We start from the raw sequence: 41,231 nt of genomic DNA, 5'->3' as shown, positions 1-41,231 counted from the left end.
GATGACATCATCTTCCGAAATCAACCAAAGGAATCCCAGACACAACCAACCCAACCACCCAGACGGGCAACCAGGCCAGCCATGCCACAGGGACAAAAAATTTGGCATTGACTAACAAGCACACTGTTGAGTTCTCAAACAACCGACACACACCAACTCAGCACCACCCGACTGGGTGGAACCTCGCTTGGGGCAACCCTTCAACCTTACCAGGTCTTCCCCGGCTCCTCAACCCCGGCTGTTCGCCGTGATCCAGTCACCGTGGTCTTCCTCGTCGCGGGCAGAGAACACTCTACGCCATGCGGTGGAAGGGTTTCGACCCCGGGACCAGCCACCCTCGATCGTTCGAGGCGGTGTCTGTTCCTCCCTGTCGGGCCGACATCCAGAACATTACGCGGCCTCGCGCGACATGGTCAAGCCGCTGCCCGGTGACCCGGCCCACAGGGACGCTGCCGCTCCCCGCCTGGCACGGCGTGCGGCCGTCGGCCCCGCTCTTCCGCGCTCCCCCGGCGCCGCGCTCAGACCGTCGTCGCGAGCCGCAGGATCGCGCGGTCCCCCGGTCGGAGCTGGGCCGCGCGGTCGACGTCCCGCTCGCGGAGCACCCCGATGACGGGGTATCCCCCGGTGACGGGGCGGTCCGCCAGGAAGACGACGGGACGCCCGTCGGGCGGGACCTGGACCGCGCCGCGGACGAGCCCCTCGGACGCCAGCTCCCCCGGCCTGCGGGGCACCGTCTGGCCGTCGAGCCGCAGCGCGACGCGGTCGCTGTCGGGCGTCACGGTCCGCAGCGCGCGCAGCGCGTGCGCCGCACCGGGGAGGAACCAGTCGGAGCGCGGCCCGGGCAGCACCTCGAGCACCGCGCCCGCCCGCTCGCCGGGACGCGGCTCGCCGGGCGGGAACTGCACAGGGACGACGTCGGGCCACGGCCACGTGCCCGACGGCGCGGCCCCCAGCGCGACGGCGTCGCCCGGCTGCAGGGGTCCTGGGCCGAGCCCGGCGAGCACGTCCCGCGAGCGCGACCCGAGGACCGCGGGTGGTCGGAGCCCGCCACGCACCGCGACGTAGGTCCGCAGACCGCGCGCCGCCAGCCCGAGGCGGAGGGTCCCGCCGTCGGGCACCCGGACGGCCGCGTGCATGCCGACCGGGCTCCCGTCCACGCTGGCGGGGACCGCCGCCCCGGCCAGCGCGACGACCGCCCCGCCGGCGAACCGCACGGCGAGACCGCCGAGGGTGACCTCGATCGCCGCCGCACCGTCCGGGTTGCCCACGAGCCGGTTCGCGAGCGCGTACGACGCGCGGTCGGCCGCTCCCGACGGCCCGACGCCGACAGCGGCGAGCCCCGGACGTCCCGCGTCCTCGACGAGCGCGAGAGGACCCGTCGCGAGCACCTCCAGGGCGCGCGGGCCCGACGGCGAGGGGGTGGTGACCCGGTCCTGCGCGGCTTGCTCGCGCGGCGCCGCCGCACTCCCGTGCCGCTGCTCCGTCCGCGCCGGCCCGGGCGGGACGCTGACCGCGACCGCGGCCGCGCGGACCGGCACGAACCGCACGCGCGCGCCGGGCGCGACGAGCGCGGGCGGGTCGCGGTCGACGTCGAACATCCGCGCGTCCGTGCGGCCGAGGAGGCGCCACCCGCCCGGGGACTCCCCCGGGTAGACGGCGGTGAACCCGCCCGCGAGCGCCACCGAGCCGGCGGGGACGCGGGTGCGCGGGGTCGCCAGGCGCGGGGCGGCGATCACCGGATCGACGCCCGAGAGGTACGTGAAGCCCGGCGCGAACCCGCCGAACGCGGCGTCGTACTCGCGGCCGTGGTGCCGCGCGACGACCTCCTCGACGCTCACGCCCGCCCAGCGGGCGACGTCGTCCAGGTCGGGGCCGTCGTAGCGCACGGGGATCTCGACGAGCGCCCCGACGTGGGTGGTGGGGCCGGTCGTCGACGCGCGCCGCACCGCCGCGCGCAGCCACGCCCGGGCGGCGGGGACGTCCGCGGGCGTCGCGCAGCGCACGAGCACCGTGCGGGCGGCCGGGACGACGTCGACCACGCCGGGCGGCGCGTCGCCCAGGGCCCGGTGCAGCGCGCGCACGGCGGTGAGGTCCGGCAGGTCGACGAGCAGCGCGGCCTCGCCGAACGCGTGCACCGTCACCTCGCTGTCGAGGCCGTCGGCCACGTCGCGGACCGGCGACCCGGGAACGGGCGAACCTCCGGCCGTCACGGCACGGCGTCCGCGCCCGACCCGCCGTGCGGGGCGTCGACGAAGGGCCGCACGACGACCCCGGCCTCCTGGAGCGCGGTCCGCAGCGCCCCGAGCAGCCCGACCGCCCCGGGGGTGTCCGAGTGGACGCACACCGAGTCCGCCTCGACGCGCAGCGACGTGCCGTCCGCAGCCTCGACCGTGCCGGTCGTCACGAGCCGGACGACGCGCCGGGCGACCTCGTCGCCGTCGTGCACGACGGCGCCCGGCCGCCCGCGCGGGACCAGCTCGCCCGACGGCAGGTAGCCGCGGTCGGCGAAGGCCTCGCGGACGGTGGGCTGGCCCGCCGCGTCCGCGAGCCGCAGCACGGCCGAGCCGGGCAGCCCGACGACGGGCAGCGTGGGGTCGTAGGCGCGCACCGCGTCGACGACGGCCCGGGCCTGCGCCTCGTGGTGGACGATCGCGTTGTAGAGCGCGCCGTGCGGCTTGACGTACCGCACGCGGTCCCCGGCGAGCCGGGCGAACCCGTCGAGGGCGGCGAGCTGGTAGAGCACCTCGTCGGCGAGCTCGCCGGGGTCCACGTCCATGAACCGCCGTCCGAAGCCCGCCCGGTCCCGGTAGCTCACGTGCGCGCCCACCCGCACCCCGCGCGCGGCGGCGTCCCGCGTCACGGTCCGCATGGTCGTCGCGTCGCCCGCGTGGAACCCGCACGCGACGTTCGCGCTGGTCACGAGGCCGAGCAAGGCCTGGTCGTCGCCGAGGGTCCAGCGGCCGAAGCCTTCGCCGAGGTCGGCGTTGAGGTCGATGCGCGTCACGCGTCCATCATGCCCGGGACGCGCGCCCGGCGGGCTCCGCCGCGAGCCCCACCGCGGGGCCGCCGCGGTGCCCACCGCGCCGCGGGCGGGGCCCACGGGCGTAGATTTCCTGGCATGCCGGACCACACCACCACCGCCACGACGGCCGTGCGCCGCGCGACGACCGCCGACGCCGTCGCGCTCGCGGACCTGGCCGCGCTCACGTTCCCGCTCGCGTGCCCGCCCGGCACGTCGCCGGACGCGATCGCGGAGCACGTCGCGACGCAGCTCTCGCCCGACCGGTTCCGCGCGTGGGCCGCGAGCGCCGCGCACGCGCTGCTGCTCGTCGAGGCGACGTCGCCCGGCGCCTCAGCAGGAACGTCGGCGGGCGCGTCGGGAGACACGTCGCCAAGCACGTCGGCAGGCACGTCGGCAGGCACCGTGGAGACGGACGCCGGGTCGCCCGAGGCCCCGACCGGCCCGCTCGGCTACGCGCTGCTGGCCCGAGGCGTCCCCGAGGACCCGGACGTGGCGGCCGCCGTCGGGCCGGGCGAGGCGGTGGAGCTGTCGAAGATCTACGTGCACCCCGCCGCGCAGAGCACCGGCGTCGCGAGCGTGCTCATGACCGCGACGACGGGGGCCGCGGCGCTGCTCGGCCCCGGGCTCCCCCTCTGGCTCGGCACGAACGGGCACAACGCGCGCGCCCAGGCCTTCTACCGCAAGCACGGGTTCGCCGTGGTCGGGGGCCGGACGTACGTCGTCGGCGGGGAGACCCATGCGGACGTCGTCATGGCCCTGCCCCGCCGCTGACGGACGGGAGGTCCCGGTCGGGCTCGGCCTGCACCCCGGAGGGCGCCCGACCGGGAGGTCGGTGGGCGGCCCGTGCGGGCCGCGGTCGTCCGGTGGACGGTGGTCGGTCGGTCGGCTCAGTGGTCGTGCGCGTCCTCGCCGTCGGCGCCCTCGTGGCCGCCCTCGTCACCGCCCGTGTGGCCGAGGCCGAGGCCCCCGTCGAGCGAGTCGTCGGGGTGGACGGGCAGGAAGACGTGGACGTGGCCCTGGCCGCCGGCGGTCGAGCGCAGGTCGAGCTGGACGGCGGCGAGGCCCCACGTCTCGACGGCGCGCGTGCGCAGGTCGCCCGCGAGGGCGTACAGGTCTGGGGCCGCGGCGGGGTCGGCGCTCGCGGCGAGCCCGACGGCGTCGAGCGCGTCCCCGACGAGCTCGAGCGACGTGAGCATCCCGTTGCGGACGATGTTGTGCTCGGAGGAACCGCTCGCGAGCGCCTCCGTCTCGGCGACGAGGCCGTCGACGGTCGCGCGCCACGCGGTGAGGTCCGCCGGGTCCGCGGGGACGGCGCTCGACCCGTCGACGGGGAGCACCGCGTGGAGGCCGTGCAGGACGGGGACGAGCTCGGTCTGGAGGTACCGGGCGTGGTCGATCGAGGCGACGAGGTTCTCGGCGTCGCGCGCCTCCTCGGCCGCTTCCAGCTCCGCGACGCGCGCCGGGTCGACGGTGAAGCCCTCCTCGTCAGGTGCTGAGCCGCCGCGCGTGAGCGCGACGACCGCCGCGACCACGACGGCCACGAGCGCGAGCGCGCCGACGACGAGCAGGACGCGGCGCCACGGGTCGAGGCCCACGAACCACCGGCGCGCGCGGACGCGCGCCGGTGGCCGGGGTTCGGGGCGGCCGGCACCGCCCCGGTCGGCAGGGCGGGAGCGTGCGGGCGTCGTCGGGCCGCCGGTGCGGCCGGAGCCCGCCCGGGCTCCTCCCGCCGGGGTCCGGGTCGTCGGCGTCCGTGCCGAGGTGCGCTGTGCCACCTGTCGCTCCTGTCCTGTGGTCGTCCCGCCGGGCGCGCCGGCCCGGCCCGCGGGCCGGGCCGGCGCAGGTGGTGGCCGGTGACGGGAGCGGGTCGCCCGTCACCGGCCCGCCGTCAGCCGCAGCTCACGGCGTCGTACGGCACCTCGATCTCGGTCGTGACGTCGCCGAGCGTCGCCGTGACCGTCGCCGTGCCCGCCTCGAACGCCGTCGCGCGCGACGCGAACGACTGGTACGCGTTGGCGCCCACCTCGACCGCGCCGAACTCCTTGGAGCCGAACGGCGTGGTGAGGGTGACCGCGACGGGCGCCTCGTCGGCGTTCGTCGCGCGCAGGGCGAGGTACGCCTTGCCCGCGAGGCAGCGGGCCGAGGCGGTGACCTCGACGTCGACCGTGGGCTCGGGCTCGGAGTCCGTCGTGAGACGGAACCAGTCGAACGCCACCGTGACCGGCGTCTCCTGCTCCGGGCCGATCGCCATGAGGCCGACCTTCGTCAGCGCCGCGTCGTTGGTGACCGGGTCGCCCAGCGGCGTCCAGTTCACCCCGCCGTCGCTGACCCAGCCCTGGTACGTGCTGCCCACCTTCTCGAGCCGCAGGTACCAGTAGCCCGACTCGGTCGAGTCGGCGAGCTCGAGCTGACGGTTGCCGCCGTTGCCGAACTGGCCGCCCTTCTCCGAGACGAGCTCGGCGCCGAGGTTCAGAGCCGCGCCCGGGGCGTTCTTCGCGAGCACGTCGGCCTTGACGTAGTTGTCGTCGTCGCCGTACGCGATGAGGCCCGCGAGCTGCCACCGGTGCACGAGCGGCGCCTTGAACCGCGTCTCGACGACCCAGTCGCCCTCCGGTGCCGTCTGGAGGACGAAGTTGCGCGGGTCGTCGTTGTTGCCGGCGTTGATGTCGCCCGGCTGGGTCGTGATGCGCAGCTCGCCGTCGGCGACGGCGACCTTCGACCCGTCGTAGCGCACGACCGCGTCCCAGCGGCAGCCGTCGAGGGCGTCGCCCTCGAACTCGTCGCTCGGCTCGCGCTCGCCGTCGTCCGACCCGTCGCCCGTGACGCGCACGTGGTCGACCTTGGCGACCGAGTCGGCGGCCGCGGTGTCGCCGCCGGCCATCACGCCGAACGTCGCGCCCGGCTTCACGGGCGCCGAGCCCGCGAGCGCCGTCCACGTCTGGCCGTCCGCAGAGTACGCGGCCGTGATGGCGGAGCCGTCCGAGACGAGGCGCAGGTGGATCGCCGTCGGGAAGTCCCCGGCGACGTTCGTCTGGCCGTGCCACGTGCGGGCGCCGCCGGTCTCGGTCTGGAACTCGAGGAACCGGTTGCCGTTCTGGTTCTTCGTGAACGCGAGCTTGGTGTACTCGTCGTCGGTCACGTGGACCAGGAGGCCGGCGTGCTGCCAGTGCCGGGCGAGCGGGACGTCGAGCTTCGTCTCGAGCGTCCACGCGCCGGCGGGTGCGGGCTGACCGAGGTAGCTGATCGGCCCGGTCTGCGCCTCGTTGATGTCGCCCTGCACGACCGGCAGGACGGCGTGGCCGTCGGCGACGGTGATCGGCTTGCCGTCTGCCTGGCGGACGACCGTCCACCGCGGGTCGAGGGTGTCGCCGTCGAACTCGTCGGACGAGTCCGCGAGGCACTGCGGCGGGGTCTCCTCACCGGGTCCCCCGGTCTGCGGGTCGTCGTCGAACGCGAAGTCCTGGAACTCGACGGCGCTCGTGGCCGACGTGTTGTGCGCGGTGACGAAGAGACCCACGTCCTGCACGGACGCCGCACCCGGGAGGGCCTGGGGCTCCCCGATCTGCGTGAAGCTCTCGCCGTCCTTGCTCCAGGAGGCCGTGTACAGGTCGCCGTCGCGCACGATCCGCACCCACGCGGGGTAGCTCGTCGAGCTCGCGGCGGACGACGTGACGAGCTGACCGGCCGCGTTGCCGCGGAGCCACTCGAAGCCGCCGCTCGGGCGCATGCCCAGTGCGGCGTAGCCCGGCGAGTTCGCCGTCTGCGTCACGTCGTTGCGGACGATGATCCCGGCCTTGGCGGAACCGTTCGAGTTGCCCTGGCTGGTGATCTTCACCGTCGCCGACCAGTTCTCGTCGGCGCCCTGCTCGCGGTAGATGGTCGAGTACTCGTTGGTGCCCTGCCACATGTTCGCGCCGCCCGACGTGATGAGGTACTTGCCCTCGGCGAGCTGCTCGAACGTCCCGTTCGCGTTGGTGAAGGTCTTCATGCCCCCGAAGAGGTCGCCGACCTGCGCCACGACGACGCGGGACCGCGTGTAGAGGCCCTTGTCGTTGGTCGCGACCGCGGTCAGCTCGTAGTTGTTGTCCGCCGTCACCTCCCACGTGGCCTCGTACGGTGCCTCGGTGTCGGTCCCGATCGACTCGCCGTCGACGAAGAACTCGACCTCGGTGACCGTGTTCTCCGTGTCGTCGGCCTCGGCCGTGACCGTGATCTCGCCCTGCTCCAGGCGCACGCCCGCCTCGGGCGCGGTGATGCGCACCTTCGGCCGCGTCGTGGCGGAGACGCCCTTGCCGTCGGCCTCGACGAAGTTCAGGCGACGCTCACCCGCGCCGGGGAACACGACGTAGAGCGTGAACGGCTCCCGGGGGTCGATGACGTCCACGGTCACGTCGGTGAACGTGCCGAGACCCGTCTGCGGGACCTGGGCCGTACCGAGGAGCTCGCCGTCCGCGGCGTCGCGCCGCAGCTCGATCGTGCCCTCGGCCGCCGCGGCGACGCGCAGCGTGAGCGCCTGCACGCCGTACAGGCTCACCGGGTCGTACGACGCCCAGGCCCCGTTCGACCCGGTGATGACCGAGCCGCCGCCCTCGACGTCCCGGCTCGGGATCGTCGTGGTGCCGTCGGAGTCGGCGTGGAACTCCGCCTCGCGCTTCTTCGGGAAGATGAGCGTGGTGTCCGAGCCGGTGAGGGCCGGGACGTCGTCCACGCCGCCGCGGTCGGTGTAGCGCGCGTCGATCACGTAGAAGACGTTCATGTCCTCGCCGTGGCCGCCGCCGAGGCTCGTCGCGACCGTGCCCGTCCGGCCGTGCAGCGGCTCGGAGGGGTGCGCGTGCGCGTCGTGGCCGAGCGCGGGCTGGATGATGACCTGCTCGTCGTCGATGGTCTCGCCGTCCGGCGAGTCCTCGGCGTCCGTCACGGCCACGTCCCACGTGATGTCGTCGCCGAAGGTGAAGAACGAGCCGGTGGGCGGCAGGCCGAAGTCGACCTCGGGCCGCGTGTTGCCGACCGTGATCGGCACGGTCGCCGTGCCCACCTTCCCGGCCGGGTCGGTCACCGTGAGGCGGGCGTCGTAGACGCCGTTCTCCGTGTAGGTGTGGCTCGGGGCGGCGGACGTCGAGTCCGTCGTGCCGTCACCGTCGAAGTCCCACGCGTACGTGAGCGCCTCGCCCTCGGGGTCGGTGCTCCCGGTCCCGTCGAACGACACCTCGAGCGGCGCGATGCCGGAGTCGGGCGTCGCGACCGGCTTCGACACCGGCGAGCGCGAGCCCGACAGGTAGTCGATGCGGTGCAGGCCCGAGTTGGGGTTGTCGCGGCCGAAGCCGCCGCCCCAGTCGAGCACGTACATAGCGCCGTCGGGGCCGAACTTCGAGTCGATCGGCGCCAGGAACTGCTCCTGCGGGAGGAACGGGTTGACCTTCTCGACGTCGGTCACGCCGGGAGCGGCCTCGGGGTCCTTGAGGTCGATCGTGTACATCTTGTTCCGGGCCCACTCGTAGAAGAAGGCCTTGCCGTCGTAGGACGACGGGAACTTCGTGTCGGAGTCGAGCTCCGGGTCGTACTCGTAGAACGGGCCGCCCATGGGCGCGAGGCCGCCGCCGGCGTTGATGACGCCGGGCACCGACGAGCGCTGGTAGCCGTACCAGAGGTCCGCCGGCTGCGCGGCGGGGAGCTCGGTGAGACCGGTGTTCTTCACCGAGTCGTTGACCGGGGCGTCGCAGTCGAAGAAGTCACCGACCGTGACCGGGTTCGTGCGGTAGTCGACGTCGCGGAACGGCTCGTTGTTCCCCATGCACAGGGGCCAGCCGAAGAAGCCGGGCTCCTTGATGAGGTTCCACTCGGCGATGCCGGCCGGGCCGCGGTTCGCCGGGTTGTCCGACCCGTTGTCGGGCGAGTAGTCGGCGACGCCGAGGTTGCCCGTCTTCGGGTCGATGGTGAACCGGAACGGGTTGCGGAAGCCCATCGCGTAGATCTCGGGCAGCGTCTTCTCGGTGCCCGGCGCGAAGAGGTTGCCCTCGGGGATCGAGTACGTGCCGTCGTCCTCGGGGTGGACCCGCAGCACCTTGCCGCGCAGGTCGTTCGTGTTCGCCGACGTCGCGCGCGCGTCGTGGAACGTGCCGTCGCGCTCGGAGATCGGCGCGTAGCCGCCCGACGGCTCGGAGTGCGGGTTCACGTCGTCGCCCACGCCGATGTACAGGTCACCGGTCTCGTGGTCGACGAGCAGGCCGCCGCCCGTGTGACCCGGCTCGTCGGGCAGGCGCCCGGCCGGGATCTCCAGGAGGACCTTCTCCGACGCCGGGTCGATCACGGTCGCGCCCGGGCCGTCCGACGACACCGTGAACCGCGAGACGCGGTTGAAGAAGTTCGCCGGGTCGGAGTCGTTCGCGCTCGCGGGCGAGTAGTACTGGTACAGGTACCCGTTCTCCGCGAAGTCCTTGTCGAGCGCGATCCCGAGCAGGCCGTCCTCGCCGCCCGAGTACACGGGGAGCGTGAGCGCAGTCGTCGTGTTCTGCGTCCGCGGGTCGTAGACGCGGACCTGGCCGCGCACGAGCTCGGTGTAGAACACGCGGCCGTCGGGCGCGACGTCCATGCCGAAGGGGGCGCTCGTGTTGGAGTCGAGCGCGACCTTCTCGAACGAGCCCCAGTCGGTTCCGCCGCAGTCGCCCTCGACGAGGCCCGCCGCCCACTGCACGCCGCCGACGACGTGCTGCACGAAGTCGGGCTCCTGCGTGTAGTGCGCCCCGAAGTGGCCCATGCCCGTCATCCAGGCACGACCGCCGTCGTACGGCTTGCACCAGGAGATCGGGTGGTCGTAGCCCATCTTGTTGCCGCCGGCGTCGTACGTCGTCTCGTCCATCGTGGCGAGGACGTGCGCGCTGCCGCGGACGTTGGCCGAGAAGTTGTACCACTCGTCCGCGCGCGTCCAGCGCTGGGACAGGTGCTCGGTCGACGGGTGCGTGCGGTCCTCGACGCGGACCGTGCCGGGCAGGCCGGGGCTGTTGCCCGTGGCGGCGTGACCGGGCATGAGCGCGCCGATCATGTCGTCCCACCACTGGTAGCTACCGCGCATGTCGGTCGCGTTGTGGATCGCGACGATGCCGCCGCCCGCCTGCTGGTAGCGCTCGAGCGCGGCCTTCTCGTCCGCGTTCCACGGGTCGCCCGACGTCTGGAACATGACCAGGGCGTCGTACTGCGCGAGGTTCTCGTCGGTGAACACCGAGGAGTCCTCGGTGTGGTCGGACTCGATGCCGACCTCGGCGAACGCGGCCTCGAGCACGGGCGTGCCCTGCGTGATCGCCTCGGTGTGCCGGAACTGGGTCGTCTTGGTGAAGATGAGCACCTTGTGCTCTTCGTCCGCGGGGACGGGGTCGTCCGCGGCAACGGCCGTCGTGACGGGCGCAAGCGTGAACGCGAGCGCCCCGACGGTCAGTGCGGCGGCGACCGATCTCGCCCTGCGTGGGCGTCGTGCAGTCATCGTGGTGCCTCCAGGGGCATGACGTGCGGGCCCGGACGTCGTCGTCCGGGCAGGGTGGTCGTCATCCCGCGGCGTGCCGGCGCCGGCGGTCGTGTGCGACTACGGCTACGTGCTCTCCGGCTCGGGCATCAGTCCCTTCAGGTAGGCGAGGCCATCGACGGCGATGGCGTCCTGGGTCGGCGCCAGCGGGCGCCAGATCGAGGCGGCCGTGGCGATCGTCGCGTTCTCGGCGGTGAAGGACTCGATGACGAGCGGTCCGTCGTAGCCGGTCGCGTCGAGCGCGGCGAGCAGGCCGCGCCAGTCGAGGTGGTCGGTGCCCGGTGCGCCGCGGTCGTTGCCGCACACCTGGACGTGCGCGATGCGCTCGCCCGCGCGCGTCACCGCGCCGGGCAGGTCCGTCTCCTCGATGTTCATGTGGTAGACGTCGAGCATGAGGCCGATGCCGGCCGTGGGCAGGCGCCGTACGACCTCCAGCCCCTGGTCGACGGTGTTGACGAGGCTCGTCTCGTAGCGGTTGAGCGGCTCGAGCCCGACGACGACGCCCGCCGCCATGGCGTGCTCGACGACCGGGGCGAGGTGCTCGGCGAGCTCCTCGTAGGCGGCCTCGCGCTCGGCCGGGCCGAGCCGCCACGTGCGCCCGACGGACGCGTACGCCGGGCCGCCGATCACCGGGGCGCCGACGGTCCGCGCGACGTCGACGACGTGGCGCAGGTAGTCCTGCGTGGCGCGCACCGTCGCGGCGTCCGTGGCGACGAGCTCGCGTCCCTCGCCCATGACGAGCGAGACGCTCGCGGCGAGGCCGTGGTCGGCGAGGACGGCGGCCGCCGTCGCCGGGTCCCAGTCCCCCGGGTTCTCGACGGGCAGCTCGAGCACGTCGAAGCCCCACCCCGCGACGCGCGGGGCGATGCCGCGCAGCGCGCCGTCGGTCAGGGGCGACGTCCACACCCACGTGTTGACGCCGATCGCGCGCCGGCGCACCGGGACGGGCGCGTCGTCGGGTGGGAGCAGGTCGGTCGCGCGGTGCGCGGGGGTCGGGCCGGGAAGAGCCACGTCGCTCTCTCTCGTCGGGTCCGAGCACTCGGCCGTCCCGCCCGCGTGCCCGACGCCGCGGCGCGCCCCCGTGCGGGAGGTGCGCCGCGCCGTCGGGCGGGCGGGCGGGGCGCCCGGCCGGTCGGACGGCGACCGGGCGGCCCCAGGTGGTCCGGCCGCGCGGCCGGACCGGGGTGGTGCTGGCGTCAGCGGTCGGTCCAGGCCTCCGGGAACCCGGGCAGGTCCTCGCCGCCGAACTTCGCGTAGTGCAGGGACGGCATGTCCTTGTTCGCCTCGAGGTAGGCGTCGAGGTCCTCGGCGACGACCGGCGACTGCGGCAGGACCCACTCGGACGGCACCTGCTCGCCGGCCCAGATCATCTGCGCCGCGAGGATCGGCGTGCGCCACTGGAAGTTGGAGTACACGGCGCCGATGGCGGTCATGTCCGTGTCCTTCCACTTGCGCAGGAAGCTCATCTCGTCCTCGCCCATGAAGACGGGGTACGGCTTGCCCGCGTCCTCGAACGCCTCGACGGCCGCGACGGCGCCGTCGCCGGCGTCCATCCAGATGCCGTCCACGTCCCCGCGCTGGAGGTACTGCGTGACGATGTCCTTGATCTTCGCCCCGTCGCCGCCGGTGAACTCGGCGCCCACGACCTCGAGCTCCGACTCGGAGAAGATCTTGTCGGCCGCGGCCCAGCGGTTCTCGAGCACGTCGACGCCGGGCAGGATGCGCAGCGCGAGGACCTTCGAGCCGGGCTCGAGGTTCTCGACGAGGAACTCGGCGCCGTCGGCGCCGTACGCGTAGCCGCCGATCGGGTGGATGAACGTCACCATGCAGTCGGTGTTGACGCCGCGGTCGAACACGATGACGGGCTTGCCCGACTCGCACGCCGCCTCGACGGCGGGCGTGAGGGTCGCGGTGGTCGACGGCGAGATGATGATCGCGTCGCAGTCGCCCGCCGCGACGAACGCCTGGATGTCGGAGATCTGCTTGTTGTCGTCGTCGGCGGCGTCGGAGACGCGGAACTCGCCGATCACGCCCTCCTCGGTGAGGACGTCGACCTGCTGCTGCATGGTGATGAACCCGGTGACGCGCCACGGGTTGGACACCGACGCGTTCGAGAAGCACAGCGTGTTGCCGCCCTCGGCGCTCGCGAACTCGGCCGTGTCCACGTACTCGGGCTCGATGGCCTGGAGCCACGGCTGGTCGGCCGGGCCCTCGGGCACGACCTCGCGCTGGGCGAGCTGGCGGTCGTAGTCCGCCTGGACGAACCACTCGGAGTCGGCGCCGCCGGACTCCTCGCCCGCGGGGCTCTCCTCGGCCGAGGTCTCCCCGCCCGTGTCGGTGGGGGTGTCGGTCGTGCAGGCGGCCGCGAGGAACAGCGTGGCCACCGCCGTGCCGGCCAGGAGTGCTCGTGTACGTCGCATGTCCTTCTTCTCCTTGGTGAGACGTCGTCGTCCCGCAACGTGCGGGGAAGGGGGTACAGCTCGGGTGCTGCCGCACGGCCGTGCGCGGGGGTCCGGCAGGGGTCGTGCGCGGGGAGGGGCGCGGGCGTCGTCGCCGGGCGCGCGGGGCTCAGGCGTTCGCGGGGGCGGGCTCCTTCGGTGCGGGGGTCGGCCCCGCCGCCGGCGGGGCGTCGGGGGTGGACGCGCGGCGCCGCGACCGGCGCGGCAGCGCGGCGTAGGCGACGGCCGCGATGATGATGACGCCCTGCACGGCGGGGCGGATCGTCGACGGCAGGCTCAGCTGGTTGAAGAGGGTGAACAGCGCCTCGAGCGTGAGCGCGCCCGCCATCGCGGCGATCACGGTCCCCCGCCCGCCGCCGAGGACGACGCCCCCGAGCACGACGGCGGTGATCGCCATGAACTCCAGGCCCTGCCCGACCTGGGCGGTGACGCCGGCGTACCCGCCGATGAGGATCGCCGCGACGGTCGCCAGGAAGCCCGAGAGGAGGAAGGCGCGCGTGCGCACCCACCACACCGAGCCGCCCGCGTAGCCCGCCGCGACGTCGTTGTCGCCCGTGGCGACGAGCGTGCGGCCGAACGGGCGGCGCATGAGCAGGGCTGCGGCCACGCCGAGCACGACGACGACGAGCAGCGCGTACGGCACCTGGAACTGGCCCGGGGTGTCGGGGATGCCCCCGCGTCCCCACTGCCGGAACCCGTCGGTGAGGGCGCCCGTCGGGGCGCCGCCCGTCCAGAGCCGGATCGCGCCGTAGAGCACGAGCATCATGCCGAGCGTCGTGATGAACGACGGCACCTTGAGCAGCGTCGTCACGAGGCCGTTGACGAGCCCGACCGCGAGGCCGAAGACGATCATGAGGGCCATGACGGGCCAGGTCATCGAGTCCTCGCCGTCCATGAGCTTCGCGGCGATGACGACCTGGGCGCCCACGAGCGAGCCGACCGACAGGTCGAACTCGCCCGAGACGATGACGAAGTACTGCCCGATCGCGAGGATGACCAGCGGTGCGGCCTTCTTGACGAACGCCATGAGCGACATCGGCTCGCCGAACGACGGGTTCATCACGAGGATGACCGCGAAGACGAGCACGAGCAGCGCGAACACGGTCCAGCTGCCGCCCGCGGTGAGGCGCTCGAGCCAGCCGGCCCGCGGCGCGCGCGCCGGGATGGTCCGGCGCGTGGTGTCGGTGGTCATGCGGACGCACCTCCGGTGCGGGTCGGGCGGAAGCGGGCCCGGCTGCTCGCCGGGTCGATCTGGCGCCGGGCGTACAGGGCGACGGCGGCGATGATGATGACGCCGCGCAGCACGTCCTTGAAGAACGGGTCGACGTCGAGCACGTTGAACACCGTGTCGAGCACGGCGAGGATCAGCACGCCGCCCACCGTCCCGACGACCGAGCCGCGCCCGCCCATGAGGAGCGTCCCGCCGAGCACGACGGCGGCGATCGAGTCGAGGTCGAGGCCGTAGGAGTAGACGAGCGCGTTGCCGGTGCCGAAGCGCGCGGCGATGAGCAGGCCGGCGACGCCCGCGCAGACCGAGCACAGCACGTGCGCGAGGACCAGCGTCCGGTCCGTCCGGATGCCCGAGAGCCGCGCGACGTCGGTGTTCCCCCCGACGGCGAACATGTGGTACCCGGGGCGGGTGCGCGTCAGGAGCACGACGCCCACGGCCGCGACGAGCAGCATGACGACCGTCGAGACCGGCACCGGGCCGACGCGCGTGTACCCGAACATCTGGAACGAGGCGGGCACCTCCCCCGCCGGGCCCTTGAACTGCGTGTCGAGGTAGCCCTTGATGATGAGCCCGACGCCGAGCGTCGCGATGAACGCGTTGACCCGCAGCTTCGCGATGACGAGCCCGTTGACGAGGCCGACGACCGCCGCGACGCCCACCGCCGCGAGCACGCCGAGCCAGACGCGCGACGGGTCGCCCGCCATGGTCGTCGCGCCGACGATCGAGCTGAGCGCGACGACGTAGCCGACGGACAGGTCGAGCGACTTGCACAGGACGGCGAACGTCTGCCCGATCGCGACGAAGCCGAGCAGGCTCGTCTGCGTGAGCATGTACGCCGTGTTCGCCGTGCTGAACAGGTTGCCGCCGCCCACGGCCACGAGCACGCCGGCGATCACGAGGATCCCGACGAGGGCGAGGTAGACGATCTCCGTCGAGCCCAGCCGGCGACGGCGCGCGGGGGCGCGGCTCGCGGTGGGGGCGGCGGTCGCGACCGCGGTGCTCATCGGTGCTCCTTCGGGCCGTCGGGGGCGTGCGGGGCGCTGCGGGGCGTGGTGCCGGGGTCGGCGCCCGGGAGGTCGTCGGCGTCGGCGAGGGCGCCGAGGTCGACCTGGACGTGCTCGCCGGAGGTGTCCTCGCCCGCGCCCGTGGCGAGCGCCATGACGGTCTCCTCGTCGCTGCCCGCGGGGAGCTCGCCCGCGAGGCGGCCGTCGCGCATGACCAGCACGCGGTCGGCCATGGCGACCACCTCGGGGAGCTCGGACGAGATGAACAGGACGGCGACGCCGTTCGCCGTGAGCTCGCGCATGAGGTCGTAGACCGCGCGCTTGGCGCCCACGTCGATGCCGCGCGTCGGCTCGTCGAGCACGATGACCTGCGGGTCCGTGACGAGCCACTTCGCGAGGACGACCTTCTGCTGGTTGCCGCCCGACAGGTACTGGACCTCGGCCTCCTGCGAGCTCGCGACGAGCTCGAGCGAGGACAGGATGCCCGGGATGCGCTTCGCGCGCCGGTCGGCCTGGCCGGGCACGACGGCGTCGAGCACGAGGCGCGCGTTGGCGAGGATCGACTGGCCCAGCGCGAGCCCCTCGGCCTTGCGGTCCTCGGTGACGAGCGCGAGGCCGGCGCGGACCGCCTGGCGCGGCGAGCGCACGTCGACCGGCTTCCCACCGACGAGGACGCGGCCGCGCGTGAAGCCCGCGATGCCGAAGACGCCGTGCGCGATCTCCGTGCGTCCCGAGCCCTGGAGCCCGGCGAGCGCGACGATCTCGCCCGCGCGGACCTCGAACGACACGTCGTCGACCTGCGTGTTGCCGACGCCCTCGAGCGCGAGCCGCACCTCGCCCGGGACGATCGCGGGGTCCTTGTCCGGGAAGTAGCCCGCGAAGTCGCGGCCGACCATCGTGCGCACGAGGCGGTCCGCGTCGATGTCCGCCGTCGGCGTCGTCAGCACGTGGTTGCCGTCCTTGAGCACCGTGATGGTGTCGCAGAGGTCGAAGATCTCCTTGAGGCGGTGCGAGACGTAGAGGATCGCGACGCCGCGCTCCTTGAGCCGGTGCACGAGCTCGTAGAGGAGCTCGACCTCCTGGTCGGCGAGCGCCGCCGTCGGCTCGTCCATGGAGATGATCCGCGCGTCGTAGGAGACGGCCTTGACGATCTCGACGATCTGCTGCTGCGCCACGGACAGCGAGCCGACGCGCGTCCACGACGCGAGCCCCGTCAGGCCGAGCTCGGTGAGCAGGGCGGTCGTGTCCGCGTGCATGCGCCGCCGGTCGACGAGGCCCGCGCGGCGCGGCTCGCGGCCGAGGTAGACGTTCTCCGCGACGGACCGCTCGGGCAGGAGGTTGAACTCCTGGAACACCGTCGACACGCCCGCGTGCTGCGCGGCGAGCGGCGAGGCGAACGTCGTCGTCTCGCCGTCGAGCTCGAGCGTGCCCGCGTCGGGGCGGTGCACGCCGGCGATGATCTTCATGAGCGTCGACTTGCCGGCGCCGTTCTCGCCGACGAGCGCGTGGACCTCGCCGGGCCGCACGTCGAGGTCGATCCCGCGCAGCACGGAGTTCCCGAAGAACTCCTTGCCGATGCCGCGCAGGCGCAGGAGCGGCCGGTCGTCGCCCTCCCCCGCGGCGGGACGCGGCTCGCGCGTCGTCGTCGCGGTCACGACGCGACCTCGACCCAGCCGCCCGTGCGCACCGACGTGGCCACGGCGTCGGCGAGCCGCGCGGCGCGCAGGCCGTCGTCGAACGTGGGCAGTCCGTCCGGGACGGCGCCCCCGATGGCCGCGGCGGTGTCGGCGACGAGCGCGTCGAAGCAGTCCTGGTAGCCCTGCGCGTGCCCGGCGGGGAGGCGCGAGTACCGGGTCGCCGCCGGGGAGAGCGTCTCGGGGTCGCGCACGAGGAGGCGCGACGTCGTGCGCCGGCCCTCCCAGAGCGTCTCGGGCTGCTCCTGGTCGAACGCGAGGGTGGACTCCGAGCCGGAGATCTCGAGGTAGAGCCGGTTCTTGCGACCGGCCGACACCTGCGAGATCACGGCCGAGCCGAGCGCGCCGCCGTCCGTCGCGTACTGGAGCGTCACGGCGTCCTCGGTCGCGACCTCGTGCACGACGCCGTCGGCGCCCCGGCGGTGCGGGTTCACCGTGGCCGACTGCGCGACGAGGCGCACGATGCGCTGGCCCGTCGTGAACTCCAGCAGGTCGCAGAAGTGGGAGCCGATGTCGCCGAACGCGCGGCTCGCGCCGCCCAGCGCGGGGTCGACGCGCCAGTTGTCGTCGGAGTCGCGCAGGAGCCAGTCCTGCAGGTACGAGCCGTGCACGAGCGAGACGGTGCCCACCTCGCCGCGGCGCACGCGCTCGCGCGCCTCGCGGACCATGGCGTGGAAGCGGTAGGTGAACGGCACGACGGCGACGCGCCCGTCCCGCTCGCGCGCCGCGGCCGCGAGGCCGGCGAGCTCGACCGCGCCCGCGACGTCGGTCGCGAGCGGCTTCTCGCACACCACGTGCTTGCCGGCGGCGAGCGCCGCGCGCGCGAGGGGGACGTGCAGGTGGTTGGGCGTGCACACGTGCACCACGTCGACCTCGGGGTCGGTGAGCAGCTCCTCGACCGTCGCGACGGCGCGCTCGGCGCCGAGGCCCGGCGCGGCGGCGCGCGCGATGTCGAGGTCGGCGGCGGCGACGCTCACGACGCGGCCTCCGCCCGTGCGCACGGCCCGGGCGTGGACCCCGCCCATGAACCCGGTGCCGAGGATCCCGGCGCGGTACCCGGCGGCGGGCAGCCCGAGCTCGTCGGGGTTGCTGGCGGGGAAGGTGCTTCGGGCGGTCGAGGCCCCTGGCGTGGTCGCTCCCGGGAGGGGCGTCCCCGGCTCCAGCACCGGGGTACGCACGTCCTGCGCGACGTCGTCGGCTCGCATGGATGACAACGTAGGGGCACTTATGTCGAGGGTCAAGCAAAAGCCGAACATCAATCGTCACGTTTAGATAACCCTGTCCGCAAAACAAATGTGAAGGATCACATCGGCGTCGCCGGACGCGGGCACGCCACCGCCCCCGGCCGTCGGGACGGCCGGGGGCGGTGGCGTGTCGGACTGCCCCCACCCGTCGGTCGGCGACGCCGACCGACGGGGAGACTGCGGTGCTGCGTGGTGCTACTTGGTCGAGAACGCGGCGTCGAAGGCCGCGTCGGGCGCGTCGAACGCGTACTTCTTGACGAACTCCAGGGCCTCGGGGGCACCGACGAGACGGTCCATGCCGGCGTCCTCCCACTCGACCGAGATCGGGCCCTCGTAGCCGATCGTGTTGAGCATCCGGAACGCGTCCTCCCACGGCACGTCGCCGTGGCCCGTGGAGATGAAGTCCCAGCCGCGGCGCGGGTCCGCCCAGGCCAGGTGCGAGCCCATGCGGCCGTTGCGGCCGTTGTGCATCCGCTTCTTCGTGTCCTTGCAGTCCACGTGGTAGATGCGGTCCTTGAAGTCCCACAGGAAGCTCACCGGGTCGAGGTCCTGCCACACCATGTGGCTCGGGTCCCAGTTGAGCCCGAACGCCTCGCGGTGCCCGATCGCCTCGAGCGTGCGGACCGTCGTCCAGTAGTCGTACGCGATCTCGCTCGGGTGCACCTCGTGCGCGAACCGCACCCCGACCTCGTCGAACACGTCGAGGATCGGGTTCCAGCGGTCCGCGAAGTCCTGGTACCCGGCGTCGATCGCCTCCTGGGAGACCGGCGGGAACATCGCGACGTACTTCCAGATCGCCGAGCCCGTGAAGCCCACGACGGTCTTCACGCCCAGCTTCGCCGCGAGGCGCGCGGTGTGCTTCATCTCCTCCGCGGCGCGCTGGCGCACGCCCTCGGGGTCGCCGTCGCCCCACACGACGTCCGGCAGGATGTCGCGGTGGCGCTGGTCGATCGGGTCGTCGCACACCGCCTGGCCCTTGAGGTGGTTCGAGATCGCGTAGACCTCGAGGTCGTACTTGGCCAGCAGGTCGAGCTTGCCCTGGACGTACTCGTCGTCGTCCCAGCGCCAGGGGTCGAGGTGGTCGCCCCAGCACGCGATCTCCAGGCCGTCGTAGCCCCAGCCGGACGCGAGGCGTGCCACCTCCTCGAACGGCAGGTCGGCCCACTGCCCGGTGAAGAGGGTGATCGGTCGTGCCATGGTCGTGTCTCCTTCGGTCGTTCTCGGTTCGTGCCCGGGGTCACCGGGCGGACGTCTTGGTCAGGGGGCGGGGCGTGTCCCCCGCGGCCTCGTCGGTGCCCGACGCGCGCGCGCGGCGCCGCACGACGACGTAGCCCGCGGCGAGCAGCAGCGCGGCGACCACGGCGACGGCGACCCACACGAGCGCGCTCGTCGAGCCCTCGTCCGTGGCGGTGCCGTCGGCCGCGGTGCCCTCTCCGGCGGCGTCGTCGCCCGCGGCGGCGTCGTCGCCGGCCGCGTCGGCGCCTGCCGCCTCACCCTCCGCGCCGGCGGCGTCGCCGCCCTCCTGCGCCGCCGCGTCGTCGCCCTCGCGCGGGGCGGGCTCCGGCAGCGGCACGACGTCGACCTGCGCCGACGCGGTGGCCTCGGCGGGATGGGTGATCGTGGCGGTGAGCGTCCAGTTGCCGTCGGCGAGGACGCCGGGGTCGGACGTGTACCAGCCGACGCCCTCGGACGCCGACCGGAGCGTGAGGGGGCCGACGGTCTCGCCGGCCGCGGACTCCCCCGTCACCGAGACGTCGGCCGCCTCCTCGACGGGGTGGCCGTCGACCTTCCAGGTGAGGTTCGCGGACACGCCGCCCTGGCCGTCCGTGCCGAGCGAGATGACGACGTCGCCGCCGTGGGCGCCGGCCGGGGCCGCGCCGACGAGCGCGAGCACGCCGCCGAGCAGGAGGCCCAGCGCCGCGGTGAGGAGCGCGCGGGCGCGGTGCCGCACGGGGGCGGCCGTCCGGCGGAGCGGCAGGAGCCGCGTGCCGCCCGGAGGCCGGGGGCTGGTGCGCTGGCGGGGCGTACGGGACATCGGGTCATCACCTCGTCGTGGGTCCGTGTGCGGTGGGGGCGGCGGTCGTCGCCGGTCCCCCGGGGTGCCCCGGCGCCGGGCCGGAGCGCCCGTTCCCGGGCGCCGGGGCCGGAGACCCGGAGGTCCCCGTCGTGCTCGTCGTGCGGGCAGCGTACGGTCGGCCCGGCCGATGGGCCGCCCGGACGCCCGAGCGCCCGCGCGCCGAGCGCGGTGCCCGGCGGGCCGGTGCTCAGCGCACCGACCCGCCGGAGCTCGTCAGGAGCAGGACCGGGCCGCGTAGTCCGCGGTCCCGGAGAACGTCCTCCCCTCGGCGTCCGTGGCGGTCACGGTCACGGTGCCCGCGTCGACCGCGACGGCGCGCGACGCGAACGACTGGTACGCGTTCGCACCGGGCGCGACGTCCGCGACCTGCTTCGACCCGTACGGGGTCTCGAGCGTGATCGCGAGCGGGACCGAGTCGTCGTTCGCCGCGCGGACCGCGACGAACACCTTGCCGGCCATGCAGCGCGTCTCCGCGGTGATGGTGACGGCGATCGGCTCGGCCTCGTCCTCGACCACCCGGAAGTGGCCGAAGGACGCCGGAGCACCGGTGTCGGCCGACGCCCCGAGGGCGAAGAGCCCGACCTTGGCGTCCGCGGCGGGCGCGTTGGTCACGCTCTCGTCGAACGTGGTCCACGTCTCGCCGTCCGCGCTGTACGCGCCGGTGAACGTGTCACCGGAGCGCGTGAGGCGCAGGTGCCACACCGACTCGGCGAGGCTCCCCGTCTGCGGCTGCGGGTTCTGCACCACTCCGCCGACCTCGCTGCGCAGCTCGATCCGGGCGTTGCGCGCCTGGCCGGCCTGGTTGTCGACCACGTAGTCGAGCTTCACGTAGTCGTCGTCGCCGCCGTAGACGATCAGACCGCCCTGCTGGTACTGACGGTCGAACGCGGAGCCGTCGACGACGGTCTCGATCGTCCACTCGTCACCCGGCTGGTCCTGCAGCACGATGTTCGGCACCGGGCGGTTGTCCGTCCCGTAGATGTCCGTGGGCGTCGTGTCGATCTGCAGGGAGCCGTCCGTCACGCGGTAGCCGGTCGGGTCCTCGCGGACGATCGACCAGCGGCACGTGTCGAGGGCGTCGCCGTCGAACTCGTCGTCCGGCCCGGGGGCCGCCGCCGTGTCGTCGGGCGTGATGTGGAACCAGTCGAACTCGGCGTCGACGACCGGGGTGGTCGTGTTGTTGCCCTTGAGGGCCACGAGCCCGATCTTCGCGTTCTCCAGGTCGGCGATCGACTTGGTCTGCGGCATCGTCGTGAAGTCGATGCCGTCGGCCGAGTAGGCCGCCTGGAGGCTCGCGCCGTCGCTGACGAACCGCACGTAGACCGTGTCGGGGTAGTCGGCACCGAGCGCGGCCGAGTTGGACTCGTTGACCTCGTTCGGCTGGGCGTTCTCCTCACGGATGAACTGGAAGATCCGCGTCGCCGGGTCCGCCGTGGCCGACCGGCCCTGGAGGACCATCTTCGCGTAGTTGTCCTGGTCCTCCCAGATCAGCAGACCGGCCTGCTGGTACTGCTGGCGGGCCGGCAGGGTCACCTTCGCGGTGGCCGTGAACGGTCCGTCCGGGAGGTCCTGGAGCACCAGGTTCGGCACGACGGTGTTGTCCGTGCCGTAGAAGTCCCGCGTCGCCGTGGGGACCACCAGGCGCCCGTCGCGCACGACGAGGTTCTGGTCGCGGTTCGTCACGGTCCAGCGGTCCTCGTCCAGGTCGGTGCCGAGGAAGTCGTCCGAGCGGCCGGAGAAGCAGAGCCCCGGACCGGTCTCGGGCGCCTTGACGGTCACCGTCGTGTACTCGACCGAGTACGCGCCGCGCTCGTCGGTGGCCCGCACCTGGAGCCGGTAGGTGCCCGGCTGGTCGTACGTGACCGCGAACGAGTCGGTGCCGTCGACGAAACCGTCGCCGAGGCCCGCGTCCCACGCGAACGTGACGGCCTCGTCCTCGGGGTCGGTCGCCGTGACCGACGCCGTGACCTCCAGAGGAGCGGTGCCCTCCGTCGGCGTGACCTCGAACGTGTCGATGGTCGGGCGCACGTTGTCCGTGACGCCGCGGCCGTCGAACTCGAGCCAGTTGACGTTCATCTGGCCGGCCACGTTGACGAAGTAGAGCGTCCCCGTGCCCTCGGGCACGTCGGTGATCTCCGTCGTCGCCATCGTGTACGCCTGCCAGTCACCGGTGTTCGGCACGGTCACCCGGCCGATCTCCGGACCGTCGGGCGCGTCCCAGCGCACGGACACCGTGCCGCCCGAGGGCGACGCGACGCGCATGCCGAGACCCTCGACGTTGTAGAGCGACATGGGCTCGTAGGCCCACCAGTCGTCCACCTCGATGTAGCCGAGGTTCTGGCCGCCCCCCGCGCTGTCGCTGGTCTGCTCCGTCTGGACGCCCGGGTCACCGGTGCTCGCCGAGCCGGGGAGCCGGCCCGTCGAGGTGTAGTACTCGGCCTGGAGCAGCTTCGGCTGCAGGATCTGGAGCGAGTTCGTCGTGAGCGGGACGCCCACCTCGCCGCCGTCGTCGGTGTAGAACGCCTCGAGCACCCAGAAGATGTTGGCCTCGAGCCCGTGGCCCTCGTCGCGGGCCGTCTGCATGACGCCCTCGCAGCCGGTCAGCTCCTCCATCGGGTGCGCGTGGGCGTCGTGCCCGAGCGCGGTCATCATCTGGAGGTTGGAGCAGTCCACCTCGCCGTCGGGGTCCTCGACCTCGACGACGTAGCGCACCTGGTCGCCCCACTCGAACACGCCACCGTTGTCCGGGAACGTGATCGTCACGCTCGGCGCCTGGTTCCCGACGACGATGCTGACGTTCGCGAAGCCCGTCTGGCCGTTCGCGTCGGTCGCCACGAGCTGCGCGGTGTAGCTGCCGTTCTCGGTGTAGGTGTGCACCGGGTTCGCCTCGGTCGACGGGTCGGACCCGTCGCCGAACGTCCACTGCAGCGAGATCGGGTCGCCCGCCGGGTGGCGGGTGCCCTCCGAGGAGAACTGCACCGTGAGGGGCGCGGCGCCGCTGGTCACGTCCGCGCTGGCGCGGGCGATCGGCGTCGGGTCGCCCTGCACGTAGTTGACCTTGTAGATGCCCGACGTCGTGTTGTTGCCGCCGAAGCCCTGGCCCCAGTCGATGACGTAGAGCGAGCCGTCCGGACCGAAGTCGAAGTCCATCGCGCGGTAGAAGCCCGCCGCGGGGTCGAAGTGCTTCGGCAGGATCCGGTTGATGTCGACGAGCTCGTCGCGGTTCTCCCCGTCGAGCTGGAACGAGTACATCTTGCCCTGGTTCCACTCGCCGAAGATCGCCTTGCCGTCCCAGTACTCGGGCCACTTGACGTCCGAGTCGAGCTCCGGGTCGTAGTCGTAGACGGGGCCGCCCATGGGCGCACCGCCGCCGCCGATCTCCGGGAAGAGCGGGTTGCCGGCGTAGTTGTACCAGACGTCGGCCGCGACGGCCGGCGGGAGCTGGGTCAGGCCGGTGTTGTTCGGCGAGTCGTTCACGGGCCCGTTGGCGCAGTCGTACGCCTGGCCCGACTGGCCGGTCGCGAAGTTGTAGTCGATGTACGCCGCGTTGTCACCGGTGCAGTACGGCCACCCGTAGAAGCCCGGCTCCGCGACGATGTTCCACTCGACCGTGTTCCCCGGGCCGCGGCTCGGGTTGGCGTTCTGCGCGTCGGGGCCGTAGTCGCCGACGAGCACGTTGCCCGTCTTCTGGTCCACACCGATGCGGAAGGGGTTGCGGAAGCCCATCGCGAAGATCTCGGGCTTCGTCTTGTCCGTCCCCGGGGCGAACATGTTCCCCTCGGGGATCGTGTACGTGCCGTCGTCCTCCGGGTGGATGCGCAGCACCTTGCCGCGGAGGTCGTTCGTGTTCGCCGACGTGCGCTGCGCGTCGTACGACGTGCGGCCCGCGCGCTCGTCGAGCGGCGCGTAGCCGGCCGACTCGAACGGGTTGGTGTTGTCGCCCGTCACGATCACGAGGTTGTCGTCGCCGTCGAAGACCATGTCACCACCCGCGTGGCAGCACGTCTCGCGCTGCGTCGGGATGACGAGGACCTTCTCCTCGCTCGCGGCCGAGATCGTCCGGGTCGCCTCGTCGTACGTGAAGCGCGAGACGCGGTTGTGCGGCCCGTCCGTCCCGACGTCCTGCGGCGACCAGAAGAGGTAGACCCAGCCGTTCTCCCCGAAGTCCGGGTCCAGGACGACGCCCGTGAGCCCGTCCTCGTTGGCCTGCGTGACCGCGAGGGTCATCGCCGTCGTGGTCTGGTTGCTCTCCGGGTCGATGAGGCGGACGCGCCCGTCGCGCTCGACGTAGAAGACCGTCCCGTCGGGGGCGACGTCGAGCATCATCGGGTTGGACGTCTCCTCGTCGAGCGAGACGACCTCGTAGCTGTCCGACTGCGACGCGGCGCAGTCCGACGGCACGACGCCCGCGGCGGTCTGGATGCCGCCGAGCAGGTGCTGGAGGAACTCCGGCTCCGCGTAGGACTCGTTCGTGTGGCCGCCACCGGTGTACCACGAGCGGCCGCCGTCGTACGCCTGGCACCAGGCGATCGGGTGGTCGGCGCCCATCGCGCCCGACCCCGCGGTGTAGGACGTCTCGTCCAGGCTCGCGAGCACGTGCACGGTGTCGCGCGGGTTGGTGCGGTAGTTGTACCACTCGTCGTAGCGGTCCCAGCGCGACGGCAGGTGCGCCGTCGACTCGTGGGCGTGGTCCTCGACCTTGACGGTCGCGTCCTGGTTCTGCGGGTGGCTGCTGAAGTACGCGCCGACCAGCTCGCCGTACCACGGCCAGTCGTACTCGGTGTCGGACGCCGCGTGGATGCCCGCGTACCCGCCGCCGTTCTGGATGTAGCGCTCGAACGCGGCCTGCTGGTCGTCGTTGAGGACGTCGCCCGTCGTGGACAGCCACACGACGGCGTCGTACTGCGCCAGGTTCTCGTCCGTGAACGCTCCCGCGTCCTCGGTCGTGGTCACGTCGAAGTCGTTCTCCGCGCCGAGCTGCTGGATCGCCGCGATGCCCGCGGGGATCGACCCGTGCCGGAACCCGGCGGTCTTGCTGAAGACGAGCACGTCGAACGGTGCGGTGTCGGCGGCGGCTGCGACCGGAGCCGCCGGGGCGACGCTCCCGGCGGCGGGGGCCGCCGTGGCCGACACCGCCGTCGCGATGGTCAGGGGGAGAGCGATCGCCGCCGCGGCTGCTGCCGCGACCGTGCGCCTCATGGCGAGCGATCCTCCAAGCACGTTTCTCACAAGGTCTCCTCGTCGAGATGGGGAACTGTGCTGCGCTCCGCCGGGTCGGCGCCATCGGCCTGCCGTCCGTCCCGGGCTCGTCGGCGGACTGTCTCGGTGCTCCGCCGGGCACCTTCCTCGCCGCCAGCGCGGCGGTCGTACCTCCTCTCGTCGTCCCGGTCGTCGGCCGTGCACCTGCGCGCGGCCGACGACCGGTCTGCCGTCCGTACGGCGGGTCGAGACCTAGGGCTCGACCCAGCCGCCCGACGCCGCGCTGCGCTCGACCGCGTCGAGCACGCGCTGGACCACCAGGCCGTCCGCGAAGGTCGGCGCCGGGTGCGTCCCCGCGGCGATGCCCTCGACCAGGTCGACGACCTGGTGCGTGAAGGCGTGCTCGTAGCCGAGGCCGTGGCCCGCGGGCCACCAGTGCCCGACGTACGCGTGCTGCGGCTCCGTCACGACGATGCGGCGGAAGCCCGCGACGGCCGGGTCGTCGGCGGCGTCGAAGTAGTGCAGGACGTTCATGTCCTCGAAGTCGAACGCGACCGAGCCCTTCGACCCGTTGATCTCCAGCCGGATCGCGTTCTTGCGGCCGTAGGCGAACCGGGTCGCCTCGAACGTGCCGATCGCGCCGCCGGACATGCGGGCGAGGAAGATCGCGGCGTCGTCCACGGTGACGGGGCCGCGCTCGGTGCCGCCCTGTCCTGAGAGACCGGCGAACTCCGTCGCGACGGGTCGCTCCTTGACGAACGTCTCGAGCAGGCCGGAGACGCTCGTGATCCGCTCGCCGGTGATGAACTGGGCGAGGTCGATCACGTGCGCGCCGATGTCGCCGAGCGCGCCGCTGCCCGCCTTGGTCTTGTCCAGACGCCACGACAGGGGCGCGTCCTCGTCCGCGATCCAGTCCTGGAGGTACTGCGCGCGCACGTGCCGCACGGTGCCGATGCGGCCGTCGGCCACGAGCTGGCGGGCGAGCTGGATCGCCGGCACGCGGCGGTAGGTGAAGCCCACCATCGCGACCTGCCCGCGCCGCGCGGCGGCCTCGGCTGCCGCGACCATCTTCTCGGCCTCGGCGACCGTGTTCGCGAGCGGCTTCTCGCAGAGCACGTGCTTGCCGGCCTCGAGCGCGGCGATCGCGATCTCGGCGTGGGTGTCGCCGGGCGTGCACACGTCGACGAGGTCGACGTCGTCCCGGCCGACGAGCGCCTGCCAGCTCGTCTCCGTGGACTCCCAGCCGAGCCGCTGCGCGGCGGCGGCGACCGCCTCCGGGTTGCGGCCGCCGAGGACCCGCATCCGCGGGTCGAGGGGGAGGTCGAAGAACCGGGGGGCGGTCCGCCAGGCCTGCGAGTGCGCTGCCCCCATGAACGAGTACCCGACCATGCCGACGCCGAGCTGCGCGCCGTCGTTTCCTGCCATGACGTTCCTTCCGTGCTTCTCACGGCGCACGCCCACGGTCCGGCCGGGCGGTACCCGGGCGGACCGTGGGCGTGGTCCGCGTGCTTCCTGCTGCGTGCTGACGGGTGTCAGCGGGTCCGTCAGGACTGGAACGCGGTGGGCAGGTACTGGTCGACGTTGTCCTTCGTCACGACGGGCGCGAAGAGCTGGACCGTGCGCGGCACGTCGGACGACGCGAGGTCGCTGAGGTTCTTCTCGTGCGCCACGAGGCGAGCGAGCTTGATGCCGTCCGCGGCCTGCGTCGACGGGTAGACGACCGTCGCCTGGAGGACGGAGTCACCGGCCTGGATGTGCTCCATGACCTGCTTCGAGCCGGCGCCGCCGACCATGAAGAACTCGTCGCGGCCCGCGTTCTCGATCGCGGAGAGCACGCCGACGCCCTGGTCGTCGTCGTGGTTCCAGATGGCGTCGATCTGCGGCGCGGCCTGGAGGAGGTTGGCCGTCGCGGCCTCGCCACCCTGCACCGTGAAGTCCGCGGCGACGCGGTTGTCGACGTCGAGGCCGCAGTCGGACAGCGCGTCCTCGAAGCCCTGGCTGCGGTCCTGCGTGAGCGGCAGCGAGTCGATGCCGGCGATCTCGGCGACCACGGCGTCCGGGTTGTCGCCCAGCTGCTCGCAGATGTACTGGCCGGCGCTCACGCCCATGCCGTAGTTGTCGCCGAGCACCGTCGTCCGGGCGGCGAAGGGGCTGGAGAACTCACGGTCGACGTTGATGACGGGGATCCCCGCCTCCATCGCCTTGGTCGCGACCTCGGTGAGCGCGGCGCCGTCGAACGGCAGCAGCACGATCGCGTCGACGCCGTCGTTGATGAAGCCCTCGATCTGGCTGATCTGGACGTTCACGTCGTTCGTGCCGTCGGCGACACGGAGCTCGACGTCCTCGTACTCCGCGGCCTCCGCCTCGGCGGCGGTCGTGATGGCGCCCATCCAGCCGTGGTCGGCGGCGGGGGCCGAGAAGCCGATGACGATCGGGTCGCCCGGGGCGTCGTTGTCGGAGACGGCCTGGTTGGCGCTGCCCCCGCCGTCGCCCTCGGCCGTGCCCTCGTCCTGCGGCGTGTTGGAGGTGCACGCCGTCGCGATCAGCGCGATCGAGGCGGCCGAGACCGTCGCGAGCGTGATGCGGCGGCGGAGGGTGGTGCGTGCGGACATGGGATCTCCTTCGATGCTGTCCTGCGGGTGGAACCTCAGGGGAACTGGCGGGGTGTGGGTGGTGCGGGACTCGTCCGGCTGCGGCGGGGTGCGGGGGTGCCGCGGGGCTCGGGGTCGCTAGGTGGTGCGCCGGGAGAGGCGCTGCTGGAGCAGGACCGCGCCGACGATGATCGCGCCCTTGGCGATCTGCTGCACCGAGCTGTCGATGTTGTTGATGATGAAGACGTTCGTGAGCGTCGTGAAGATCAGGACGCCGAGGACGGTGCCGACGATCGTGCCCCGGCCGCCCGCGAGGAGCGTGCCGCCGACGACGACCGCCGCGATGGTGTCGAGCTCCATGAGCAGGCCGTTGGTCGAGGAGCCGGCGCTCGTGCGGGCGAGGATCATGACGCCGGCGATGCCCGCGGTCAGGCCGGACAGCGCGTACACGTACAGGAGGTGGCGCTTGACCTTGATGCCTGCGAGGCGCGCAGCCTCGGCGTTGCCGCCGACGGCGACGGTCCGGCGGCCGAACGTCGTGCGGTTGAAGAGGAACCAGCCGAGCACGGCGACGACCGCGAAGATCCACACGATCTTCGGGACCCCGAGGAGGTTGCCGCGGAAGACGTCGTTGAACGCGTCGACCTGGACGATCTGCGTGCGCTTCTGCGCGATGAGCTCGGCGAGGCCGCGCGCGGCGACGAGCATCGCGAGCGTCGCGATGAACGCGACGACCTTCCCGTAGGCGACGATCAGGCCGTTGAGGAGGCCGGCGCCGATGCCCACCGCGAGCGCGCAGATCACCATGACGACCCAGCCGTACGACTGCGTCGCGAGCGTCGTCGCCCAGACGGACGCCAGGCCGAGCACCGAGCCGACGGAGAGGTCGATGCCGCCCGTCGTGATGACGAAGGTCATCCCGATGGCCACGACGCCGACGACCGACCCGAGGCTGAGGATGGTCATGAGGTTGCTGACGCTCAGGAACCGCTCGCCGCCCGTCGCGAAGCCCACGACGCACAGGAGGAGCAGAGCGACGACGAGGCCGATGTTCCGCCCCGCGGCGCCGGACATGAACCCGCTCCTGCGGCGTTCGCCCGCGGCCTTCTCGACCCGGGCCGACTCGTCGGCCTCCGGCTTCTTCGTCGGCATCGACGCCGACACCTGCTGCTCGCTCACGCGACACTTCCTTCCATGACCATGTCGAGCACCTGGTGCTCGTCGATGGAGCTCGAGGGCCCCTCGTGGACGACGCGACCCTCGGAGACGACGAGGACGCGGTCGGCGAGGCCGAGGACTTCGGGGATCTCGCTGGACACGACGACGACGGCGGCACCCTCGTCGGCGAGCCTGCGGATGAGGGCGTAGATCTCGGCGCGCGCGCCGACGTCGACGCCGCGCGTGGGCTCGTCGAGGAGCAGCACGCGGCAGCCGTGGACGAGCCAGCGGGCGAGCATCGCCTTCTGCTGGTTGCCGCCCGACAGCGTGCGGATGGCCCGGTCGACGCCGGTGGGGCGCAGCTCGAGCGAGTCGGCCTGCTCCTTGGCCGCCTTGCGCTCGGCGCTCTCGTCGAGGAGACCGAAGCGCGCGAAGCGCGAGAACGTCGAGAGCGTGACGTTGCGGTAGACGGGCTCGTCGAGGAGCAGGCCCTGGCTCTTGCGCTCCTCGGGCGCGAGCCCGATCCCGGCACCGACGGCGGAGGCGACGGACCCGGACCGCAGCCTCGTGGAGTCGACGGTCACGGTGCCCGCGGTCGCCTTGCGCGCCCCGTAGACCGTCTCGATGATCTCCGAGCGGCCCGCGCCCACGAGCCCGGCGAGACCGACGATCTCCCCGGCGCGCACCTGGAACGACACGTCCGCGAACACGCCGCGCAGGCTCAGTCCCGCGACGTCGAGCACGACGGGAGCGGCGTCCACCGGGCCGTCGGAGTCCGGGAAGACGTACTCGACCGAGCGGCCGGTCATGAGCGTGATGAGCTTCGCCGTCGGGGTCTCGGACACCGGGAGGTTCTGCGCGACGGTCCGGCCGTCCTTGAGGACGGTGATGCGGTCGCCGATCTCGCGGATCTCCTCGAGCCGGTGGGAGATGTAGACGACGGCGACCCCCGCCTTGGTCAGCTCCTTGACGACACGGAAAAGGTTGCCCACCTCCTCGGAGTCGAGCACCGCCGAGGGCTCGTCCATGATGATGACGCGCGCGTCGTGGGACAGCGCCCGGGCCATGGAGACGATCTGCTTGCCGGCGGCCGACAGCCGTCCGACCTCCGTGCTCGGCGAGACCTCCGAGTGCCCGAGCCGCTGGAGCAGCTCGCGCGTCTTGCGCACCGCCTCGCGACGCTGGGAGAACCCCATGGTCGCGAGCTCGTGCCCGAGGTAGACGTTCTCCGCGACGGTCAGGCCGTCGACGACGTCGAGCTCCTGGTACATCGTCGCGACGCCGTGCTTCAGCGCTGCCACGGGGTCGGAGATGGTGATGGGCTCGCCGTCGAGGAGGATCTGGCCCTCGGTGGGCTGGTGAGCACCGGCGAGCACCTTGATGAGCGTGGACTTGCCGGCCCCGTTCTGGCCGAGGAGACAGTGGACCTCGCCCGGGAGGATCTCGAGATCGACGCCGTCGAGCGCACGAGCCCCGGGGAAGACCTTGACGATGCCCTGCATCTGCAGGAGCGGCTGGGGAGGGTCTGCGGTGACCATGCGGTGAACCTAGCGAACCTTTTGACGAGCGTCAATCATAAGGTTGTCGTCTTTTGCCACTGTTACCACTCCGTGACCGACAAAAGTGTGCGCGCCCTGATCGCCGAATGGGAACGCTCCCGCGGCTCCCGGGGTGCCACGGGGTGCTGCGGAGGCGATAGTGTCCGGCAAGCCCTGCACGAGCAGGGATGCCGAAGATGCGACGTGCGATCGGGGACCAGGGGGAGCTCGTGGGGCGGTCGTCGCCCGGACCGGAGGCCCACCGTCGGACCTCCACACCTTTCGACGACGTCCATGTCGCCTTGGGAGGGGACAGTAGGGTACCTTTTGGCGATCGTCAAGCAAAAGCCGATGACTCGTCCGCCTGGTACGGACGACCGACGAGAGGCTCCGTGATTCACTGTGCCCATGGAGGAACTGCTGAAGTTCGCGCCGCGCCCGACCGGTGCCGGCGACATGTTCCAGCTGCTCCGGGACGGTCAGCCGCGCACCCGTGCGGACCTCGCAGCGATCACGGGACAGGCGCGGTCCACCATCGCCGCGCGGATCGACCTCCTCATGTCGGCCGGCCTCATCGCCCCCGCGGGCGAGGCCAGCTCGACCGGCGGGCGCCCGCCCGTGACCTTCGCCTTCAGCCCTGAGGCGCGCATCGTGCTCGCCGTGGACCTCGGCGCGACCCACGCCCGCCTCGCCGTCACGGACCTCGCGTCCAACGTGCTCGCCGAGACCGACGCGGCCCTCGCGATCGCGGACGGTCCCGACGTCGTCCTGTCGTGGGTCGCGGACACCGGCGAGAAGCTCGTCGCGACCACGGGGCGCAGCATCGACGACCTGGTCAGCGTCGGCGTCGGCCTCCCCGGCCCCGTCGAGCACTCCTCCGGGCGGCCCATCAACCCGCCGATCATGCCCGCGTGGGACGACGTCGACGTCCCCGGGATCCTGCAGAAGCGGTTCGACGCCTCCGTGCTCGTCGACAACGACGTGAACATCATGGCGCTCGGCGAGCACCGCACCGCGTGGCCCGCGGTCACCGACATGCTCTTCGTCAAGGTCGCGACGGGCATCGGCTCGGGCATCATCGCCGACGGCGAGCTCCGGCGCGGCGCGCAGGGCGCCGCGGGCGACATCGGGCACGTCGCCGTCCCGAGCGCCGCCGACGTCCCGTGCCGCTGCGGGAACGTGGGCTGCCTCGAGGCCGTCGCGAGCGGCCAGGCAGTCGCCGCAGCCCTCGCCGCCGCGGGCCTCGACGCGACCACCAGCTCCGACGTCGTCGCGCTCGTGCGCGGCGGCGACCTCGCCGCGAGCCAGGCCGTGCGCCAGGCCGGGCGCGACATCGGCTCCGTGCTCGCGGCGTGCGTCAGCCTGCTCAACCCCTCGCTCATCGTCATCGGTGGCATCGTCGCCGAGGCGGGCGAGCACCTCATCGCGGGCATCCGCGAGATCGTCTACCAGCGCTCGCTGCCCCTCGCGACGCAGCACCTGCGCATCGTCACCTCGCAGGCACGAGGTCAGGCCGGCGTGCTCGGTGCGAGCGCCATGGCCGTCGATCACGTACTCTCGCCCGCAGCGATCGACGCGCTCATCGCCTGAGCGCGGTCGACGGGGGCCGCTGCCCGCGCGCGCGGGCGCGACGAGTGTGACGAAGCACGAGGAGGAGTCATGACCGAGCGGAACCGTCGAGCGCTCGTGGTCCGGGGCGGGTGGCCCGGGCACGCACCCGAGGAGGCCGCCGAGCTGTTCATCCCGTTCCTCGAGGCGTCCGGCTACGACGTGACGCTCGAGGGGTCGCTCGAGGCGTACGCCGACGAGGAGTTCATGACGAGCCTCGACCTCGTCGTGCAGTGCTGGACGATGGGCGAGATCCTCCCGGACGAGATGCGCGGCCTGCGCACGGCCATCGCGAACGGCACCGGGTTCGCGGGCTGGCACGGCGGCATCGTCGACTCGTTCCGGCTCGCCACCGACTACCTGCAGATGGTGGGCGGGCAGTTCGCCGCCCACGCGCACGACCTCGTGGACCACACGATCGAGATCGTGCCCGAGCGCGGGGACCACCCGATCGTCGCGGGGATCGACTCGATCGCGCTGCACTCGGAGCAGTACTGGGTGCTCGCCGACTCGTACAACGACGTCCTCGCGACGACGACGATCCTCCCGCGCGACGGCGACCCGTGGCACGAGCCCGTCGTCTCCCCCGCCGTGTGGACGCGACGCTGGGGCGCCGGGCGCATCTTCGTGTGCGCGGCGGGGCACCAGCTCGCCGACCTCGAGGTGCCTCCGATCCGCACGATCGTCGAGCGCGGCATCCTCTGGGCGAGCCGCTGAGCCCGCGCGCATGACCGCGTTCCGCGGCCTGCTCGCCTACCCGATCACGCCCCTCACCGACGACGACGCCCCCGACCTCGACGCTCTCGGCCGCCTGGTCCGGGACGCCGCCGGGGCCGGGGTCGACGGCGTCGTGGTGCTCGCGTCGTCGGGCGCCGGGGTCACGTTCGACCCGGACGAGCGTGACGCCGTCGTGCGGGCGGCCGTGGCCGCGGGGTCGACGGGCCCCACAGCCGTACCCGTCCACGTCGCCGTGAGCGGCGCGTCGACGCGCGAGGTCCTCGCACGGTCCCGTGCCGCGCGCGACGCGGGCGCCGACGGGCTCGTGCTCGCGCCGTTCTCCTACCTCCCGCTCGACGAGGCGGAGGTCGTGGCGCTGTTCGAGGCGGTCGCGGCGGACGTCGACCTGCCGGTGTGCTTCTACAACCGCAGCGTCCAGACCGCGTACGACCTCACGCCGGGCGCCCTGGCGCACCTCGCCCGCACGACGAACGTCGTCGCGGTCAAGGACGCGGCGTCGACGCCCGCGCGACCCGGAGGGCGGGTCGCCGAGCTGCGGGCCGCGACCGACGGCCTCGGCGTGAGCGTCGGGCTGAGCGGCGACGTCCCTCTCGTGCGCGGCGCCGAGCCGGCCGACGCCTGGCACACCGGGCTCGCCGCGCTCGTCCCGGCGGAGTACGTCGCGCTCCGCCGCGCCCGCACCGCGCGCGCGGTGCCCGACGCGCGGGTCGCCCGCTGGCTGCACGACCTGACCGCCGCGCTCGCCGACCTGCGCCCGGTGAGCGGGTTCCACGCTCTCGCCACCCTGCTCGGCATGCCGACCGCTCCCCCGCGCGGGCCGTCGCTCCCCGTCCCGCCCGACGGCGTCGCGCGGCTGCGCGAGGTCGTCGCCCGGCGGCCTGGGGGCTGAGGCGTCAGACCGCCGCGAGCACCGCGGCGTGCAGGTCGAGCAGGCCGGTGGTGCGCTCGCTCGGGCCGCGGCCGAAGCCGCACTCCGTCGCGACGCCGACCGGACGGTCGCCGAGCACCGACGCCGCCGCGGCGAGCCGACGGCGGGCGCCCTCGACACCGTCCTCGTGGTGCAGGAGCCCGAGGTAGAGCTCCGTCGCCGGGTCCAGGCGCAGGTCCGCCAGCGGCGCGACGTACGCGACGTCGTCGCGCGCGATCGGGACGGGCAGGTGGACCCACTGGACCGGCCGGTCGAGGTGCTCCACGAGGGCGTTCGCGACGCGGACGAGGTTCGCGGTGTCCGTCGGCTCGACGAAGTGCTTCTCCGCGACGTCGCCGTAGCAGAGGTGGAACCCCAGCTCGGCCCCGGCGGGCACGTGCCGCGCGAACGCCGCGGCCCGGTGCGCGCACCCCGCGACGACGTCCTCGTCTCCCCCGGCCTCGGCGTCGAACCACGCGCGCGCGGCCCCGCCGCCGAGGTTCGCGCCCTCGACGAACGCGAACTCGGTCGCGAGGTCGACCTGGACCGCGAGGTCCTCCGCGGGGATCGCGGCGGTGATCGCCGCGAGCTCGCGGACGAGCGCGGCCTCGTACGCCGGGTGCACCGCCGCGCGGTCCTGGGGCGCGACGAACGCCGTCACCGGCGCGAGCGGCGAGGGCAGGCACACCTGGAAGCGGGCCCCGGCCGGGAGTGCCCCCTCCTCGCGCAGCGCGACGAAGTCGGCGAACGAGGCGAGGGCCGCGTCAGCGTAGCCGAGCGGGCCGAACCGCAGGTCCGCCGCGTCGACGGAGCCGTCGAGGACGTGCGGGCGCACATCGAACCCCGCGACGACGACCGGGTCCACCGGGACGCGTGCGAGGCCGTCTACGGCGGAGAACCGCTCGCCCTGGAAGAGGATCCAGTGGAACCGCTCGCCGACCTCCCCGTCGGGGACGCGGCGCACGTGGTCGCCGAGGCGCTCCCCCACCGCCCGGAAGGTCTCGCGCGCGGTCGGCAGGTTCACGGAGCCCACGAGGTGGGCGCCACGCAGGGTCGGGAGGGTCCGGGACGGGGCGGTGGTGGCGTCGAGCACCGGAGCATCGTAGGCGCCCGGCCCGACGCGCGGCTCAGCCGTCCGCGCCGGGCTCTCCCCCGCCGTCCGTGGCCGGGGCGTCGCCCGCGTCGTCCGACGCCGGGCCCGCACCGAGGCGGTCGGCCACGGCGTCGGGCCCTCCGGCGAGGAGCGCGACGAAGCCCTCCTCGTCGAGGATCGGCAGCCCGAGGTCGCGGGCCTTCGTCTCCTTGGAGCCGGCGCTCGCCCCGACGACGACGTAGTCCGTCTTCTTCGAGACCGACCCGGACGCCTTGCCGCCCGCCGCGATGACGGCTTCCTTGGCGCCGTCGCGGCTGAACCCCTCGAGCGATCCCGTCACGACGACCGTCAGCCCGGCGAGCGGACCGGTCGGCTCCTGGCGCGCGCCGGGGCCGGGGTGGTCGGGGATCTCGAAGCGCACCCCGGCCGCCCGCCAGCGGTCGACGATCTCGACGTGCCAGCCGACGGTGAACCACTCGACGACCTGGTCGGCGATCACGGGCCCGACGCCCTCGACCGCGGCGAGCTCGTCGCGCGTCGCGGCCCGGATCGCGTCGAGCGAGCCGAACCAGTCCGCGAGGGCACGCGCCGCGACCGGGCCCACGTGCCGGATGTTCAGGCTGACGAGGATGCGCCAGAGGTCCTTCGTCTTCGCGAGCTCGAGCTCCTCCACGAGCTTCGTCGCGTTGGTCGACGCCTCGAAGAGCGGCTCCCCCGCCTCGATCGCCTCACGCTCCGCGGCCTTCGACAGCTTGCGCTTCTTCCGGAACGGCCACACGGACTTGACGGTCGCGGTCGAGCCGTCGGGCATGGTGATCTCGGCCGGCTCGCCCGTGCCGTCGTACTCGCGCGGCAGCCCGGTCTCGGAGTCGCGCACGACGACCCGGATCGGGACGAGCTGCTCGACGCTCAGCTCGAACAGCCCGGCCTCCGTGCGCAGCGGCGGCTCGGCCGGCTCGAGCGGCTGCGTGAGCGCGGCCGCCGTCACCTCGCCGAGCACCTCGACGTCGAGCCCCCCGCGCGACCCGATGTGCTCGACCCGGCCGCGCACCTGGGCGGGGCACGACTCGGCGTTGGGGCAGCGCAGGTCGACGTCGCCCTCCTTCATGGGGCGCAGCGGCGTGCCGCACTCCGGGCAGTCCGCGGGCATGACGAAGTCCTCGCGCGGGTAGCCGTCGTCCGCGAGCGCCGCGACCGGGCCCAGGATCTCGGGGATGACGTCGCCCGCCTTGCGCAGCACGACCATGTCGCCGATGCGCACGCCCTTCGCGCGGACGACGTCCTGGTTGTGCAGGGTCGCCTGGCGCACCGTGCTGCCCGCGACCTTGACCGGCTCCATGACGGCGTACGGGGTCGCGCGGCCCGTGCGGCCGACACCGACCTGGATCGCGAGGAGGCGCGTGTTGACCTCCTCGGGCGGGTACTTGTAGGCGATGGCCCACCGGGGCGCGCGGCTCGTGGCGCCGAGCCGCCTCTGGAGCGCGAGCTCGTCGACCTTGACGACGATCCCGTCGAGCTCGTGCTCGATGTCGTGCCGGTGCTCGCCGAAGTAGGCGATGCGCTCCATGACCTCGTCGAGGCCGTGCACGACCCGGTTGTGCGGCGACACCGGCACGCCCCACTGCTCGAACAGGGCGTAGGCGTCGGACTGCCGCGCGAGCTCGGCGTGCTCGCCGGCCTCCCACTGGAGCGCGCCGACGCCGTGCGCGTACATGCGCAGGTTGCGGCTCGCGGTGACGGCCGGGTCCTTCTGGCGCAGCGACCCGGCCGCGGTGTTGCGCGGGTTCGCGTACGGCGCCTGGCCCGCGGCGACGAGCTTCTCGTTGAGCGCGGCGAAGTCCGCGACACCCATGAACACCTCGCCGCGGATCTCGATGACGTCGGGGTGCGTCGCGGGGTCGCCGGCGAGGCGCTGCGGGATGCTCGGGATCGTCCGCACGTTGGCGGACACGTCCTCGCCCGTGCGCCCGTCGCCGCGCGTGGCGGCCCGCACCAGACGGCCCTTCTCGTAGAGCAGCGCGATCGCGAGGCCGTCGATCTTGACCTCGCACAGGTAGTCCACCTCGGCGTCCGCGGCCACGCCCAGGTCGCGGTGCACGCGTGCCGCCCACGCGGCGAGGTCCTCGGCGCTGAAGGCGTTGTCGAGCGAGAGCATGGGCTCGAGGTGCTGGACGGTCGCGAAGCCGGCCGCGGCCCGGCCGCCCACGCGCTGCGTCGGTGACTCGGGCGTCTGGAGGGCGGGGTGCGCGGCCTCGAGCGCCTGCAGCTCGTGCATCCGCGCGTCGTACTCCGCGTCGGACGAGACCGGCTGGTCCTCCTCGTAGTAGGCCCGCTGGTCGGCCTCGACCTGGGCGACGAGCTCGGCCCAGCGCCGCTGCGCCGCGGCTTCGTCGAGCTCGGCGGCGGACGACGCCGCGGGCACGTCCTCGTCCGTCGGGGTCGGGGGGGTCGGCGCTGACGTCGCGGGGGTGCTCTCGCTCACCCGCACATCATCGCGCGGACCGCCCACATCCGCCGCCCCCGGACCGCACCCCGGCGGGCCCTCACCCCCAGCCGTGCGAGGCGTCCTCGTGCATCGGCGGGCACGTCCCGCCCGGCTCCGTCGCGGCCTCGAAGTGCCACATCTCGTTCGCGTACGTGCGGCACAGGCCGAACCGGGGGCCGTGCTCGCCGAGCCACAGCGCGCCGTCCGTCGGCCCGACGTCGATCGCGAGGCCCGCGACGTGCTCGGAGGCCTCGGGCGGGAGCACCCACCGGTGGGCCTCCTCGGGCGACCCGTAGCGCTCGAGCGCCGCCTCGACGAGCTGCTCCTGCTCCGCCGCGGTGCGCCACCCCGAGGTGAGCGTCAGCTCGACCCCCTCGGCGTCTGCGGCGGCCCGCGCCTCGTCGAAGCGCCGCTCGAGCTCGGGGTCCAGCCCGGTCGCGGTCTGGGGGCGCAACGTGGGCGACGGGTCGGCGACGGCGTCGCCGTCGTGCGTCGTCACGGTGAGGTACGTGAGCGCGCCTGCCGCGCCGAGCGCGCCGACGGCGAGGACGCCGAGCACGGTCCGGGCGACGCGCCGCGGGCCGCGAGGCCCCGGGACGTGGCGGGCGGGCGGGGTGGGGCGCAGGGGTGTCGTGGTCATGGGACGAGGCTCGCCCGCGGGGACCTCGCGCCACATCGACCCGACGGCGACTCCTCGACCCCGCCGTGCGGTGCACCCGGGCGGGGAGCGTCCGCCCCCGGCCCGACGTCGTTCCGCCCTGGGGCGGAGGCCGCACGGGCCGGGTTCCCACCCGGGGCGGTGCCGCGCACGACCCGCCCCGGCTACCGTGGACGCGTGCCCCCGACGACCCGCCTGCCCGTGTGGGCGCAGGACCTCGCGACCGCGCTCGTCGCGGGCGCCGTGTGGTTCAGCGTGGTCATGGTCATGGAGCGCGGCGACTACTGGTACCCGCGCTTCCCCGACTCGTACCGGGTCGCCGGGCTGGGGATCGTGCTCGCGCTCGCGCTGCGGCGCGTCGCGCCCGGCCCGCTGTTCTGGGGCACCGTCACGCTCTACCCGCTCGCGATCCCCTGGATCATGCAGACCCCGTTCGAGCTCGTGCCGCTCATGATCGCGGCCTTCGCGGCGACCCGGTCCGGGGCGGTGCCGCCGGTCCTGGCGACCGTCGGCGCCGGCCTCGCGGCGTTCGCGCTGCAGCTCGCGGGGCGCCCGGGCCTCGTCCTGCCGCCCCGGCCCTTCTTCGTCGAGGAGCTCTGGGTCGCGAACTCCCCCTCCGACGTCGTCCTCGCGCTCGCCCTCGTGCTGGTCGCGGTCGCCGCCGGGTACTTCTTTCGCCGCCTCGCCCTCACGTCCGAGAGCCTGCGCGAGCGCAACGCGGAGCTCCAGGCGCTCCAGGCCGAGCTCGCGGAGCGCGCCGTGCTCGCCGAGCGCACGCGGATCGCGCGCGAGCTGCACGACGTCGTCGCGCACCACATGTCGGCGATCGTCGTGCGCGCCCAGGCGGCGGACCGCGTCGCGGCGAACCGCCCGGACGCGCCGGCCGAGGCCGTGCGGTGGATCGCCGACGAGGGCAAGCAGGCGCTCACCGCGATGCGGTCCGTCGTGCAGGTGCTGCGCCGCGGCACCGAGGCCGACGGCGGCACCGCGGCCCTCGCCCCGACGCCCGACGGCGACCGGGCTGCGGACGAGCTGCGCGCGGCCGCCCGCCGCCTGCGCGACGCCGGGCGCGCCGTCGACCTCACGCTCCCCGACCCGTGGCCCGCGACGAGCGCCGAGTCCGGCCTCGCCGTCGTCCGCATCGCCCAGGAGGCCCTGACCAACGTGCTGCTGCACTCCCTCGCCCACGACGTGACCGTGACGCTGACCGACCGTGCGGGCGACCTGCGCCTGCGCGTCCACGACGCCGGACCGCCGCTGCCGAGCACCGACGGGCGGCAGGGCCACGGCCTGACCTCCATGCGCGAGCGGGCGCTCGCGGCCGGGGGCGCGCTGTCCGCCGGGCCGGACGGGCGCGGCGGCTGGACGGTCGAGGCGCGAGTCCCCCGGGCGGCGGCGTGAGCGCCCCCGGCACGGGCACGACGCCGGTCCGCGTCGTCGTCGTGGACGACCAGGCGACCATCCGCCTGGGCCTGCGCATGATCCTCGACAACGAGCCGGACGTCACGGTCGTCGGCGAGGCCGGGGACGGGGAGACGGCGGTCGCCATGGCGCGCGCCCTGCGCCCCGACGTCCTGCTCATGGACGTGCGCATGCCCCGGCTGGACGGCATCGAGGCGACCGCGCGCATCGTGGCCGACCCCGAGCTCGCGGCGGTGCGCACGCTCGTCCTCACGACGTTCGACGACGACGAGTACGTCTACGGCGCGCTGCGCGCGGGCGCCGCCGGGTTCCTCCTCAAGGACGCGGACCCGCAGTCGCTCGTCGACGCCGTGCACCGCGTCCACGCCGGCGACTCACTGCTCGACCCGGCGGTCACGGGCCGCATCATCTCGACCTACGTCGAGCTCGCCCGGCAGGCGCCGCTCGCGGCCTCCGACGCCGTCGAGACCGGGTCCGCGGTCACCGGCCTCGACGCGGCGACCCCGCGCGAGCGCGAGGTCCTCCTCGCGGTCGCGCGCGGCCTGTCGAACCGCGAGATCGGGGCGGAGCTGCACCTCACCGAGGCGACCGTGAAGAGCCACGTGCGGTCGCTGCTCACCAAGGTCGGGCTGACGAACCGGGTGCAGCTCGTGATCCTCGCGTACGAGGCCGGGTTCGTGCGGCCGGGCGGCACGGCCTGAGCCCGGCTCACGCCTCCGGGGGCAGGCCCTCGACCGTGCGCCCGAACGCCTCGACGATGCGCCACATGTCGCCGAGCAGCACCTCGAGGCGCTGCTCGAACCCGTCGCCCACGTAGACCCACGTGTCGTGCGACCCGTCCCTGCGGTGGAGCGACACCACGAGCTCCGACGCCGACCGCTCGTCCCGGTGCACGCCGTCCGGCGACGCGTGCGCCGCGAGGGTCGTGGCGGGCACCGTGAGCTCCGGGCCGAGGTGCTTGCGGTCGTGCGGGTGGTCGCCCTCCTCGTGGACGGCCACGCACCACGGCGGGCAGTCGTCCACCTGCCAGGACGGCCTCCCGAGCGGCGAAGCCCACACTGCTGATCCCCCTGTCGTGCTGTCGAGCACGTCGGTCATGCCGATCACCTCCCCGGCGACGGGACCATGATGCCGGGGGCGTCCGACACGCCGGACCGCGCCGTTACGAAGGCGGTGGACGGAGGAGCGAGACGGGGTCGACGTCGAGCCGCTCGGCGAGCTTCTCGACCGAGCGGAGGGTCAGGTTGCGCTCCCCGCGCTCGACCCCGCCCATGTACGTCCGGTGGACGCCGAGGAACTCGGCGAAGTCCTCCTGGCTCATCCCGCGGCCGACCCGGAGGGTCCGCAGGTTCTCACCCAGCGCGCGCTGCAGATCTCCTTGCACGCGTGCAACCGTCACCCAGCGCTACTCCTCGGTCTACAGACTTATCGGTATCACCCCGTTCTCGAACGACCCCCTCCCCCGCTCCGCGAGGGGCGCCCGCGCGACGCGTGCTACTCATAGATAGCACATCGCGGGCCCTCTCGTCACACGACGGAGCCCGACGGCGGAAGGGGACTCGCGCCGTCGGGCTCCGGGTTTCGTGGGGC

General features: G+C 73.5%; 28 protein-coding genes. 6 read left to right on the top strand and 22 right to left on the bottom strand.

Features of this window, described 5'->3' with window-relative positions:
* Positions 1 to 518: 518 nt before the first annotated feature.
* Together BXA05_RS16210 and BXA05_RS16205 are read right to left on the bottom strand one after the other, a co-directional pair.
* Complete coding sequence (locus tag BXA05_RS16210) at positions 519 to 2,165, bottom strand: 5-oxoprolinase subunit B/C family protein (RefSeq protein ID WP_170963188.1); 1,647 nt, start codon at positions 2,163 to 2,165, stop codon at positions 519 to 521.
* 41 nt (positions 2,166 to 2,206) lie between these two features.
* The gene (locus tag BXA05_RS16205) at positions 2,207 to 3,004 is read right to left on the bottom strand and encodes a LamB/YcsF family protein (RefSeq protein ID WP_061269471.1); all 798 of its coding nucleotides are present in this window, start codon (positions 3,002 to 3,004) and stop codon (positions 2,207 to 2,209) included.
* Between the two features lie 114 nt (positions 3,005 to 3,118).
* On the opposite strand from BXA05_RS16205, the gene BXA05_RS16200 reads away from it, so the two are divergent.
* Complete coding sequence (locus tag BXA05_RS16200) at positions 3,119 to 3,793, top strand: GNAT family N-acetyltransferase (protein ID WP_076406058.1); 675 nt, start codon at positions 3,119 to 3,121, stop codon at positions 3,791 to 3,793.
* Between the two features lie 116 nt (positions 3,794 to 3,909).
* On the opposite strand, the gene BXA05_RS16195 is transcribed toward BXA05_RS16200, so the two are convergent.
* The 15 genes from BXA05_RS16195 to BXA05_RS16125 form a co-directional block, all read right to left on the bottom strand.
* Positions 3,910 to 4,797 (bottom strand): hypothetical protein, encoded by an 888-nt coding sequence (locus tag BXA05_RS16195; protein ID WP_143311178.1) that lies wholly within the window; start codon positions 4,795 to 4,797, stop codon positions 3,910 to 3,912.
* Between the two features lie 113 nt (positions 4,798 to 4,910).
* Positions 4,911 to 10,496, bottom strand: a complete 5,586-nt coding sequence (locus BXA05_RS16190; RefSeq protein ID WP_083711954.1) for a ThuA domain-containing protein — start codon at positions 10,494 to 10,496, stop codon at positions 4,911 to 4,913.
* 105 nt (positions 10,497 to 10,601) lie between these two features.
* Complete coding sequence (locus BXA05_RS16185; RefSeq protein WP_342065200.1) at positions 10,602 to 11,546, bottom strand: sugar phosphate isomerase/epimerase family protein; 945 nt, start codon at positions 11,544 to 11,546, stop codon at positions 10,602 to 10,604.
* Between the two features lie 185 nt (positions 11,547 to 11,731).
* On the bottom strand, positions 11,732 to 12,955 hold the full coding sequence (locus BXA05_RS16180; RefSeq protein WP_076406053.1) for a substrate-binding domain-containing protein: 1,224 nt from the start codon (positions 12,953 to 12,955) through the stop codon (positions 11,732 to 11,734).
* Between the two features lie 148 nt (positions 12,956 to 13,103).
* Positions 13,104 to 14,186: an ABC transporter permease gene (locus BXA05_RS16175; protein ID WP_051028488.1), complete on the bottom strand. Its 1,083-nt coding sequence runs from the start codon at positions 14,184 to 14,186 to the stop codon at positions 13,104 to 13,106.
* Positions 14,183 to 15,229 (bottom strand): ABC transporter permease, encoded by a 1,047-nt coding sequence (locus tag BXA05_RS16170; protein ID WP_021483021.1) that lies wholly within the window; start codon positions 15,227 to 15,229, stop codon positions 14,183 to 14,185. Before BXA05_RS16170 ends, BXA05_RS16175 begins: the two co-directional genes overlap by 4 nt.
* On the bottom strand, positions 15,226 to 16,884 hold the full coding sequence (locus BXA05_RS16165) for a sugar ABC transporter ATP-binding protein (RefSeq protein ID WP_083711953.1): 1,659 nt from the start codon (positions 16,882 to 16,884) through the stop codon (positions 15,226 to 15,228). The genes BXA05_RS16170 and BXA05_RS16165 overlap by 4 nt, the downstream gene beginning before the upstream one ends.
* Positions 16,881 to 18,128 carry a Gfo/Idh/MocA family protein gene (locus BXA05_RS16160; protein WP_083711952.1) on the bottom strand — a complete coding sequence of 416 codons (1,248 nt, stop codon included), beginning with the start codon at positions 18,126 to 18,128 and terminating at the stop codon, positions 16,881 to 16,883. Before BXA05_RS16160 ends, BXA05_RS16165 begins: the two co-directional genes overlap by 4 nt.
* Before the next feature lie 234 nt (positions 18,129 to 18,362).
* Positions 18,363 to 19,364 carry a sugar phosphate isomerase/epimerase family protein gene (locus BXA05_RS16155; RefSeq protein ID WP_061268734.1) on the bottom strand — a complete coding sequence of 334 codons (1,002 nt, stop codon included), beginning with the start codon at positions 19,362 to 19,364 and terminating at the stop codon, positions 18,363 to 18,365.
* 40 nt (positions 19,365 to 19,404) lie between these two features.
* Complete coding sequence (locus BXA05_RS16150) at positions 19,405 to 20,202, bottom strand: hypothetical protein (protein WP_061268733.1); 798 nt, start codon at positions 20,200 to 20,202, stop codon at positions 19,405 to 19,407.
* 255 nt (positions 20,203 to 20,457) lie between these two features.
* Positions 20,458 to 25,443 (bottom strand): ThuA domain-containing protein, encoded by a 4,986-nt coding sequence (locus BXA05_RS16145; RefSeq protein ID WP_083711951.1) that lies wholly within the window; start codon positions 25,441 to 25,443, stop codon positions 20,458 to 20,460.
* Between the two features lie 252 nt (positions 25,444 to 25,695).
* The gene (locus BXA05_RS16140; protein ID WP_021479936.1) at positions 25,696 to 26,868 is read right to left on the bottom strand and encodes a Gfo/Idh/MocA family protein; all 1,173 of its coding nucleotides are present in this window, start codon (positions 26,866 to 26,868) and stop codon (positions 25,696 to 25,698) included.
* Between the two features lie 119 nt (positions 26,869 to 26,987).
* Entirely contained in the window at positions 26,988 to 28,055 is a 1,068-nt protein-coding gene (locus tag BXA05_RS16135) for a substrate-binding domain-containing protein (RefSeq protein WP_076406051.1), read from the bottom strand.
* A gap of 117 nt (positions 28,056 to 28,172) precedes the next feature.
* Positions 28,173 to 29,213, bottom strand: coding sequence for an ABC transporter permease (locus BXA05_RS16130; protein WP_061268730.1), 1,041 nt, complete (start codon positions 29,211 to 29,213; stop codon positions 28,173 to 28,175).
* Complete coding sequence (locus tag BXA05_RS16125) at positions 29,210 to 30,730, bottom strand: sugar ABC transporter ATP-binding protein (RefSeq protein ID WP_061268729.1); 1,521 nt, start codon at positions 30,728 to 30,730, stop codon at positions 29,210 to 29,212. Before BXA05_RS16125 ends, BXA05_RS16130 begins: the two co-directional genes overlap by 4 nt.
* Before the next feature lie 408 nt (positions 30,731 to 31,138).
* Here BXA05_RS16125 and BXA05_RS16120 point away from each other — a divergent pair, with 408 nt between their 5' ends.
* The 3 genes from BXA05_RS16120 to BXA05_RS16110 all read left to right on the top strand — a co-directional run bounded on the left by BXA05_RS16120 (position 31,139) and on the right by BXA05_RS16110 (position 33,965).
* Positions 31,139 to 32,320, top strand: coding sequence for an ROK family transcriptional regulator (locus BXA05_RS16120; RefSeq protein ID WP_061268728.1), 1,182 nt, complete (start codon positions 31,139 to 31,141; stop codon positions 32,318 to 32,320).
* Positions 32,321 to 32,389: 69 nt separating this feature from the next.
* Entirely contained in the window at positions 32,390 to 33,055 is a 666-nt protein-coding gene (locus tag BXA05_RS16115; protein WP_021483712.1) for a ThuA domain-containing protein, read from the top strand.
* Positions 33,056 to 33,065: 10 nt separating this feature from the next.
* Positions 33,066 to 33,965: a dihydrodipicolinate synthase family protein gene (locus BXA05_RS16110; RefSeq protein WP_076406049.1), complete on the top strand. Its 900-nt coding sequence runs from the start codon at positions 33,066 to 33,068 to the stop codon at positions 33,963 to 33,965.
* A gap of 4 nt (positions 33,966 to 33,969) precedes the next feature.
* On the opposite strand, the gene BXA05_RS16105 is transcribed toward BXA05_RS16110, so the two are convergent.
* The 3 genes from BXA05_RS16105 to BXA05_RS16095 all read right to left on the bottom strand — a co-directional run bounded on the left by BXA05_RS16105 (position 33,970) and on the right by BXA05_RS16095 (position 38,201).
* Positions 33,970 to 35,076, bottom strand: a complete 1,107-nt coding sequence (locus tag BXA05_RS16105; RefSeq protein WP_143311177.1) for a hypothetical protein — start codon at positions 35,074 to 35,076, stop codon at positions 33,970 to 33,972.
* A 34-nt stretch (positions 35,077 to 35,110) separates the two neighbouring features.
* Complete coding sequence (gene ligA, locus BXA05_RS16100) at positions 35,111 to 37,558, bottom strand: NAD-dependent DNA ligase LigA (protein WP_082774694.1); 2,448 nt, start codon at positions 37,556 to 37,558, stop codon at positions 35,111 to 35,113.
* A 61-nt stretch (positions 37,559 to 37,619) separates the two neighbouring features.
* A complete protein-coding gene (locus BXA05_RS16095) occupies positions 37,620 to 38,201 on the bottom strand; it encodes a M15 family metallopeptidase (RefSeq protein ID WP_083711966.1) in 582 nt (193 codons plus the stop codon).
* A gap of 195 nt (positions 38,202 to 38,396) precedes the next feature.
* Here BXA05_RS16095 and BXA05_RS16090 point away from each other — a divergent pair, with 195 nt between their 5' ends.
* Together BXA05_RS16090 and BXA05_RS16085 are read left to right on the top strand one after the other, a co-directional pair.
* Positions 38,397 to 39,620, top strand: a complete 1,224-nt coding sequence (locus BXA05_RS16090; protein WP_143311176.1) for a sensor histidine kinase — start codon at positions 38,397 to 38,399, stop codon at positions 39,618 to 39,620.
* Entirely contained in the window at positions 39,617 to 40,342 is a 726-nt protein-coding gene (locus tag BXA05_RS16085; protein ID WP_031315413.1) for a response regulator, read from the top strand. Before BXA05_RS16090 ends, BXA05_RS16085 begins: the two co-directional genes overlap by 4 nt.
* Positions 40,343 to 40,349: 7 nt before the next feature.
* Here the strand turns inward: BXA05_RS16085 and BXA05_RS16080 are convergent, their stop codons facing one another.
* Positions 40,350 to 40,739, bottom strand: a complete 390-nt coding sequence (locus BXA05_RS16080; protein ID WP_143311175.1) for a DUF6907 domain-containing protein — start codon at positions 40,737 to 40,739, stop codon at positions 40,350 to 40,352.
* Between the two features lie 64 nt (positions 40,740 to 40,803).
* On the bottom strand, positions 40,804 to 41,025 hold the full coding sequence (locus BXA05_RS16075) for a helix-turn-helix domain-containing protein (protein ID WP_031315411.1): 222 nt from the start codon (positions 41,023 to 41,025) through the stop codon (positions 40,804 to 40,806).
* Between the last annotated feature and the right edge of the window lie 206 nt (positions 41,026 to 41,231).

Origin of the sequence: Cellulosimicrobium funkei (assembly GCF_900155925.1) — a bacterium.
Taxonomy (GTDB): domain Bacteria; phylum Actinomycetota; class Actinomycetes; order Actinomycetales; family Cellulomonadaceae; genus Cellulosimicrobium; species Cellulosimicrobium funkei.
The sequence above is the reverse complement of the archived record's forward strand: the minus strand, read 5'-3'. Positions and strand labels throughout refer to the sequence as shown.

Bases quoted from the DNA above. Each gene is read 5' to 3' on its own strand.
- BXA05_RS16200 (WP_076406058.1), top strand. From the start codon at position 3,119: ATGCCGGACCACACCACCACCGCCACGACGGCCGTGCGCCGCGCGACG.
- BXA05_RS16190 (WP_083711954.1), bottom strand. From the start codon at position 10,496: ATGACTGCACGACGCCCACGCAGGGCGAGATCGGTCGCCGCCGCACTG.
- BXA05_RS16180 (WP_076406053.1), bottom strand. From the start codon at position 12,955: ATGCGACGTACACGAGCACTCCTGGCCGGCACGGCGGTGGCCACGCTG.
- BXA05_RS16175 (WP_051028488.1), bottom strand. From the start codon at position 14,186: ATGACCACCGACACCACGCGCCGGACCATCCCGGCGCGCGCGCCGCGG.
- BXA05_RS16170 (WP_021483021.1), bottom strand. From the start codon at position 15,229: ATGAGCACCGCGGTCGCGACCGCCGCCCCCACCGCGAGCCGCGCCCCC.
- BXA05_RS16160 (WP_083711952.1), bottom strand. From the start codon at position 18,128: ATGCGAGCCGACGACGTCGCGCAGGACGTGCGTACCCCGGTGCTGGAG.
- BXA05_RS16155 (WP_061268734.1), bottom strand. From the start codon at position 19,364: ATGGCACGACCGATCACCCTCTTCACCGGGCAGTGGGCCGACCTGCCG.
- BXA05_RS16150 (WP_061268733.1), bottom strand. From the start codon at position 20,202: ATGTCCCGTACGCCCCGCCAGCGCACCAGCCCCCGGCCTCCGGGCGGC.
- BXA05_RS16145 (WP_083711951.1), bottom strand. From the start codon at position 25,443: ATGAGGCGCACGGTCGCGGCAGCAGCCGCGGCGGCGATCGCTCTCCCC.
- BXA05_RS16140 (WP_021479936.1), bottom strand. From the start codon at position 26,868: ATGGCAGGAAACGACGGCGCGCAGCTCGGCGTCGGCATGGTCGGGTAC.
- BXA05_RS16135 (WP_076406051.1), bottom strand. From the start codon at position 28,055: ATGTCCGCACGCACCACCCTCCGCCGCCGCATCACGCTCGCGACGGTC.
- BXA05_RS16125 (WP_061268729.1), bottom strand. From the start codon at position 30,730: ATGGTCACCGCAGACCCTCCCCAGCCGCTCCTGCAGATGCAGGGCATC.
- BXA05_RS16120 (WP_061268728.1), top strand. From the start codon at position 31,139: ATGGAGGAACTGCTGAAGTTCGCGCCGCGCCCGACCGGTGCCGGCGAC.
- BXA05_RS16115 (WP_021483712.1), top strand. From the start codon at position 32,390: ATGACCGAGCGGAACCGTCGAGCGCTCGTGGTCCGGGGCGGGTGGCCC.
- BXA05_RS16110 (WP_076406049.1), top strand. From the start codon at position 33,066: ATGACCGCGTTCCGCGGCCTGCTCGCCTACCCGATCACGCCCCTCACC.
- BXA05_RS16095 (WP_083711966.1), bottom strand. From the start codon at position 38,201: ATGACCACGACACCCCTGCGCCCCACCCCGCCCGCCCGCCACGTCCCG.
- BXA05_RS16080 (WP_143311175.1), bottom strand. From the start codon at position 40,739: ATGACCGACGTGCTCGACAGCACGACAGGGGGATCAGCAGTGTGGGCT.